Origin of the sequence: Burkholderia paludis (genome assembly GCF_000732615.1) — a bacterium.
GTDB classification, from domain to species: Bacteria; Pseudomonadota; Gammaproteobacteria; order Burkholderiales; family Burkholderiaceae; genus Burkholderia; species Burkholderia paludis.
This window is the reverse complement of the sequence record NZ_JPGL01000024.1, coordinates 1-56,536: the sequence shown is the minus strand read 5'-3', so window position 1 is coordinate 56,536 and position 56,536 is coordinate 1. Positions and strand designations below refer to the sequence as shown.

53 protein-coding genes and 2 tRNA genes (1 of these 55 cut by a window edge) are annotated in these 56,536 nt (G+C 67.6%); 25 read left to right on the top strand and 30 right to left on the bottom strand.

Features of this window, described 5'->3' with window-relative positions; genetic code table 11:
• The 5 genes from GQ56_RS0116420 to GQ56_RS0116400 all read left to right on the top strand — a co-directional run.
• On the top strand, window positions 1-983 hold the 3' portion of the coding sequence (locus tag GQ56_RS0116420) for a CobW family GTP-binding protein (RefSeq protein ID WP_174923200.1). The gene continues 193 nt to the left of window position 1, outside the view; 983 of the gene's 1,176 nt are visible here — the last part of the coding sequence; its start codon lies beyond the left edge, outside the window; its stop codon occupies window positions 981-983.
• A 484-nt stretch (window positions 984-1,467) separates the two neighbouring features.
• Window positions 1,468-1,884: an RNA polymerase-binding protein DksA gene (gene dksA / locus GQ56_RS0116415; RefSeq protein WP_006477498.1), complete on the top strand. Its 417-nt coding sequence runs from the start codon at window positions 1,468-1,470 to the stop codon at window positions 1,882-1,884.
• A 242-nt stretch (window positions 1,885-2,126) separates the two neighbouring features.
• The gene (hslV, locus tag GQ56_RS0116410) at window positions 2,127-2,663 is read left to right on the top strand and encodes an ATP-dependent protease subunit HslV (RefSeq protein ID WP_031399685.1); all 537 of its coding nucleotides are present in this window, start codon (window positions 2,127-2,129) and stop codon (window positions 2,661-2,663) included.
• 10 nt (window positions 2,664-2,673) lie between these two features.
• A complete protein-coding gene (gene hslU, locus GQ56_RS0116405) occupies window positions 2,674-4,017 on the top strand; it encodes an ATP-dependent protease ATPase subunit HslU (protein WP_031399684.1) in 1,344 nt (447 codons plus the stop codon).
• Window positions 4,018-4,213: 196 nt separating this feature from the next.
• A complete protein-coding gene (locus tag GQ56_RS0116400) occupies window positions 4,214-4,579 on the top strand; it encodes a hypothetical protein (RefSeq protein ID WP_031399683.1) in 366 nt (121 codons plus the stop codon).
• A 12-nt stretch (window positions 4,580-4,591) separates the two neighbouring features.
• On the opposite strand, the gene GQ56_RS0116395 is transcribed toward GQ56_RS0116400, so the two are convergent.
• The 3 genes from GQ56_RS0116395 to GQ56_RS0116385 form a co-directional block, all read right to left on the bottom strand.
• Window positions 4,592-5,134, bottom strand: coding sequence for a response regulator transcription factor (locus tag GQ56_RS0116395; RefSeq protein WP_031399682.1), 543 nt, complete (start codon window positions 5,132-5,134; stop codon window positions 4,592-4,594).
• A gap of 13 nt (window positions 5,135-5,147) precedes the next feature.
• Window positions 5,148-6,539 (bottom strand): ATP-binding protein, encoded by a 1,392-nt coding sequence (locus GQ56_RS0116390; protein WP_031399681.1) that lies wholly within the window; start codon window positions 6,537-6,539, stop codon window positions 5,148-5,150.
• 93 nt (window positions 6,540-6,632) lie between these two features.
• A complete protein-coding gene (locus GQ56_RS0116385; protein ID WP_031399680.1) occupies window positions 6,633-6,857 on the bottom strand; it encodes a cysteine-rich CWC family protein in 225 nt (74 codons plus the stop codon).
• 283 nt (window positions 6,858-7,140) lie between these two features.
• Between GQ56_RS0116385 and argB the strand changes: the two genes are divergently transcribed.
• From argB to GQ56_RS0116350, 7 genes are all read left to right on the top strand, one after another.
• Window positions 7,141-8,040, top strand: coding sequence for an acetylglutamate kinase (gene argB, locus GQ56_RS0116380; RefSeq protein WP_006490510.1), 900 nt, complete (start codon window positions 7,141-7,143; stop codon window positions 8,038-8,040).
• Window positions 8,037-8,828 carry an HAD-IA family hydrolase gene (locus tag GQ56_RS0116375; RefSeq protein WP_031399679.1) on the top strand — a complete coding sequence of 264 codons (792 nt, stop codon included), beginning with the start codon at window positions 8,037-8,039 and terminating at the stop codon, window positions 8,826-8,828. The genes argB and GQ56_RS0116375 overlap by 4 nt, the downstream gene beginning before the upstream one ends.
• On the top strand, window positions 8,795-9,460 hold the full coding sequence (gene slmA, locus GQ56_RS0116370) for a nucleoid occlusion factor SlmA (RefSeq protein WP_031399678.1): 666 nt from the start codon (window positions 8,795-8,797) through the stop codon (window positions 9,458-9,460). Before GQ56_RS0116375 ends, slmA begins: the two co-directional genes overlap by 34 nt.
• A 320-nt stretch (window positions 9,461-9,780) precedes the next feature.
• Window positions 9,781-10,926, top strand: coding sequence for a homoserine O-succinyltransferase MetX (metX, locus tag GQ56_RS0116365; protein ID WP_031399677.1), 1,146 nt, complete (start codon window positions 9,781-9,783; stop codon window positions 10,924-10,926).
• Window positions 10,923-11,531, top strand: a complete 609-nt coding sequence (gene metW, locus GQ56_RS0116360) for a methionine biosynthesis protein MetW (protein WP_031399676.1) — start codon at window positions 10,923-10,925, stop codon at window positions 11,529-11,531. The genes metX and metW overlap by 4 nt, the downstream gene beginning before the upstream one ends.
• A gap of 107 nt (window positions 11,532-11,638) precedes the next feature.
• Window positions 11,639-13,060 (top strand): AmpG family muropeptide MFS transporter, encoded by a 1,422-nt coding sequence (locus GQ56_RS0116355; RefSeq protein ID WP_031399675.1) that lies wholly within the window; start codon window positions 11,639-11,641, stop codon window positions 13,058-13,060.
• Window positions 13,050-14,102 carry a M48 family metallopeptidase gene (locus GQ56_RS0116350; RefSeq protein ID WP_031399674.1) on the top strand — a complete coding sequence of 351 codons (1,053 nt, stop codon included), beginning with the start codon at window positions 13,050-13,052 and terminating at the stop codon, window positions 14,100-14,102. The genes GQ56_RS0116355 and GQ56_RS0116350 overlap by 11 nt, the downstream gene beginning before the upstream one ends.
• An 81-nt stretch (window positions 14,103-14,183) precedes the next feature.
• On the opposite strand, the gene GQ56_RS0116345 is transcribed toward GQ56_RS0116350, so the two are convergent.
• Window positions 14,184-15,158: an AraC family transcriptional regulator gene (locus tag GQ56_RS0116345; RefSeq protein WP_031399673.1), complete on the bottom strand. Its 975-nt coding sequence runs from the start codon at window positions 15,156-15,158 to the stop codon at window positions 14,184-14,186.
• A 227-nt stretch (window positions 15,159-15,385) separates the two neighbouring features.
• Between GQ56_RS0116345 and GQ56_RS0116340 the strand changes: the two genes are divergently transcribed.
• Entirely contained in the window at window positions 15,386-16,438 is a 1,053-nt protein-coding gene (locus GQ56_RS0116340; protein WP_031399672.1) for an NAD(P)-dependent alcohol dehydrogenase, read from the top strand.
• Between the two features lie 102 nt (window positions 16,439-16,540).
• On the opposite strand, the gene GQ56_RS0116335 is transcribed toward GQ56_RS0116340, so the two are convergent.
• The 5 genes from GQ56_RS0116335 to gatC form a co-directional block, all read right to left on the bottom strand.
• Window positions 16,541-17,314: an exodeoxyribonuclease III gene (locus tag GQ56_RS0116335; protein WP_031399671.1), complete on the bottom strand. Its 774-nt coding sequence runs from the start codon at window positions 17,312-17,314 to the stop codon at window positions 16,541-16,543.
• Window positions 17,315-17,354: 40 nt separating this feature from the next.
• A complete protein-coding gene (locus tag GQ56_RS0116330) occupies window positions 17,355-18,194 on the bottom strand; it encodes a PPK2 family polyphosphate kinase (RefSeq protein WP_031399670.1) in 840 nt (279 codons plus the stop codon).
• Between the two features lie 169 nt (window positions 18,195-18,363).
• Window positions 18,364-19,836, bottom strand: coding sequence for an Asp-tRNA(Asn)/Glu-tRNA(Gln) amidotransferase subunit GatB (gene gatB, locus GQ56_RS0116325; protein ID WP_031399669.1), 1,473 nt, complete (start codon window positions 19,834-19,836; stop codon window positions 18,364-18,366).
• Window positions 19,837-19,838: 2 nt separating this feature from the next.
• A complete protein-coding gene (gatA, locus tag GQ56_RS0116320; RefSeq protein ID WP_031399668.1) occupies window positions 19,839-21,329 on the bottom strand; it encodes an Asp-tRNA(Asn)/Glu-tRNA(Gln) amidotransferase subunit GatA in 1,491 nt (496 codons plus the stop codon).
• A 66-nt stretch (window positions 21,330-21,395) separates the two neighbouring features.
• Window positions 21,396-21,695, bottom strand: coding sequence for an Asp-tRNA(Asn)/Glu-tRNA(Gln) amidotransferase subunit GatC (gene gatC / locus GQ56_RS0116315; RefSeq protein ID WP_031399667.1), 300 nt, complete (start codon window positions 21,693-21,695; stop codon window positions 21,396-21,398).
• A gap of 367 nt (window positions 21,696-22,062) precedes the next feature.
• Between gatC and GQ56_RS0116310 the strand changes: the two genes are divergently transcribed.
• The 5 genes from GQ56_RS0116310 to rodA all read left to right on the top strand — a co-directional run bounded on the left by GQ56_RS0116310 (window position 22,063) and on the right by rodA (window position 28,339).
• Complete coding sequence (locus GQ56_RS0116310; protein WP_004189550.1) at window positions 22,063-23,106, top strand: rod shape-determining protein; 1,044 nt, start codon at window positions 22,063-22,065, stop codon at window positions 23,104-23,106.
• Window positions 23,107-23,229: 123 nt separating this feature from the next.
• Window positions 23,230-24,279 (top strand): rod shape-determining protein MreC, encoded by a 1,050-nt coding sequence (gene mreC / locus GQ56_RS0116305; RefSeq protein WP_031399666.1) that lies wholly within the window; start codon window positions 23,230-23,232, stop codon window positions 24,277-24,279.
• Window positions 24,276-24,788, top strand: a complete 513-nt coding sequence (gene mreD, locus GQ56_RS0116300) for a rod shape-determining protein MreD (protein WP_006482567.1) — start codon at window positions 24,276-24,278, stop codon at window positions 24,786-24,788. Before mreC ends, mreD begins: the two co-directional genes overlap by 4 nt.
• 105 nt (window positions 24,789-24,893) lie before the next feature.
• Window positions 24,894-27,179, top strand: a complete 2,286-nt coding sequence (mrdA, locus tag GQ56_RS0116295; protein WP_031399665.1) for a penicillin-binding protein 2 — start codon at window positions 24,894-24,896, stop codon at window positions 27,177-27,179.
• Window positions 27,180-27,190: 11 nt separating this feature from the next.
• The gene (gene rodA / locus GQ56_RS0116290) at window positions 27,191-28,339 is read left to right on the top strand and encodes a rod shape-determining protein RodA (protein ID WP_031399664.1); all 1,149 of its coding nucleotides are present in this window, start codon (window positions 27,191-27,193) and stop codon (window positions 28,337-28,339) included.
• Between the two features lie 88 nt (window positions 28,340-28,427).
• On the opposite strand, the gene GQ56_RS0116285 is transcribed toward rodA, so the two are convergent.
• The 14 genes from GQ56_RS0116285 to def form a co-directional block, all read right to left on the bottom strand.
• Entirely contained in the window at window positions 28,428-29,174 is a 747-nt protein-coding gene (locus tag GQ56_RS0116285; RefSeq protein ID WP_031399663.1) for a tetratricopeptide repeat protein, read from the bottom strand.
• Complete coding sequence (locus tag GQ56_RS0116280; protein WP_031399662.1) at window positions 29,171-29,956, bottom strand: HpcH/HpaI aldolase family protein; 786 nt, start codon at window positions 29,954-29,956, stop codon at window positions 29,171-29,173. The genes GQ56_RS0116285 and GQ56_RS0116280 overlap by 4 nt, the downstream gene beginning before the upstream one ends.
• Window positions 29,957-30,267: 311 nt before the next feature.
• A complete protein-coding gene (gene queD / locus GQ56_RS0116275; RefSeq protein WP_021163975.1) occupies window positions 30,268-30,720 on the bottom strand; it encodes a 6-carboxytetrahydropterin synthase QueD in 453 nt (150 codons plus the stop codon).
• 18 nt (window positions 30,721-30,738) lie between these two features.
• Entirely contained in the window at window positions 30,739-31,371 is a 633-nt protein-coding gene (queE, locus tag GQ56_RS0116270) for a 7-carboxy-7-deazaguanine synthase (protein WP_031399661.1), read from the bottom strand.
• Between the two features lie 75 nt (window positions 31,372-31,446).
• On the bottom strand, window positions 31,447-32,181 hold the full coding sequence (gene queC, locus GQ56_RS0116265; protein WP_031399660.1) for a 7-cyano-7-deazaguanine synthase QueC: 735 nt from the start codon (window positions 32,179-32,181) through the stop codon (window positions 31,447-31,449).
• Window positions 32,182-32,532: 351 nt separating this feature from the next.
• Window positions 32,533-32,608, bottom strand: a tRNA-Phe gene (locus GQ56_RS0116260).
• 61 nt (window positions 32,609-32,669) lie between these two features.
• On the bottom strand, window positions 32,670-33,371 hold the full coding sequence (esaR, locus tag GQ56_RS0116255; RefSeq protein WP_031399659.1) for a response regulator transcription factor EsaR: 702 nt from the start codon (window positions 33,369-33,371) through the stop codon (window positions 32,670-32,672).
• Complete coding sequence (gene esaS, locus GQ56_RS0116250; protein ID WP_031399658.1) at window positions 33,372-35,786, bottom strand: sensor histidine kinase EsaS; 2,415 nt, start codon at window positions 35,784-35,786, stop codon at window positions 33,372-33,374. It lies immediately after the preceding gene.
• Window positions 35,776-36,366 carry a DUF4390 domain-containing protein gene (locus GQ56_RS0116245; protein ID WP_031399758.1) on the bottom strand — a complete coding sequence of 197 codons (591 nt, stop codon included), beginning with the start codon at window positions 36,364-36,366 and terminating at the stop codon, window positions 35,776-35,778. Before GQ56_RS0116245 ends, esaS begins: the two co-directional genes overlap by 11 nt.
• The gene (gene rsmB, locus GQ56_RS0116240; RefSeq protein ID WP_031399657.1) at window positions 36,363-37,754 is read right to left on the bottom strand and encodes a 16S rRNA (cytosine(967)-C(5))-methyltransferase RsmB; all 1,392 of its coding nucleotides are present in this window, start codon (window positions 37,752-37,754) and stop codon (window positions 36,363-36,365) included. The genes GQ56_RS0116245 and rsmB overlap by 4 nt, the downstream gene beginning before the upstream one ends.
• 229 nt (window positions 37,755-37,983) lie before the next feature.
• Window positions 37,984-38,841 (bottom strand): zinc metalloprotease HtpX, encoded by an 858-nt coding sequence (gene htpX / locus GQ56_RS0116235; protein WP_031399656.1) that lies wholly within the window; start codon window positions 38,839-38,841, stop codon window positions 37,984-37,986.
• Between the two features lie 101 nt (window positions 38,842-38,942).
• Window positions 38,943-39,578 (bottom strand): LysE family translocator, encoded by a 636-nt coding sequence (locus GQ56_RS0116230; protein ID WP_031399655.1) that lies wholly within the window; start codon window positions 39,576-39,578, stop codon window positions 38,943-38,945.
• 109 nt (window positions 39,579-39,687) lie between these two features.
• Window positions 39,688-40,680, bottom strand: coding sequence for a methionyl-tRNA formyltransferase (fmt, locus tag GQ56_RS0116225; protein WP_031399654.1), 993 nt, complete (start codon window positions 40,678-40,680; stop codon window positions 39,688-39,690).
• A gap of 34 nt (window positions 40,681-40,714) precedes the next feature.
• Window positions 40,715-41,218 carry a peptide deformylase gene (gene def / locus GQ56_RS0116220; RefSeq protein ID WP_031399653.1) on the bottom strand — a complete coding sequence of 168 codons (504 nt, stop codon included), beginning with the start codon at window positions 41,216-41,218 and terminating at the stop codon, window positions 40,715-40,717.
• A gap of 185 nt (window positions 41,219-41,403) precedes the next feature.
• Here def and dprA point away from each other — a divergent pair, with 185 nt between their 5' ends.
• The 3 genes from dprA (at window position 41,404) to GQ56_RS0116205 (ending at window position 45,924) form a co-directional block, all read left to right on the top strand.
• Entirely contained in the window at window positions 41,404-42,717 is a 1,314-nt protein-coding gene (gene dprA, locus GQ56_RS0116215) for a DNA-processing protein DprA (RefSeq protein WP_031399652.1), read from the top strand.
• A 35-nt stretch (window positions 42,718-42,752) separates the two neighbouring features.
• Window positions 42,753-43,133, top strand: a complete 381-nt coding sequence (locus GQ56_RS0116210; RefSeq protein WP_031399651.1) for a thioredoxin family protein — start codon at window positions 42,753-42,755, stop codon at window positions 43,131-43,133.
• Between the two features lie 193 nt (window positions 43,134-43,326).
• Window positions 43,327-45,924, top strand: a complete 2,598-nt coding sequence (locus tag GQ56_RS0116205) for a DNA topoisomerase III (protein ID WP_031399650.1) — start codon at window positions 43,327-43,329, stop codon at window positions 45,922-45,924.
• Window positions 45,925-46,050: 126 nt separating this feature from the next.
• Here GQ56_RS0116205 and GQ56_RS0116200 read toward each other — a convergent pair whose 3' ends face one another.
• Entirely contained in the window at window positions 46,051-47,100 is a 1,050-nt protein-coding gene (locus tag GQ56_RS0116200) for a LysR family transcriptional regulator (protein WP_031399649.1), read from the bottom strand.
• A gap of 426 nt (window positions 47,101-47,526) precedes the next feature.
• Here GQ56_RS0116200 and GQ56_RS0116195 point away from each other — a divergent pair, with 426 nt between their 5' ends.
• Window positions 47,527-48,540: a D-2-hydroxyacid dehydrogenase family protein gene (locus tag GQ56_RS0116195; RefSeq protein ID WP_031399648.1), complete on the top strand. Its 1,014-nt coding sequence runs from the start codon at window positions 47,527-47,529 to the stop codon at window positions 48,538-48,540.
• Window positions 48,541-48,588: 48 nt separating this feature from the next.
• On the opposite strand, the gene GQ56_RS0116190 is transcribed toward GQ56_RS0116195, so the two are convergent.
• Window positions 48,589-49,455 (bottom strand): patatin-like phospholipase family protein, encoded by an 867-nt coding sequence (locus GQ56_RS0116190; protein ID WP_031399647.1) that lies wholly within the window; start codon window positions 49,453-49,455, stop codon window positions 48,589-48,591.
• A gap of 8 nt (window positions 49,456-49,463) precedes the next feature.
• Complete coding sequence (locus GQ56_RS0116185) at window positions 49,464-49,868, bottom strand: PaaI family thioesterase (protein ID WP_031399646.1); 405 nt, start codon at window positions 49,866-49,868, stop codon at window positions 49,464-49,466.
• Window positions 49,869-50,057: 189 nt separating this feature from the next.
• Between GQ56_RS0116185 and GQ56_RS0116180 the strand changes: the two genes are divergently transcribed.
• The 3 genes from GQ56_RS0116180 to GQ56_RS0116170 all read left to right on the top strand — a co-directional run bounded on the left by GQ56_RS0116180 (window position 50,058) and on the right by GQ56_RS0116170 (window position 52,456).
• Window positions 50,058-50,133, top strand: a tRNA-Lys gene (locus tag GQ56_RS0116180).
• A gap of 395 nt (window positions 50,134-50,528) precedes the next feature.
• Window positions 50,529-51,029, top strand: a complete 501-nt coding sequence (locus GQ56_RS0116175; protein WP_031399645.1) for a hypothetical protein — start codon at window positions 50,529-50,531, stop codon at window positions 51,027-51,029.
• A 371-nt stretch (window positions 51,030-51,400) separates the two neighbouring features.
• Window positions 51,401-52,456, top strand: a complete 1,056-nt coding sequence (locus GQ56_RS0116170) for a DUF3592 domain-containing protein (protein WP_031399644.1) — start codon at window positions 51,401-51,403, stop codon at window positions 52,454-52,456.
• Between the two features lie 295 nt (window positions 52,457-52,751).
• Here GQ56_RS0116170 and GQ56_RS0116165 read toward each other — a convergent pair whose 3' ends face one another.
• From GQ56_RS0116165 to phnY, 4 genes are all read right to left on the bottom strand, one after another.
• Window positions 52,752-53,510, bottom strand: coding sequence for an amino acid ABC transporter ATP-binding protein (locus GQ56_RS0116165; protein WP_031399643.1), 759 nt, complete (start codon window positions 53,508-53,510; stop codon window positions 52,752-52,754).
• Entirely contained in the window at window positions 53,507-54,187 is a 681-nt protein-coding gene (locus GQ56_RS0116160) for an amino acid ABC transporter permease (protein WP_031399642.1), read from the bottom strand. The genes GQ56_RS0116165 and GQ56_RS0116160 overlap by 4 nt, the downstream gene beginning before the upstream one ends.
• A gap of 14 nt (window positions 54,188-54,201) precedes the next feature.
• Entirely contained in the window at window positions 54,202-54,984 is a 783-nt protein-coding gene (locus GQ56_RS0116155) for an amino acid ABC transporter substrate-binding protein (protein ID WP_031399641.1), read from the bottom strand.
• A 178-nt stretch (window positions 54,985-55,162) separates the two neighbouring features.
• On the bottom strand, window positions 55,163-56,536 hold a 1,374-nt coding region (gene phnY, locus GQ56_RS0116150; protein ID WP_031399640.1), incomplete at its 5' end, for a phosphonoacetaldehyde dehydrogenase.

The following is a 56,536-nucleotide window of genomic DNA, read 5'->3' as shown; positions in this document are numbered from 1 at the left end:
CCGTGATCGAGAACGAGTTCGGCGAAGAGAACATCGACAACGAAATCCTCGTGCAGGATTCGAACGAGCAGATCATCCAGATGAGCAACGGCTGCATCTGCTGCACGATCCGCGGCGACCTCGCCCGCGCGCTCGGCGACCTGGCCGCGAAGAAGCGCGAAGGCAAGCTCGACTTCGACCGCATCGTGATCGAAACCACCGGCCTGGCGAACCCCGGCCCCGTCGCGCAAACCTTCTTCATCGACAGCGAGATCGCCGACGATTTCCTGCTCGACGCGATCATCACGCTGGTCGACGCGAAGCACGCGAATGCGCAGCTCGACGAGCACGAGGTCGTGCAGCGCCAGGTCGGGTTCGCCGACCGCCTGTTCATCACGAAATCGGATCTCGTCGACGACCAGACCGTCGCCGGCCTCAAGCACCGGCTGCTGCACATGAACCCGAAGGCCGCGGTCAGGGTCGTGAACTTCGGCGAAGCGGACATCAAGGAAATCTTCGACCTGCGCGGCTTCAACCTGAACGCGAAGCTCGAGATCGACCCCGACTTCCTCGCCGAGGACGACCACGCGCACCACCACCACGATCACGGCCATGATCACGATCACGCGAATTGCGACCACGATCACGGCCAATGCGCGCACGATCACGACCACGGCCACCACCATCACCACCATGCGCACCACGACGACAAGATCAAGTCGTTCGTGTACCGCAACGACCGCCCGTTCGACCCGAACAAGCTGGAAGACTTCCTCGGCGGCATCCTGCAGATCTACGGCGAGCGGATGCTGCGCTACAAGGGCGTGCTGTTCATGAAGGGCGTCGACCGCAAGGTCGTGTTCCAGGGCGTGCACCAGATGATGGGCAGCGACCTCGCCGCGAAGTGGCTGCCGATCGAGAAGAAGACCAGCAAGATGGTGTTCATCGGCGTCGACCTGCCGCAGGACCTGATCACCGACGGCCTGGACGCCTGCCTCGCCTGACGCATCCGGGCGCCCGCCCACGGCCGCCGTTCCGGGCGGCTGCGGCGGGCGCGCGGCGCCCTTTCCGGGCAGGGTTTCGCCGTCATCGCTTTTTCGCGATTTGCGCGTTATATTTTCTAGATATTGGCGCAGCCGACGGGGATCGACCCGATACGGCGCCCACTTGCGATTCAGTTACAATACGTGCCCGCTGGAGTACGGCAACAAATAGGCCCGGTTCTTGCTGAACCAGTTTTCCGGGCATCGCAACCGCGCCGGATCGCCAATCCGCCTCCCGGCCACGGCCGATGCGAAGTGCCGCGCAGCACACCGGTTCGCAGCGCGCGCAACTCCGCGCCAGGCCTATCCTGGTATTTGAGAACCGGTTTTCCAGAGGCTTTCGGCCCCGCGGCGGCAAATCGCAAATGATTGCAAGCGCGGTTGCGGGTAATCCCAAAGTGCAGGCAATATCTGTCGATTTGCCGCACATTGAAGAAGCAAGCAGATGACGAAGAAACTCTTGACCGAAGCCGAAATCCTGAAGATGAGCGACAAGGATTACATGAATGAGGATCAGCTCGCCTTCTTCAAAAATCGGCTCGAACAGTTGCAGGCGGACATCCTCAAGAATGCAGGCCAGACGACCGAGAACCTGCGCGAGACGGTGATCGTGCCCGATCCCGCCGATCGCGCGACGATCGAGGAAGAGCACGCGCTCGAGCTGCGTACGCGCGATCGCGAACGCAAGCTCCTCAAGAAGGTTCAGCAGTCGCTCGCCCGCATCGATTCCGGCGATTACGGCTGGTGCGAGGAAACCGGCGAGCCGATCGGCATTCCGCGGCTGCTCGCCCGTCCGACCGCCACGCTGTCGCTCGAGGCGCAGGAGCGTCGCGAGTTGCGCCAGAAGCTGTTCGGCGACTGATCGAGCGGCGTTCCGCTCCGACACGCTGCTTCCCGAAAGCGCGCGGCCTGCCGCGCGCTTTTTGTTTTTCCGGCACCGGTTCCCGGTGTGCCGGCCCGCCGATTTGCCGCCCGCCTCTTGATATCCCGGCGCCCGCCCTAAAATGAAACGGACGCGCGCCGGGCCGCTTCCCGGCGCACTGCGCTTTACGCGGCGGCGCCTCGCGCCGCCCGACTCTTCCCCGTTTTTCTCAAGGAACGCAGATGGAGCAATTTCACGGCACGACCATCGTTTCGGTCCGGCGCGGCGACAAGGTCGCGCTCGGCGGCGACGGCCAGGTAACCCTCGGCAACATCGTCATGAAGGGTGGCGCGCGGAAAGTGCGGCGGATCTACAACAACCAGGTGCTGGTCGGATTCGCGGGCGGCACCGCCGATGCGTTCTCGCTGCTCGACCGCTTCGAGGCGAAGCTCGAGAAGCACCAGGGCAACCTGACCCGTGCGGCCGTCGAGCTCGCGAAGGACTGGCGCACCGACCGGATGCTGCGTCGCCTCGAGGCGATGCTGATCACGGCCGATGCGACCACCACGCTCGTGATCACCGGCAACGGCGACGTGCTCGACCCCGAGGAAGGCATCTGCGCGATCGGCTCGGGCGGCGCGTATGCGCAGGCCGCGGCCCGCGCGCTCGCGGAGAACACCGATCTGTCGCCGCGCGAGATCGTGGAGAAGTCGCTCGAAATCGCCGGCGACATGTGCATCTATACGAACCACAACCGCATCATCGAAACGATCGAGTAAGGACAGCACCATGAGCACCATGACCCCTGCCGAGATCGTCTCGGAACTCGACAAGCACATCATCGGCCAGGCGAAGGCGAAGAAGGCCGTCGCGGTCGCGCTGCGCAACCGCTGGCGCCGCCAGCAGGTCGCCGATCCGCTGCGCCAGGAAATCACGCCTAAGAACATCCTGATGATCGGGCCGACGGGCGTCGGCAAGACCGAAATCGCGCGCCGCCTCGCGAAGCTCGCCGACGCGCCGTTCATCAAGATCGAAGCGACCAAGTTCACCGAAGTCGGCTACGTCGGCCGCGACGTCGACAGCATCGTGCGCGACCTGATCGAGATCTCGGTCAAGCAGACGCGCGAGACCGAGATGCGCAAGGTGCGCAGCAAGGCGACCGACCAGGCGGAAGACCGCATCCTCGACATCCTGCTGCCGCAGCCGCGCGCGGTGGGCTTCGGCGGCAACGCCGAGCACGCGAACGACGACAACAACGCGACGCGCCAGACGTTCCGCAAGCGCCTGCGCGAAGGCCAGCTCGACGACAAGGAAGTCGAACTCGACCTCGAGCAGCCGTCAGCCGGCATGGACATCATGGCGCCGCCGGGGATGGAAGAGATGACCGAGCAGATCCGCTCGATGTTCTCGAACCTCGGCAGCGGCAAGAAGCAACGCCGCAAGGTGAAGATCAAGGAAGCGCTGAAGCTGCTGACCGACGAGGAAGCGGCGAAGATGCTGAACGACGAGGAAGTGAAGACGAAGGCCGTGCAGAACGTCGAGCAGAACGGCATCGTGTTCCTCGACGAGATCGACAAGATCACGTCGCGCAACAACGAAGGCAGCGGCGGCGAAGTGTCGCGCCAGGGTGTGCAGCGCGACCTGCTGCCGCTCGTTGAAGGCACGACGGTCAACACGAAGTACGGGATGGTGAAGACCGATCACATCCTCTTCATCGCGAGCGGCGCGTTCCACCTCGCGAAGCCGAGCGACCTGATTCCGGAACTGCAGGGCCGCTTCCCGATCCGCGTCGAGCTCGATTCGCTGTCGGTGAACGATTTCGAGGCGATCCTCGTCGCGACCGATGCGAGCCTCGTCAAGCAGTACCAGGCGCTGCTCGCGACCGAGGACGTGCAACTCGAATTCGCCGACGACGGCATCCGCCGGCTGGCGGAGATCGCGTTCGCGGTCAACGAGAAAACCGAGAACATCGGCGCGCGCCGGCTGTACACGGTGATCGAGAAGCTGCTCGAGGAAGTGTCGTTCTCGGCCGGCAACCACGCCGGCGAGCGCGTGACGATCGACGCGCAGTATGTCGACCGCGCACTCGGCGAAGTGTCGCAGGACGAAGACCTGTCGCGCTACGTGCTGTAACGCGCGCGGCACGCGTTGCCGGCTGCGGAACGGGCGGTTCCTTGTTCGGGGCCGCCCGTTTTCGTTTGCGCGACGCGCGCATGCGAAGCCGCCCTCTGGCCGGCATCCGGATCGCGACCTATCATGACGTCTGCCGGGCGCATCGTTCGCCCGCCCGCCGGTTCGCCGGCCTGCCGTCACCGGGTCGCTCTCGACGATGATCGTCTACCCTTCCATCGCCGGCCGTGTCGTGCCGGAATTGCGGTCGCTGACGCGCGCCGACCTCCGCTGGATCTTCCTGCGGATCCGGCGGGACTCGCGCCGCCGCTACTACGTCGCGCTGTCGCTGGCGTTGCCGGGCTCGCTCGCCGGCGCCACGCTGCTGATACTGCCGGTGTTCGCCGGCATCTCGTTCGCGATGCGCGGGATGCTGTCCGCGTCGGCCCTGTCCGGCCTGGCGGGCGCGGTGTGCGGCGTGATCGCCGTGCACGTCGGCTACGCGATCGAAACCGCGCTGATGACGCTCCAGCTCAAGCCGGAAATCGCCGCGCGGCTCGCGCGCGACCGCCTCCCGGCCGCCTGAGCCGCCCGCCGCTTACTGCCTAACCGGCTTCTTCGCGAGCTTGCGCTGCAGCGTGCGGCGGTGCATGTTCAGCGCGCGCGCGGTTGCCGAGATGTTGTTGTTGTTCTCGGACAATACGCGCTGGATGTGCTCCCATTCGAGCCGGTCGACCGACAGCACCACCGGATTCTCGAGCGCTTCGTCGGCCTGCACCTCGGTCGCGTTGGTCTGCAGCGCGGCCAGGATCGACTCGACGTTCGCGGGTTTTGCGAGATAGTTGTCGGCGCCTTCCTTCACGGCCTGCACGGCGGTCGCGATGCTCGCGTAGCCGGTCAGCACCAGGATCCGCGCATCGGGCTGCAGGTCGCACAGCGGCGCGATCAGGCTCAGGCCCGAATCCTCGCCCAGGTGCAGGTCGACCGTGATGAACTGGAACTTGCCGCCGGCCGCGAGCCTGAGCGCCGTCTCCTTGTCGTGCGCCTGCTGGACCGCGTAACCGCGGCGCTCGAGGCCGCGCGCGAGCGTGCCCGCGAACACCTCGTTGTCGTCGATCACCAGGAAATTGTTCTCGCTCATGTGGTTTCTCCGTCTACGTGTTGGTTGAGGCGGCCGGCGCCGCGACGCGCACGACCGGCAGGCGCAGCACAGCGCGCGTGCCGCGCGCGGCGGCCGCACGGCTGTCCGGCGTGCCGGCAGCGTGCGGCCCCGTGCGGGGGCCCGATCCCGCCGGGGCGTGACCGTTCGCCGCACTGCGTCCGTTGCCGCCCGCGGCGCGCGGCGCGACATCGGACAGCTCGATTTCGCCGCCGAGCCGCGCGGCCGCGCTGAACGCGAGATACAGGCCGACCCCGTGCCCGCCCTGCGTGCTGTCGACCGGCATCGCGCCGAGCGATTCGCGCAGCGCGGTCGGAATGCCGGGCCCGTCGTCGCATACCTCGAATTCGATCTCGTCGGCCGCGCCGCCGTGCGCGACCTTCGCGGCCAGCGTCACGCGCTGCGGGCTCGCCCGCGCCGCATTGTCGAGCAGGATCGTCAGGATCTGGCCGGCCGCGACCGTGTCGTCGAGCGCGACGCCCGCCGGTCGCGCGCCGAGCAGCTCGAACTGCACGTGAGGATGCCGCAGGCGCCAGTGCTCGACGAACGTGTCGAGCCAGTCGTCGACCGGCTGGCGGCTGGCGGGTGCGCTCGCGCGGCTGCGCAGGCGTGCGAGCGCGGACGTGCAGAGCGTCATCTGCTCCTCGAGCACCTTCAGGTCGGCCTCGTAGCGAGCCAGCCCCGGATCGGCGCGCGCCGCATCGCGCAGCTCCTCGGCGAGCATCGCGATCGTCGACAGCGGCGTGCCCATCTCGTGCGCGACGGTGGCGGCCTGCACGCCGAGCGCGACCGCGCGCTCGTCGCGCAGCAGGTGTTGCTGGGCCGCGCCGAGCGCCGCGTCGCGCTGGCGCAGCGCGTTCGACATGCGTGCGACGAACCATGCGATCAGCCCGACGCTGACCATGAAGTTCGCCCACATCCCGGTGCGGTAGTAGTCGAACAGGTTCGCGGGATTGTCCAGGTTGAGCGGCACCGAATCGAAGCCGAGCGCCGCGTAGCAGGCGACCGCGAACGCCGCGAGCCAGATCATCAGGTGCCATGGCAGCACGGCGGCCGCGATCGCGAGCGAAGGCAGGTATAGCGACACGAACGGATTGGTCGTGCCGCCCGACAGGAACAGCAGCGCGGACAGCGCGCCGAGGTCGACCCACAGCTGGCCGAGCAGCTCGAAATTGGTCTCGGGCCGCGCGCGCAGCACGCGCACCCAGGTCAGCGCGTTGAAAACGATTTCGAGCGCGATGACCATCAGCATCGCCGGCAAAGGCAGATGCACGCCGAAATAGGTCTGTACGACGCCGATCGTCACGAGCTGGCCGATGATCGCGAGATTGCGGAGCCAGAACAGGTGACTGAGGTTGACGCGCCCGGTGGTGGTGATTCGTTGCATCCGGGCAGTTTACCCGTTTAGCGGGCAACGCCCCTAGCGGGGACGGATCGAAACGCCGCGAACCGGCCCGCGGCGCGACGCCGGCAGCCGCCGTCAGCCGGCCGCGCCGGCCATCCGTTGCGCGATCTCGTCGGCCAGGCATTCGGGGCAGCGGCAGCGCGCGCCGGCGGCCGGCGGCACGCCGCCGGGCAGCGCCGGCATCGACGCGCACCAGCAGTCGAACGGCTGCGTGCGGGCGCCGCAGTCGAAGCCGCGCCCGCAGTGCGGGCAGCGCGCACGGCGCGGAGCGGGACGGGCGTCGACGGCGGAATCGGTCATGGCGCAATCGCGGAAGCGGGCGGGAAGTCGCCCCACGCGACAAGCATAGCGCGGCACACGGAATTTGCACGCCCGCCGTCCGGCCGATGCGGGCCGCGAACCGCCCCGCCGACGGTCCGGCGCACCGCCGCCCGCATCGCGCCGCGCCATAGCCGGCGGGCCGCCGCGCGCCGCGCCCACCCGTCGCCGACGGTGTTCCGGCCCGTCCAAAAACCCGATGCTGCGCTGCGCCACTCCTGTACAATTCGCCGTGTTTCAACCGTTCCCAGCCAGAGCCGCCGCCATGTCCGAGCCCATCGACCTCTCGCAGATCGCCCCCACGCTGAAAGCAGAAATCCTCGCCGAGGCGCTGCCGTATATCCGCCGCTACCACGGCAAGACCGTGGTCATCAAATACGGCGGCAACGCGATGACGGAAGAGCGGCTCAAGCAAGGCTTCGCGCGCGACGTGATCCTGCTGAAACTAGTCGGCATCAACCCGGTGATCGTCCACGGCGGCGGTCCGCAGATCGATCATGCGCTGAAGAAGATCGGCAAGGCCGGCACCTTCATCCAGGGCATGCGCGTCACCGACGAAGAGACGATGGAAGTCGTCGAGTGGGTGCTGGGCGGCGAAGTGCAGCAGGACATCGTGATGCTGATCAACCACTTCGGCGGCCACGCGGTGGGCCTGACGGGCAAGGACGGCGGCCTGATCCACGCGCGCAAGCTGCTGATGCCGGACCGCGACAACCCGGGCCAGTACATCGACATCGGCCAGGTCGGCGAGGTCGAGGCGATCAACCCGGCGGTTGTGAAGGCGCTGCAGGACGACGCGTTCATCCCGGTGATCTCGCCGATCGGCTTCGGCGAAGACGGCCTCTCGTACAACATCAACGCAGACCTCGTCGCGGGCAAGCTCGCCACCGTGCTGAACGCCGAGAAGCTGCTGATGATGACCAACATCCCCGGCGTGATGGACAAGGACGGCAACCTGCTGACCGATCTGTCCGCGCGCGAGATCGACGCGCTGTTCGAGGACGGCACGATCTCCGGCGGCATGCTGCCGAAGATCTCGTCGGCGCTCGACGCCGCGAAGAGCGGCGTGAAGTCGGTGCATATCGTCGACGGCCGCATCGAGCATTCGGTGCTGCTGGAAATCCTGACCGAGCAGCCGTTCGGCACGATGATCCGCTCGCATTGAGCGCGCGCCGCCCGCCTGCGAACCCCGGCCTGCCGGCCCCGCTGCGGCGCCGGCGCATCTCGCGCAGCCGGCCGCGCGCCGGCGCGCCCGTCTGGCTGTTCGATCTCGACAACACGCTGCATCACGCATCGCACGCGATCTTTCCCGAGATCAACCGCGCGATGACGCAGTACATCATCGACACGCTGCAGGTCGGGCGCGCCGAAGCCGACCGCCTGCGCACCGGCTACACCGAGCGCTACGGCGCCGCGCTGCTCGGCCTCACGCGCCATCACCCGATCGATCCGCACGATTTCCTGCGCGTGGTGCATACGTTTTCCGACCTGCCCGCGATGCTGCGCGCCGAGCGCGGCCTCGCGCGCATCGTCGCCGCGCTGCCGGGCCGCAAGTTCGTGCTGACCAATGCGCCGGAGAACTACGCGCGCGCGGTGCTGCGCGAATTGCGCATCGAACGGCTGTTCGAGCGCGTGATCGCGATCGAGCACATGCGCGACCGCCGCACGTGGCGCGCGAAGCCCGATCACACGATGCTGCGCCGGACCCTGCGAGCCGCGCATGCGCGGCTCGCCGACGCGATCCTCGTCGAGGATACGCGCGGCCACCTGAAGCGCTACAAGCGTCTCGGCATCGGTACGGTGTGGATCACCGGCCACCTGCCCGGCCATCTGCCGGGCGCCGGTCGCCCCCACTATGTCGACCAGCGCATTCGTTCGCTAAAATCGCTCCGACTGGGCACACGATCGGGGCGACAGAAATGCAGCCGACTTACCCGCAGGACCAAGCCGTAACGGACAGCCAGGCCACACCCGCGCGCACGCGCCCGAAACCGGGCGAGCGCCGCGTGATGATCCTGCAGACGCTCGCGGCAATGCTCGAGGCGCCCAAGCCCGAGAAAATCACGACCGCCGCGCTCGCGGCCCGGCTCGACGTGTCGGAGGCGGCGCTCTACCGGCACTTCTCCAGCAAGGCGAAGATGTACGAAGGCCTGATCGAATTCATCGAGCAGGCGCTGTTCGGGCTCGTCAACCAGATCGTCGCGAAGGAGCCGAACGGCGTGCTGCAGGCGCGCACGATCGGGCTGACGATGCTCAATTTCGCCGCGAAGAACCCCGGCATGACGCGCGTGCTGACCGGCGAGGCGCTGGTGGGCGAGGACGAGCGGCTGACCGAGCGCGTGAACCAGCTGCTCGACCGCATCGAGGCGACCGTCAAGCAATGCCTGCGGGTCGCGCGCACCGAGGCGGACGCGCCGCAGGACGGCGCGGCGCCGCTCGTGCTGCCGGCCGACTACGATCCGGCCGCGCGCGCGAGCCTGCTCGTCAGCTACGTGATCGGCCGGTGGCACCGCTTCGCGAAGGGCGGGTTCCAGAAGCCCCCCGGCGAGCAGGCCGATGCGCATTTGCGGTTGATCCTGCAGTGACCTGCGCGTGACGCGCACGCTCGCGACGCGGCGGCCGCTGCGCCGCGCGCGCCGCCATGGCCGGACGCGTCCGCCCGCGGCAATCCGCCCCGGAAGGATTTCCGCTATACTTTGCCGACCGTCGCCCCCTGGGCGACAGGTCGGAAGCGCGCCGATTTGCTGACTCGATTGCGGGCGCGCGAACCGGCCGGGCACCGATTCGTCGTTGTCCCGGCGGTTCACTACAAATGCGGCTAAAGAGGTCGTCAGCCGCGCATCTCCGACTCCGCGCCTCGCCGACACCATTTAGCCGCCCAGTCATAAGGCATAAGGCGGAACGAATGGAATCGATCGGCATCGTCGCTCCACAGACCATGCACTTCGCCGAACCGCTGCGCTTGCAAAGCGGCAGCGTGATCGGCAACTATCAGCTCGTCGTCGAGACCTACGGCGAACTCAACGCCGCGCGCTCGAACGCGGTGCTCGTCTGCCACGCGCTCAACGCGTCGCATCACGTCGCCGGCGTCTACGCGGACGATCCGCGCAGCACCGGCTGGTGGGACAACATGGTCGGGCCCGGCAAGCCCCTCGACACCAACCGCTTCTTCGTGATCGGCGTGAACAACCTCGGCTCGTGCTTCGGCTCGACCGGCCCGATGAGCACCGATCCGTCGACCGGCAAGCCGTACGGCGCACGCTTTCCGGTCGTGACCGTCGAGGACTGGGTGCACGCGCAGGCGCGCGTCGCCGACGCGTTCGGCATCGAACGCTTCGCCGCGGTGATGGGCGGCAGCCTCGGCGGCATGCAGGCGCTCGCGTGGAGCCTGATGTATCCGGAGCGCGTCGCGCACTGCATCGACGTCGCATCGACGCCGAAACTGTCCGCGCAGAACATCGCGTTCAACGAGGTCGCGCGCTCGGCGATCCTGTCCGATCCCGACTTCCACGGCGGCGACTACTACGCGCACGGCGTGAAGCCGAAGCGGGGCTTGCGCGTCGCGCGGATGATCGGCCACATCACCTACCTGTCCGACGACGACATGGCCGAGAAATTCGGCCGCGCGCTGCGCCGCGCCGACGGCGCGCTCGACGCGTACAACTTCAGCTTCGACGTCGAATTCGAGGTCGAGTCGTACCTGCGCTACCAGGGCGACAAGTTCGCCGACTACTTCGACGCGAACACTTACCTGCTGATCACGCGCGCGCTCGACTACTTCGATCCGGCGAAGGCGTTCGACGGCAACCTGACGGCCGCGCTCGCGCACACCCAGGCGAAGTACCTGATCGCGAGCTTCACGACCGACTGGCGTTTCGCGCCCGCGCGTTCGCGCGAGATCGTGAAGGCGCTGCTCGACAACAAGCGCACGGTCAGCTACGCGGAAATCGACGCGCCGCACGGCCACGACGCGTTCCTGCTCGACGACGCGCGCTATCACAACCTGATTCGCGCCTATTACGAACGAATCGCCAACGAGGTGGGCGCATGAACCAGCAAGCGCTGAATTCCCTGTCCGCACGCGCGGACTTCCGCGCGATCGCCCGCTGGGTCGAGCCGCGCGGCACCGTGCTCGATCTCGGCTGCGGCGACGGCTCGCTGCTGTCGCTGCTGATGGAGGAGCTGGACGTCACCGGCTACGGCATCGAACTGAACGATGCAGGCGTGCTCGCGAGCACGAAGAACGGCATCAACGTGATCCAGCAGAACCTGGAGGACGGGCTGCGCCTGTTCGAAGACCACAGCTTCGATTTCGCGATCCTGTCGCAGACGCTGCAGACGATCCACCAGACGGCCGCGATCCTGCGCGAAACCGCGCGGGTCGGGCGCGAATGCATCGTGTCGTTCCCGAACTTCGGCTACTGGGCGCACCGGCTGTCGGTGCTGCGCGGCCGCATGCCGGTGTCGAAGTCGCTGCCGTACCAGTGGCACAACACGCCGAACGTGCGGGTGCTGACGATCAAGGATTTCGAGGCGCTCGCACCGGAAGTCGGCGTGACGATCCTCGACCGCATCGTGCTGCACGAAGGCCAGCCGATTCGGTGGGGAGCGAACTGGCGTGGTAGTCTTGCTGTCTACCGCGTCAAGCGCAGCTGAGCCGGAGAGCCGTCGACGGAAGCTCCGTTTCGCACGCGCAAGCGGCCGCCCCTCCTGCGCCGCTTGCGCCGCCGCCGCAATCCGTCAACGCCACACAGCTCCATTCCATGTCGAAAACGCCACACGAGGCGCCCGCACTCACCGCTCACGAGGATCACCCCGGCTGGCGAGCCTATCTGAACACGCACATGCTGATCTGCGTGTTCCTGGGTTTCACGTCGGGTCTGCCCCTCTTCACGCTCGTCTACCTCGTGCAGGCATGGCTGCGCTCGGAAGGCGTGAACCTGAAGGAAATCGGCCTGTTCGCGCTGATCCAGTTCCCGTATACGTGGAAGTTCCTGTGGGCGCCGCTGATGGATCGCTACATCCCGCGCCTGCCCGGCTGGCGGCCGGGCCGCCGGCGCGGCTGGATGCTGCTCACGCAACTGCTGGTCGCGGGCGCGATCGCCGCGCTCGGTTTCGTGTCGCCGCGCGACTCGATCTGGACGGTCGCCGCGCTCACGACGCTCGTCGCGTTCTTCGGCGCGAGCTCCGACATCGTGATCGACGCGTACCGCCGCGAACTGCTGCGCGACACCGAGCAGGGCCTCGGCAACGCGGTGCACGTGAACGCGTACAAGCTCGCCGCGCTGATCCCCGGCTCGCTGGCGCTGATCCTGTCCGACCACATGCCGTGGGACGCCGTGTTCGCGCTCACCGGCGCATTCATGCTGCCGGGCATCCTGATGACGCTGTTCGTGCGCGAGCCCGAAGTGGCCGGCGCGCCGCCGCGCAACCTGCGCGACGCGATCGTGCTGCCGTTCCGCGAATTCATCCAGCGCGACGGCTGGGCCGGCGCGCTGCTCGTGATCGCGTTCATCTTCCTGTTCAAGATCGGCGACACGATGGCCACCACGCTGTCGACCTCGTTCTTCCTCGACATCGGCTTCTCGCGCACCGAAATCGGCATCGTCGCGAAAACCACCGCGCTCGTCGCGAGCGTCGCCGGCGGCATCATCGGCGGCATCTGGCTCGTGAAGATCGGCATCGGCCGCGGGCTGTGGATCTTCGGCGCGCTGCAGATGGTGTCGACGCTCGGCTTCGCGTGGCTCGCGCAGCTCGGCCCCGGCTCGCCGGTGCTCGCGATGCTCTACGACTTCACCGTGTCGACCAGTCATGCGATCGCATCCGCGCTGTCGATCCTCGGCATCGCCGTCACGCCGCAATTCAGCCCGATGACGGTCGCGCTCGCACTCGTCTACGGCTTCGAAACCTTCACGACCGGCCTGACGATGGCCGCATTCGTCGCGTATATCGCGAGCACGACCGACCCGCGCTATACGGCCACGCAGTTCGCGCTGTTCACGAGCCTCGCGTCGGTGCCGCGCACGCTCGCCTCGGCGGCGAGCGGCTTCATCGTCGCGAAGATCGGCTGGTTCGACTACTTCATCGTCTGCACCGCGCTCGCGATTCCCGGCATGCTGCTGCTGTTCAAGATCGCGCCGTGGAACGGCGCCGCACGCAACGGCGAGGCCAGCCGTGCGCAGTAACCGCCCGCGCCGCGTCGCGCGCATTGCGGCTTCGTTGAGCATCGGTGCGGCGGCGCTTGCCGCGACGTTCGTGCACGCGGCCGACACGGGCGCGACCGCGGCGGGCTCCCCGCCGGCCGCCGCACCGCCCGCGCCGGCACCCGCGACGCCCGCCGCGCCCGTCCCGCCGTCCGCCGCCGAAGCCGCGCAGCCGACCGGCGCCGCCGCGTCGGCGAAGGCCGCCGACGCGCAGGCGCCTCAGCAGCTTCGCTACGGCAACGCCATCGCGTTCCGCACGCTGATCCCGTCGCCGCTGCTCGAACAGCTCACCGCGAACGAATACATGCAGATCGTGCAGGCGGCGGCCGACAGCGACCGCCTGCTGCCCGCGAACCAGCCGCGCGTGAAGCGCCTGCGTGCGATCGTCGCGAAGCTCGCGCCGTATTCGGTGAAGTGGAACGACCGCGTGAAGAACTGGGCGTGGGAGGTCAACGCGATCCGCTCGCGCGACATCCGGCTCACCTGCCTGCCCGGCGGCAAGGTGCTCGTGTACGGCGGCATGCTCGACCGCGTCCATCTGAACGACGACGAACTCGGCGTGCTGCTGGCGCACGGCATCGCGCACGCGCTGCGCGAGCACGCGCGCAGCAACTTCAGCGCGACCTCGCAAACCTCGCTGCGCGCCGCCGCGCTGCCGCCGCTGTTCGGCCTCGGCGATCCGCTGCCGCCGGCGCTGAACCTCGGCGAGCGCCTGCAATCGCTGCACTACGATCCGACCGACGAAACCGAGGCCGACGTGATCGGCGGCGACATCGCCGCCCGCGCGGGCTTCGACCCGCGCGCGGCGATCACGCTGTGGGACAAGCTCGCGATCGCGACGCGTGCGAACAAGGCGACGGGTTTCATCTACACGCACCCGTACAGCACGGCCCGGCGCCAGGATCTTCTGAATCGCCTGCCGGACCTGATGCCGCTGTACGCGAAGGCAATCGGCAAGCGCGTCGACACGCTGCCCGACTATGCGGGCATCAGCGCGCAACGGCGCAAGGTCGTGCGGCGCTAAGGCCTGCTCACGCCGATAACGGGCTCGCGAACGCGCCCTTGCGCCCTTGCGCCCGCAGGGCAGGATTGGCGTGAACAGACCCTAGGCGTCGACGTCCGCTCCGGCGGACTGGTCGATCGCCGCACGCTCGCCGGGCGTCCGGCTGCCGCTCTCCCGCATCCAGCGCACCTCGTCACCCGGGCTGCGGCCGAACAGCCGCTTGAATTCGCGGCTGAACTGCGACGCGCTCGCATAACCGACGCGCGCGGCCGCGGTGCCGGCGCCGACCCCGTCCTGCACCATCATCAACCGCGCCTGATGCAGGCGCGCCGCCTTCACGTACTGCATCGGCGACGTCGCCGTCACGTGCTTGAACTGCGCATGGAACACCGCGAGACTCATCCCGGCTTCGCGCGCGAGCGTCTCGACGTCGAGGTCGGCCGTCAGCTCCGCGTGGATGCGCCGCAGCGCCTTCGCGATGCGGCCGAAGTGATGCTGCTGCACGAGCGCCGCGCGGATCGCGTCGCCCTGCGCGCCCGTCAGCACGCGGTATGCGATCTCGCGCATGATCCCGGGCCCCAGCACGCGCGTGTCGTGCGGCGACGCCAGCGCTTCGAGCAGCCGCACGACCGCGTCGGCCAGCGGCGCGTCGAGCGCCGTCGAATAGACGCCGAGCGGCTCGCTGACGGCCGCGCCGAGCGTCTCGTCGAGCAGGATCGCAAGCTCGGCGATCACGGCGAGATCGACGCGGATCGAGATCGCGAGGAACGGCTCGTCCATGCTGGCGAACGTCTCGCATTCGAACGGCAGCGGCACCGACAGCACCAGGTACTGCTGCGCGTCGTAGACGAACGATCGATCGCCGAGATAACCGAGCTTGCGCCCCTGGCAGACGACGATGATGCTCGGCTCGTACAGCACGGGCATGCGCGGGCCCGGACGGCTCACGCGGATGAAGCGCACGCCGTCGAGCGCCGCGCGCGTGTCGCCCTCGTTCGGCGCGAGGCGCGTGTGCAACTCGATCATGCGGCGCTGCACGCGCTCGCCCGCGTCGGCGAAAAGAGGCTGGAAGCTCATCGGCGGGTCCTGTACGGCAAGAGAATCTGGCTCGCAATGTAGCACCTGGAACGCATTTTGACGGCTGTTCGCATGCAATTCGAGAGGAATAGGCAAATCTTCGAGACCTTCATGTATTTCGCCGCGGCGTCGCGCTCCTTACGATGACGTCCTGCCTCGCCGCATCGCCACATGATGCGACGGCAGTCTGTTTCACCGGACCCCGTTCCGGACAAGGAGCCCATCGCATGAGCACAACCTATGCCTACGCGGCAACCGATTCGCAGTCGCCGCTCGCCCCGTTCGAATTCCAGCGTCGCGCGCTGCGCGACCTCGACGTCCGGATCGACGTCCTCTTCTGCGGCGTCTGCCACTCGGATCTGCACCAGGCGCGCAACGAATGGCGCAACACGACCTACCCGGTCGTGCCGGGCCACGAAATCGTCGGCCGCGTCACCGCGGTCGGCCCGCAGGTGTCGCACTTCAAGGTCGGCGAGCTGGTCGGCGTCGGCTGCCTCGTCGATTCGTGCCGCACCTGCCCGAGCTGCGCCGACGGCCTCGAGCAATATTGCGAGAACGGCTTCGTCGGCACCTACAACGGCCAGGATCGCGTGACGGGCGATATCACGTACGGCGGCTACTCGACGCAGCTCGTGGTCGACGAGGCGTTCGTGCTGCGCGTGCCCGAGACGCTCGACCCGGCCGGCGCCGCGCCGCTGCTGTGCGCGGGGATCACGACCTACTCGCCGCTGCGGCAGTGGAACGTCGGCCCCGGCAAGAAGGTCGGCATCGTCGGGCTCGGCGGCCTCGGCCACATGGGCGTGAAGCTGGCGCGCGCGATGGGCGCGCACGTCGTGCTGTTCACGACGTCGCCGTCGAAGATCGAGGACGGCAAGCGCGTCGGCGCGCACGAAGTCGTGATCTCGAAGGACGAGGCGCAGATGCACGCGCACCTGAACAGCTTCGACTTCATCCTGAACACGGTCGCCGCGCAGCACGACCTGAACCCGTTCCTGCACCTGCTGAAACGCGACGGCACGATGACGCTGGTCGGCGCGCCGGAACACGACCACCCGTCGCCGCAGGTGTTCAACCTGATCTTCAAGCGCCGCCGCCTCGCGGGCTCGCTGATCGGCGGGATCGCGGAAACGCAGGAAATGCTCGACTTCTGCGCGGAGCACGGCATCACGTCGGACATCGAGACGATTCCGATGCAGCAGATCAACGCGGCCTACGAGCGGATGCTGAAGAGCGACGTGAAGTACCGGTTCGTGATCGACATGGCGTCCATCAAGCCGTAAGCGACGCGTCAAAGGAAACGGGCCGCATGTTCGACATGCGGCCCGTTCTGCATCCGGCGGCGGAATGGTTCGGCCGCTACGCGCGCGACACGGCGCCGGGGCTCACTTCTTGTAGTCGTAGTCGATCGTCAGCGGCGCGTGATCGCTGAACTTGATGTCCTTGAAGATCGACGTGCTTTTCGCGGTACCGGCCACGCCCGGCGTCGCGATCTGGTAATCGATCCGCCACCCGACGTTCTTCGCATACGCCTGGCCGCGGTTGCTCCACCACGTGTACTGCTCGGCGCGCGGGTCGAGCGTGCGGAACACGTCGACGTAGCCGACGTCGTCGAACAGCTTCGTGAGCCACTCGCGCTCTTCCGGCAGGCAGCCCGAGTTCTTCTGGTTGCTCTTCCAGTTCTTGATGTCGATTTCCTTGTGGACGATGTTCACGTCGCCGCACAGGATCACCTCGCGCTTCTTCTTCAGCGCGGCGAGGTGCGGCATGAACTCGTCCATGAAGCGGTACTTCGCCTGCTGGCGCTCTTCGCCGCTCGAGCCGGACGGCACGTACACCGACACGACCGACAGCTTGCCGTAGCGCGCCTCGACGTAGCGCCCCTCGGCATCGAATTCGCTGCTGCCGAAGCCGATGATCACGTCGTCGGGCTCGCGGCGGCTGTACACGCCCGCGCCGCTGTAGCCCTTCTTCTCGGCGTGGTGGAAATAGCCCTTGAAGCCGTGCGGCTCGATGAATTCGGCCGGCAGATCGTCGGCCGAAACCTTGATTTCCTGCACGCACACGCAATCGGCGTTCTGTTCGCCGAGCCAGTCGAAGAAGCCCTTCTTCGCGGCGGAGCGGATGCCGTTCAGGTTGGCGGTAATCACTCGCATCATGTCGGGTTCCGTTCAGTTCGATGTTTTACAGGGTGGCAGCTTAACGGATCTTCACGCCTTCGAGTTCGGGCTTCGGCGGCGGGAATTCCAGCTTCATGTCGGTCATCGTGCGCAGCAGCAGCTCGGCGATCATCACGTTGCGGTGCGTTTTCGAATCCGCCGGGATCACGTACCACGGCGCATGCTCGGCGGACGTCGCGGCCAGCGCGTCGCGGTATGCCGACTGGTACGCGTCCCAGTGCTTGCGCGCGTCGAGATCGGAGATGTCGAACTTCCAGTGCTTGGCCGGATCGTCGATGCGCGCCTGCAGCCGCGCACGCTGCTCGTCCTTCGAGATGTGCAGGAAGCACTTGACGACCGTCGTGCCGTTCTCGACCAGCATCGTCTCGAAATCGCGGATCTGCCGGTAGCGGCGCTCGCACTCCTTCGCGTCGATCTGGTCGAGCACGCGCGGCACGAGCACGTCTTCGTAGTGGCTGCGATTGAAGATCGCGAGCTCGCCCGCGGCCGGCACCTGTGCATGCACGCGCCACAGGAAATCGTGCGCGGACTCGATCGGCGTCGGCGCCTTGAACGACACGACGCGCAGGCCGAGCGGATCGACTTCGCGGAACACCGCGCGCACGGTGCCGTCCTTGCCGCTGGTGTCCATCCCCTGCAGCACCAGCAGCACGCGCTTCTTCTGCTGCGTATGCAGGCGCTCCTGCTGCACGTCGAGCTCGGTCGACACGGCCGACAGCCGTTCGCGGTCGGCGTCCTTCGAGCCCGACGAAAACGGCTTCGCGGCCGGATCGAACGCGTCGAGCGCGAATGCGGCGGCTTCCTTCTCGCGCGTGCTGAACGGCACGCGAAAATCGTCGAGCGACGGTTGTTTGGCCATTCGTTCCTCCGTTGGAAGCTTGGGTCTGTTTACATAGGGAACGCACATGTGCCGCCTATGTGAACAGACCCCGGGGTGCATACGATAACGCACCCTTCAATGCAACGGGCCGCCCCGAACTGCTTCGGGGCGGCCCGTCGTCAAGCGCGGTTCGCACGCGCGGTCATGCTCAGCCGAGCTTCTTCTTCAGCAGCTCGTTCACCTGCTGCGGGTTCGCCTTGCCCTTGGTCGCCTTCATCGCCTGGCCGATCAGCGCGTTGAACGCCTTCTCCTTGCCCGCGCGGAATTCCTCGACCGACTTCGCGTTCGCCGCGAGCACCTCGTCGATGATCGCTTCCAGCGCGCCGGTGTCGGAGATCTGCTTCAGGCCCTTCGCGTCGATGATGCGGTCGGCCGCGCCTTCGTCGTCCGCCTTCTCGTCCCAGATCGTCGCGAAGATTTCCTTCGCGATCTTGTTCGAGATCGTGCCGTCGGCGATGCGCCGCAGCACGAGCGCGAGCTGGGCCGCCGACACCGGGATCGCGTCGATCTCGATGCCGTCGCGGTTCAGCTGCGACGATACGTCGCCCATCAGCCAGTTCGCGGCGATCTTCGCGTTCGCCGCGCCAGCCTTCGCGACCACGGATTCGAAGTACGCGGCCATCGCCTTGCTCGACGTCAGCACGCCCGCGTCGTACGCGGACACGCCGTACTGCTCGACGAAACGCTGCTGCATCGCGGCCGGCAGCTCGGGCATCCCGGACTGCACGCGCTCGATCCAGTCCTGGCCGATCACGAGCGGCATCAGGTCGGGGTCGGGGAAGTAGCGGTAGTCGTGCGCGTCTTCCTTGCTGCGCATCGAACGCGTCTCGCGCTTGTCCGGATCATAGAGGCGCGTTTCCTGCACGACCTCGCCGCCGTCCTCGATCAGTTCGATCTGGCGGCGCACTTCGTAGTTGATCGCTTCCTCGAGGAACCGGAACGAGTTCAGGTTCTTGATCTCCGCGCGCGTGCCGAACTTCTCCTGGCCGACCGGGCGCACCGACACGTTCGCGTCGCAGCGGAACGAGCCTTCCTGCATGTTGCCGTCGCAGATGCCGAGCCACACGACGAGCCCGTGCAGCGCCTTCGCATAGGCCACGGCCTCGGCCGCGCTGCGCATTTCCGGCTCGGTGACGATCTCGAGCAGCGGCGTGCCCGCGCGGTTCAGGTCGATCCCCGTCATCCCGGCGAAGTCTTCATGCAGCGACTTGCCTGCGTCTTCCTCGAGGTGCGCGCGGGTCAGGTTGACCGTCTTCTCGTACGCTTCCTTGCCGGCCTTTTCGTTGGCGGGCACCTGGATCGTGATCTGGCCGCCCTGCACGACCGGAATCTCGTACTGGCTGATCTGATAGCCCTTCGGCAGATCCGGGTAGAAGTAATTCTTGCGCGCGAAGATGCTGCGCGGCGCGATGGTCGAGCCGATCGCGAGGCCGAAGCGGATCGCCCGCTCGACCGCGCCGCGGTTCAGCACCGGCAGCACGCCCGGCAGCGCCAGGTCGACCGGGCATGCCTGCGTGTTCGGCTCGGCGCCGAACTGCGTCGGCGCGCCCGAGAAAATCTTCGAGACGGTCGACAGTTGCGCGTGCGTCTCGAGACCGATAACGACTTCCCATTGAGTCATGCTTACACCCCCGCCGGAACTTGCTTGTGCCAGTCGGTCGCGCGCTGGAACGCGTCGGCGACCTGCAGCATCCGGGCTTCGTTGAAATAGTTGCCGATGATCTGCAGGCCGACCGGGCGCTTCGCGTTCGCGCCCGCGCCGAAACCGCACGGCACGCTCATGCCGGGCAGGCCGGCGAGGCTCACCGACAGCGTGTAGATGTCGGCCAGATACATCGCCACCGGATCGTCGCCCTTCGCGCCGAGATCCCATGCGACCGTCGGCGACGCCGGGCCCATGATCACGTCGCAGGACTTGAACGCCTCCTGGAAATCGTTCGCGATGATGCGGCGGATCTTCTGCGCCTGCAGGTAGTACGCGTCGTAGTAGCCGTGCGACAGCACGTAGGCGCCGACCAGAATCCGGCGCTTCACCTCGGGGCCGAAGCCTTCGGCGCGCGACTTCTTGTACATGTCGAGCAGGTCGCCGTACTGCGCGGCGCGGTGGCCGAAGCGCACGCCATCGAAACGCGACAGGTTCGACGAGGCTTCCGCCGGCGCGATCACGTAATACACCGGGATCGACAGCTCGGTCTTCGGCAGCGACACCGGCACGAGCGTCGCGCCGAGCGCCTCGTACTGCTTCAGCGCCGCGTCGATCGTCGCGCGCACGTCGTCGGCGAGGCCGTCGCCGAAATACTCGTTCGGCAGGCCGATGCGCAGGCCCGCGAGCGGCTTGCCCGCGTCGTTGCCCGCCACCCACGGCTGGCCGAGGTGGCGCGTGAAATCCTCGTCGTCGCGCTCGAGGCTCGTCGAGTCGCGCTCGTCGAAGCCGGCCATCGCGTTCAGCAGCAGCGCGCAGTCGGACGCGCTTTGCGCCATCGGGCCGCCCTGGTCGAGCGACGAAGCGAACGCGATCATCCCGTAGCGCGACACGCGGCCGTAGGTCGGCTTGATGCCCGTCACGCCCGCGAACGACGCGGGCTGGCGGATCGAGCCGCCGGTGTCGGTGCCGGTCGCGGCCGGCGCGAGGCGCGCGGCGACGGCGGCCGAGCTGCCGCCCGAGCTGCCGCCCGGCACGGCGTTCGTGTCCCACGGGTTCTTCACCGCGCCGAACGCCGAATTCTCGTTCGACGAGCCCATCGCGAACTCGTCCATGTTGGTCTTGCCGAGCGTGACCATGCCGGCCGCCTGCAGGCGGGCGACGACGGTCGCGTCGAACGGGCTCGCGTAGTTCGCGAGCATCTTCGAGCCGGCGGTCGAGTGCCAGCCGCGCGTGACGAAGACATCCTTGTGCGCGATCGGCAGGCCGGTCAGCGCGCCGCCCGCGCCGCGCGCGAGTTCGGCGTCGGCGGCTTTCGCCTGCGCGAGGGTCAGGTCGGCATCGACGTGGACGAACGCGTTCAGGTCGCGCGCGGCGTCGATCCGTTTCAGGTAGAGCTGCGCGAGCTCGACGGCCGAGCATTCCTTGGCGGCGAGCGCGGCGCGCAGTTCGGTCAGGCTTTTTGCGTGCATTGAGTGGTTTTCCTGGGAATTCTGGGTCGCGCGCGGCGCGAGGCCGGCGCGCTTGTCGTCGAATGCTTACTCGATCACCTTCGGCACGAGATAGAGGCCGTCCTGGACGGCCGGCGCCGGACGCTGGTTGTCGTCGCGATTGACAACTTCCGTCACGGCGTCGTCGCGCAGGCGCTGCGCGACTTCCTGGATCTGTTCGATCGGGTGGGCGAGCGGCGCGATGCCGGCGGTGTCGACCGCCTGCATCCGCTCGACGAGGCCGAAGAATTCGTTGAGCTGGCCGAGCATGTGCTCGGCGTCGGCGTCGGCCATTTCGAGTCGCGCCAGGTGCGCGATGCGTTTCACATCGGTCAGGGTCAGGGCCATGCGATCACCGGAAAAACAAGGCTGCGCAATGCATCGAAAGCTGCACTGCGGCGGGGGGTTGGAGGGTGCGATCCCACCCTCAAAAATCGGGACCGAAGCGGCAAAAATACCGCCCGTTTCGATTCAAATACCGTGAAATTATAAGGTATCATTACGCGTTCGACCCAAACCCGGCAGCCTTTTCCCGCACCGTTTCGCCCCGCTTCGGCAAGCCGTGCGTGCTTCGTGCGATCCCCGGTAGACATCACTCGCAGCTTCGTGCGCCGCGGCGGCCGCTTCCGCCACGCTTCCCGAGGCTGTTATTTTTTCCGCTGCCGCCCTCAGCGCTCGCTATCCAGGGCCGGCCCAGAGCGAAACAGGATTCTGAATGTTCGGTTTTTTGCGCAGCTACTTCTCCAACGATCTCGCGATCGACCTCGGCACCGCAAACACCCTGATCTACATGCGCGGCAAGGGCATCGTGCTCGATGAGCCGTCCGTCGTGTCGATCCGCCAGGAAGGCGGCCCCAACGGCAAGAAGACGATCCAGGCGGTCGGCAAGGAAGCCAAGCAGATGCTCGGCAAGGTGCCGGGCAACATCGAGGCGATCCGCCCGATGAAGGACGGCGTGATCGCCGACTTCACCGTCACCGAGCAGATGATCAAGCAGTTCATCAAGACGGCCCACGAGTCGCGCATGTTCTCGCCGTCGCCGCGCATCATCATCTGCGTGCCGTGCGGCTCGACCCAGGTCGAGCGCCGCGCGATCAAGGAAGCCGCACACGGCGCCGGCGCGTCGCAGGTCTACCTGATCGAGGAGCCGATGGCGGCCGCGATCGGCGCGGGCCTGCCGGTGTCGGAAGCCACCGGCTCGATGGTCGTCGACATCGGCGGCGGCACGACGGAAGTCGGCGTGATCTCGCTCGGCGGCATCGTGTACAAGGGCTCGGTGCGCGTCGGCGGCGACAAGTTCGACGAGGCGATCGTCAACTACATCCGCCGCAACTACGGCATGCTGATCGGCGAGCAGACCGCCGAGGCGATCAAGAAGGAAATCGGTTCCGCATTCCCGGGTTCCGAAGTCAAGGAAATGGAAGTGAAGGGCCGCAACCTGTCGGAAGGCATCCCGCGCAGCTTCACGATCTCCAGCAACGAAATCCTCGAGGCGCTCACCGATCCGCTGAACCAGATCGTGTCGTCGGTGAAGATCGCGCTCGAACAGACGCCGCCGGAACTCGGCGCCGACATCGCCGAACGCGGGATGATGCTGACGGGCGGCGGCGCGCTGCTGCGCGACCTCGACCGCCTGCTCGCGGAAGAAACCGGCCTGCCGGTGCTCGTCGCGGAAGATCCGCTCACTTGCGTCGTGCGTGGTTCGGGCATGGCGCTCGAGCGCATGGACAAGCTGGGCAGCATCTTCTCGTACGAGTGATCGTCTAGCAGTTTCTTGACATGACGCACCCGCGGCGTGGCCGGATCGCTCGTTCAGAACGAACCGCCGCGCCGTTTGCGCGTCTGAGCATCATTTAACCGATCACAGCGCCCGGCGCCGACCATGGAATACAGTCCGCCGCCCCTCTTCAAGCAAGGTCCGCCCGCGCTCGCGCGGCTCATCTTCTTCGTTGCCCTCGCGATCGCGCTCCTCGTATCGGACGCGCGCTTCAGCACGCTCGAAATCGTCCGGGGCGTGCTCGGCACCGTGCTCTATCCGCTGCAGCGCGCAGCGCTCGTGCCGCGCGACCTGTTCATGGGCGCGGCCGACATCGCCGTCACCGGCGCATCGCTACGCCACGACAACGACGCGCTGCGCAAGCGCAACCTGCAACTGTCCACGCAGGCCAACCAGGCCGCCGTGCTCGCGCAGGAAAACATGCACTTGCGCGCGGTGCTCGAGCTGCGCCAGCACATCGCGACGCAATCGACGCCGGTCGAGATCCAGTACGACACCAGCGATCCGTTCACGCAGAAAATCGTCGTCGGGCAAGGTTCGCAGCAAGGCATCCAGAACGGCTCGCCCGTCGTCAGCGAGGATGGCGTGGTCGGCCAGGTCACGCGCGTGTTCCCGCTGCAGTCCGAGGTCACGCTCATCACCGACCGCGATCTCGCGATTCCCGTGCAGGTGCTGCGCACCGGCCTGCGCAGCGTGATCTACGGCACGCCGAAGGGCGATTCGCTCGACCTGCGCTTCGTGCCGACGAGCGCGGATCTCGTCGCCGGCGACGAGCTCGTCACGAGCGGCCTCGACGGCGTCTACCCGCCCGGCCTGCCGGTCGCGAAGGTCGCGCGCGTCGACAAGCTCGCCGATACCGCGTTCGCGCGCGTGACCTGCGCGCCGGTCGCCGCCGTACGCGGTGCGCGCCAGATGCTGGTGCTGCATTACCAGAACGACATCCCGCCGCGTCCCGCCGAACCCGATCCGGCCGCCGACAAGAACGCGAAGGGCGGCAAGAAGGGCGCGAAAGCCGCCGCCAAGGGCGACAAGGCCGACGCGAACGCGAAGCCGGCCGCCGGCGCGAAACCCGCGCCCGCCGCGCCCGCCGCTCCGGCCAAACCCGCCGCCGCATCCGCGAAGCCCGCGGCCGGGCAACCAGGAGCCCAGCGATGAACCGCCCGCAATACATCCTGCAGCCGGTCAATCCGTACTTCATCGTCTTCAGCCTCGCCGCCGCGTTCCTGTTGAACCTGATGCCGTGGGGCCGCCTGCCCGGCGTGCCCGATTTCGTCGCGCTCGTGCTGCTGTTCTGGAACATCCACCAGCCGCGCAAGGTCGGGATGGGCGTCGCGTTCGCGCTCGGCATCCTGATGGACGTGCATGACGCGGGGCTGCTCGGCGAGCACGCGCTCGCCTATACGCTGCTGTCGTACGGCGCGATCACGATCCACCGCCGCGTGCTGTGGATGCCGATCGGCGTGCAGGTGCTGTATGTCACGCCGCTGCTGGTGGTCGCGCAGCTCGTGCCGTTCGTGATCCGCCTCCTGATGGGCGCGGCGTTCCCGGGCTGGCGCTACCTGGTCGACGGCTTCGTCGAGGCCGCGCTGTGGCCGATCGCCAGCCACCTGCTGCTGATGCCGCAGCGCCGCCCGGTCGATCCGGACGATACGCGCCCCATCTGAGCCCGGGGCCCGCCTTGAATACCCGCCGCCCCCACGCCCGCCGCGCGCCGCGCTCCGGGGCGGCGCCTCGCCCGCCCGCGCGCGGGTCAGATTGCCCCTAATCGCATGACCGAATTCAACGACACCCAACAGCAGCTCTCGAAGTTCCGCCTGCGCGTCGCGGCGGCGGGCGTGTTCGTGTTCGTCTGCTTCGGGCTGCTCGCGAGCCGCTTCTTCTACCTGCAGTTGATGCAGCACGGCAAATACGCGCTGCAGGCCGAGGAAAACCGCATCTCGGTCGCCCCGATCGTGCCGAACCGCGGGATCATCACCGACCGCAACGGCGTGATCCTCGCGAAGAACTACTCGGCCTACACGCTGGAAATCACGCCGTCGAAGCTCGACGACACGCTCGACAACACGATCGACAAGCTGTCCGAGATCATCCCGATCGACGCACGCGACCGCCGCCGCTTCAAGAAACTGCAGGAAGACTCGAAGAATTTCGAGAGCCTGCCGATCCGCACACGCCTCACCGACGAGGAAGTCGCGCGCTTCACCGCGCAGCGCTTCCGCTTCCCCGGCGTCGACGTGCGCGCGCGGCTGTTCCGTCAATACCCGCTCGGCATGACCGCCGCGCACGTGATCGGCTACATCGGCCGGATCTCGAAGCGCGACCAGGATCGCATCGACGCAATGAGCGACGACAACGACAGCGACCAGGAAAACTACGATCCGCGCCGCGACGCGAACAACTACAAGGGCACCGACTACATCGGCAAGATCGGCGTCGAGCAGAGCTACGAGACCGAGCTGCACGGGCTGACGGGCTTCGAGGAAGTCGAGGTGACGGCCGGCGGCCGGCCCGTGCGCACGCTGTCGCGCACGCAGGCGACGCCCGGCAACAACCTCGTGCTGTCGCTCGACATCGGGCTGCAGCAGGTCGCCGAGCAGGCGTTCGCCGGCAAGCGCGGCGCGCTCGTCGCGATCGAGCCGAAGACGGGCGACGTGCTCGCGTTCGTGTCGTCGCCGAGCTTCGACCCGAATTCGTTCGTCGACGGCATCGACCAGCAGACCTGGGACGAGCTGAACAACTCGCCCGACAAGCCGCTGCTGAACCGCCCGCTGCACGGCACCTATCCGCCCGGCTCGACGTACAAGCCGTTCATGGCGCTCGCGGGCCTGACGCTCGGCAAGCGCACGCCGGGCTGGGGCTTCCAGGACCCCGGCTACTTCACGTTCGGCGGCCACACGTTCCGCAACGACGTGCGCTCGGGCCAGGGCTGGGTCGACATGAACAAGGCGATCATGGTGTCGAACGACACCTACTTCTACATGCTCGCGCGCGACCTCGGCGTGAACGCGATCGCGAATTTCATGAAACCGCTCGGCTTCGGCCAGATCACCGGGATCGACATCCAGGGCGAGGCGCGCGGGATCCTGCCGTCGACCGACTGGAAGAAGAAGGCGTTCAAGAAGGCGGCGCAACAGAAGTGGTTCGACGGCGAGACGATCAGCCTCGGGATCGGCCAGGGCTACAACTCGTTCACGATCCTGCAGCTCGCGCACGCGACCGCGACGCTCGCGAACAACGGCATCGTGATGAAGCCCCACCTCGTGAAGGAAATCGAGGATCCGATCACGCGCGGCCGCCGCCTGACCGTGCCGAAGGAAAGCGACGTGCTGCCGTACAAGCAGGCCGACCTCGACGTCGTGAAGCGCGGGATGGAAAACGTGGTCGAGAACCCGTCCGGCACCGCCTACAAGGTGTTCCGCGGCGCGCAGTACCTCGCGGCCGGCAAGACCGGCACCGCGCAGGTGTTCTCGCTGCAGGGCGGCAACTACAAGGGCCACCTGCTCGCCGAGCACCTGCGCGACCACGCGCTGTTCATCGCGTACGCACCGGTCGACCATCCGCAGATCGCGATCGCGCTGATCGTCGAGAACGGCGGCTGGGGCGCACAGGCCGCGGGCCCGATCGCGCGCCGCGTGCTCGATTTCTACCTCGTCGACCGCCAGAACCCGCAGAACGAGGCCGCAGCCGTGGCGGCCGCGGCGTCGGCGACCGAACCGATCAACGCGCCGGTGATCGGCGACGCGAACAAGCCTGCCGCCGTCGCGGCCGGCTTCACGGCATTGCCGCAACCCGTCGTGCCGACGGCGGCCAGCGCGATCGACGCGGCGTCGGCCGCGGCGGCCTCCGATGCGTCGGCTGCGGCCGGCGCAAACGCCGCCGCACCGACCGTCGCCAGCGCCGCCGCGCCGGCGCCCGCGAGCCTGCCGCCGATCCGGCGCCCGCACCGGCCCCACCGGCCGGCCAGCGATGCGCAGCCGCTCGTCGCGACGCCGCGGGACGACACCCACCGTGCGACGGCCCCCGCGAAGTCGGCGGACGTCGGCACCGCTCATTAACGGAGAAAGGCATGCAATTCGACAAGCGCGCCTGGCTCGACAAGATCAAGCAGATGTTCGCGGGCTTCGACCGCCCGCTCGCCCTCATCGTGTTCCTGCTGATGTGCGTCGGCATCGTCACGCTGTACAGCGCGAGCATCGACATGCCGGGCCGCGTCGAGGACCAGCTACGCAACATCCTGCTGACGTTCGTGCTGATGTGGGTGATCGCGAACATCCCGCCCACCACGCTGATGCGCTTCGCGGTCCCGCTCTACTCGTTCGGGGTCGCGCTGCTGGTCGCGGTCGCGCTGTTCGGGATGACCAAGAAGGGGGCGAAGCGCTGGCTGAACGTCGGCGTCGTGATCCAGCCGTCCGAGATCCTCAAGATCGCAACGCCGCTGATGCTTGCCTGGTACTACCAGCGCCGCGAAGGCGGGCTGCGCTGGTACGACTTCATCGCCGCGTTCGGGATCCTGCTGGTGCCGGTCGGGCTGATCGCGAAGCAGCCCGACCTCGGCACGGGCCTGCTCGTGTTCGCGGCCGGCTTCTTCGTGATCTACCTCGCCGGCCTGTCGTTCAAGCTGATCGTGCCGGTGCTCGTCGCGGGCGTGATCGCGGTCGGCTCGATCGCCGTGTTCGAGCAGCGCATCTGCCAGCCCGAGGTGCAGTGGCCGCTGATGCACGACTACCAGAAGCACCGCGTGTGCACGCTGCTCGACCCGACCTCCGACCCGCTCGGCAAGGGCTTCCACACGATCCAGGCCGTGATCGCGATCGGCTCGGGCGGCGTGCTCGGCAAGGGCTACCTGAAAGGCACGCAGGCTCACCTCGAATTCATTCCGGAGAAGCACACCGACTTCATTTTCGCGGTGTTCTCGGAAGAATGGGGGCTCGTCGGCGGGCTCGTGCTGCTGACGCTGTACATGGCGCTGATCGCGCGCGGGCTCTACATCGCCGCGCAGGGCGCGACGCTGTTCGGCCGCCTGCTCGCGGGCTCGCTCACGCTCGCGTTCTTCGTCTATGCGTTCGTCAACATCGGGATGGTGAGCGGCGTGCTGCCGGTCGTCGGCGTGCCGCTGCCGTTCATGAGCTACGGCGGCACCGCGCTCACGACGCTCGGCATCGCGATCGGAATGATCATGAGCGTCGGGCGGCAGCGCCGGCTGATGAAGAGCTGACCGCGCGGCACGCACTGCAGCGAGAAAACGGCGCCCCGGCGCCGTTTTTCCATGGCGCCTGCCGAAAGCCCGCGCGCCGCGGCGGCGCTCACTGCGGCGGCGCGTGCGCCCCGCCCGGCTCCGCACCTGCGCCCGGCGCCTGCGCCCTCAGCCGCGCACTCAGCTCCTTGAATTTCAGCCCGGCCGCCTCGTCGCCCTGCGCGGCCGCCGCCGCGTAATACGCGCGCGCGATGTTCAGGTTCTGCTCGACGCCGTCGCCGCCGCGCTCGTAGAACGACGCGGTCACGTACTGCGCGGTCGGCTCGCCCGCGTCGGCGGCCTGCTTGTACCACACGAACGCCTGCCGGTTGTCGCGCGGGGTGCCGCGCCCGTCGAGGAACTGGTTCGCGAGCGACAGCTCGGCCTGCACATGCCCCTGCTTCGCCGCCCGCAGGAACCAGCGATGCGCCTCGGCCGGATTGCGCGCGACGAATTCGCCGTCGTCGAACATCCGGCCGTACACGTACTGCGCGTGCGACATGTTCGCGTCCGCCGCGCGCCTCAGCCAGCGCAGCCCCTCGTCGACGTTCGCCGTCACGCCTTCGCCCGTCAGCAGCATCATCGCGTAGTTGAATTGCGCGAGACGGTCGCCGCGTTCCGCCGCGTCGTGGAACTGCACCAGCGCCGCGCGATAGTCGCCCGCGTTGTAGTCGGCGACCGCCGCTTGCGTCTCGCGTGACGGATCGGGCTTCGCTTGCGGCGCGCCCTGCGCGGTCGCCGCGATACAGACGATCCACAGGCCCAGCATCGCGCCGATCTTCCCGCGCACGCGGAATGTACCCTCGCCACCGTTCATGACCGCACCTCCTGCAGCGCCTGCCGCGTGGCGCGCAACAGCCAGCTGACGTCCGCCGACAGCGTGATCATCCGGTAGCCGGCGTCGCGGTACTGGCGCGCCCCCGCCGTATCGACCGCGAAGATGCCGACCGCGACGCCGGCCTGCCTGCCGGCCGCGAGCACGCGCGCCATCGCGGCCTCGACGTCCGGATGGCGGATGTCGCCGAGATGCCCGAGGCTCGCCGCGAGATCGGCCGGACCGACGAACAGGCAGTCGATGCCGGGCAGCGCCGCGATCCGCTCGACTTCGTCGACCCCGCGCGCCGATTCGATCTGCACGATCACCGCGACCTGCGCGTTCGCGGTCTGCACGTAATCGCGGCGCATGCCGAACGCCGCCGCGCGCACCATGCCCGCGACGCCGCGCAGCCCATCCGGCGATTCGGGCGACGGATAACGGGTGAGCCGCACCGCGTGCACGGCATCGTCGGGCGTCTCGATGCAGGGAAACATCAGCGTGCGCGCGCCGGCGTCGAGCGCGCGCTTCACGAGCCACGGCTCGCGCGCCGGCACGCGCACGACGGGCTCGCTCGGCAGGTGGGCGGCCGCGATCGCGCGCAGTTGCGATGCAACATCGCGGCTGTCGTTCGGCGCGTGCTCCATGTCGATGCAGAGCCAGTCGTAGCCGGCATGCGCGAGCGCTTCCGCGGCCGCGTCGCTGCCGAGCGACAGCCACAGGCCGTATAGCGGCTCGTCGCCGTCGCGCAGGCGTTGCTTGAGGGAATTGGTGAGCGTGCTCATCGATACGGCCTCCAGGACGGAACGGCAGTCGAACGGGACAAGCAACGGGCGAGGCGGCGCGCAATACGCCGGGCAGCGACGCACGGCGGGCGGCGACGGACCGGGCCCGGGAACGTCAGTCGGCCGTGGGCGGCCAATCTGACAGTGCGGGCCGCGCGCCGGCGCGCCACTGCGTTTCCGGGCGCCACGCAACGATCATAGCGCGGCGTTACGCGGAATGTGGGAACGGACGGGGAACGGGGCGGAACGAAGCCGCCGGAGGCGGCGGCAGGCAGCCCGCGCCGGCCGGCGGGGCTGCCGGGAAGGCAGGATCAGCGGCCGGGCTGGCGCTCGACGTCGGCCCAGCAGTTCGGCGTTTCGTACAGGCGCACGCGCTCGAGGCGCAGGTTCACGCCGTAGTGCGCGTCGTACACGTTCGCGAGGATGTCGAATGCGATCGCCGCGAGGTTCTCGACGGTCGGAATCCGGTCGATCACGACGGTCTTGTGGTCGGCCATCTGCTCGAGGAACGAGCGCACGACCTCGTCGCGCGCGTAGACCAGGAACGCGTGGTCCCACTTGCCGACCAGGTGCTCCATCGCGAGCGCCTTCACGTCGGCGAAATCCATCACCATGCCGCGGTCGGGCGCCCCCTCGGTATCGACGAGATCGCCGCGCAGCGTGACTTCGAGCACGTAGCGATGGCCGTGCAGGTTCCGGCACTGGCTGCGGTGATCGGGAATGCGGTGGCCCGCGTCGAATTCGAGTTTTCGGGTAATCAGCACGATGTCAAAAGCCGTGGCTCAGGGAATGTTCAGGTATTTGTGGGTCTGCATCGACAGGCGCCACTGCGGATGACGCTTGCACCAGTCGATCGCGAGCTTCGTATTGAGATCGCGCGACGGGCCGTCCATCGGCTGCACGAGGAAATACTCGAAGTCGAGCTTCGCATACTCGGCCAGCCGCTGGTTGTCCTGCGGGATCACGACCTTCAGCTCGTTGCCCTTCGTGACGACGAGCGGCGCGTCGGCCTTCGGGCTCACGCAGATCCAGTCGATCGACTCGAGCACCGGCATCGAACCGTTGGTCTCGATCGCGATCTCGAAGCCCGCCGCATGCAGCGCATCGACGAGCGGCTGGTCGAGCTGCAGCATCGGCTCGCCGCCCGTGCAGACGACGAAGCGGTGCGCCTCGCCTTCCGGCCACAGGCCGGCGATCGTCGCGACGAGCGCGTCGGCGTCCTTGAACTTGCCGCCGTTCTCGCCGTCGGTGCCGACGAAGTCCGTGTCGCAGAAGCGGCATACGGCCTCCGCACGATCCTCTTCGCGGCCCGACCACAGGTTGCAGCCGGCGAACCGGCAAAACACGGCCGGCCGGCCCGCGTTCGCGCCCTCGCCCTGCAACGTGTAGAAAATTTCCTTGACCGCGTAAGTCATCGTCCTTCGTCCGGCTCGCGCCACTCGTTGTCGATCAGAATCCGTCATTCGCCGGGCGCTGCCGGCACGCCCGCGTCACAGCGGCGCTTCGGTCACCCGCTCGCCCTTCAGGTAGGCCTCGTAGCCGCGCTTGCGCAGCTTGCAGGCCGGGCACTCGCCGCAGCCGAAGCCCCAGTCGTGCAGCTCCGCGCGCTCGCCCACGTAGCACGTGTGCGTCTCGACGCGGATCAGTTCGACGAGCGCCTCGCCGCCGAGCTGCTCCGCGAGCTGCCACGTCTGCGCCTTGTCGAGCCACATCAGCGGCGTCTCGAGCACAACGCGCGTGTCCATCCCGAGGTTCAGCGCAACCTGCAGCGCCTTCATCGTGTCGTCGCGGCAGTCGGGGTAGCCCGAAAAATCCGTCTCGCACATCCCGCCGACCAGCACGCGCAGCCCGCGGCGATAGGCGATCGCCGCGGCGATCGTCATGAACAGCAGGTTGCGGCCCGGCACGAACGTGTTCGGCAGGCCGTTGGCCGCCGTCTCGATCTCGATCGTGCGCGTCATCGCGGTGTCGCTGATCGCGCCGAGCACCGACAGGTCGACCATGTGATCGTCGCCGAGCCGGTCGGACCACGCGGGAAACCGGCGCTTCAGCGCTTCGCGCACGCCTTCGCGACACTCGAGCTCGACGCGATGGCGCTGGCCGTAATCGAAGCCGAGCGTCTCGACCGTCTGGTAGCGTTCGAGGGCCCATGCCACGCACGTGGCCGAGTCCTGCCCGCCGGAAAACAACACGAGCGCGCCGTCTTTAGCGTCTGTCCGAATCACCGTGATACTCCGTGAATGTGTAGGCTCGCGTCGCGCTGCGCCCCGGGGCCGGCTGCCGCCGGGCGGCCCGACGCGTGCCGGCCTGCGCCGGCTCGACCAGTATAGGCAGCGCGATCGGCCGCGAACGCGGCGGAGCGCTTATACCGCCCATCGCGCGGCATCGTTGCCGCGTGCCGCGGCGGCGCCACGATGGCAGCCGGCCGCGCGCTTGAAGCGATGCGCTAAGTCATTGAGCGGACACGGATTTTATCATGCCCCCACGAATGCTGCCGGGCACGGCGCCTACGGCACGCAAACCCCACCACAAACGAAAAACCCCAAGAACCTTCCGATTCTTGGGGTTGGAACTGCTGGTGGCCTGGGACGGAATCGAACCATCGACACGCGGATTTTCAATCCGCTGCTCTACCAACTGAGCTACCGGGCCAACGAAGAAGAGAAAGTATATCCACCCTTCTTCACTTGATCAAGTGTTTTCGCAAAATATTTTATACGGCGCCTTCGGACGGCTTCTTGCCGAGCTCGACTCCGAGCTGCTTGAGCTTGCGATACAGGTGCGTGCGCTCGAGGCCCGTCTTCTCCGCGACGCGCGTCATGCTGCCGTTCTCGCGCGCCAGATGATACTCGAAGTAAGCACGCTCGAATGCATCGCGCGCTTCACGCAGCGGGATGTCGAACGGGATCGCGGCCGTCTGTCCCGCGACGCCGAGCGCCGACGCCATGTCGTCGCCGAGCATCGGCAGCGCGGCTGCCGACGCCACCGCCGCCGGCCCCGAAGCCTGCCCGGCGCCGGCCTTCGCCGCCGCACCGGCGGACACCGGCGCCGCACCGCGTGCGAGACCGTGCTCGACGGACTTCAGCAGCTTCTGCAGCGCGATGGGCTTCTCGAGGAAATCGAGCGCGCCGATCTTGGTCGCCTCGACCGCCGTATCGATCGTCGCGTGCCCGGACATCATGATCACCGGCATCGTCAAAAGCCCCTGCGCCGCCCACTCCTTGAGCAACGTCACGCCGTCGGTATCGGGCATCCAGATATCGAGCAGCACGAGATCGGGCGCCTGATTCAACCGGTATTCCCGCGCGGCTTGCGCGTTCTCCGCGGCCTCGACGACGTGTCCTTCGTCGCTGAGGATCTCCGAGAGCAATTCCCGGATGCCCATTTCATCATCTACCACCAGGATGGTTGCCATTTACGCTGCCTTTGTCTGCTCACTTGCTTTTGTCTTGGCGGGGGCCGCCCCGTCCTGCACGCCCGATTCGGCGCCTGGCGCATCGCTCGCCATCTGCAGGAACAGGATCGACACCTGCGCACCCTCGACGGTCTCGCCGTGCATGCGATTGCGCAGATCGATCCGCGCACCGTGCTCGTCGACGATCTTCTTGACCGTGGCCAACCCCAGCCCCGTGCCCTTCGCCTTCGTGGTCACATAAGGCTCGAACGCGCGAGTCAGGATGCGCGCCGGAAAACCGGGCCCGTTGTCGGACACGGTGAGACGTACCGCGACGCGCGTTTTCCCCTCGGCGTCGGGATCGCCATATTCTACTGTCTTGGTTTCGATCAACACACGCGGATGCGCCGTCTCCGCGACCGAATCCTGCGCATTCTGCAGCAGGTTGTGAATCACCTGGCGCAATTGCGTCGCGTCGCCGCGAATCACCGGCAGCGACGGCGCGAGCTCTGCGACGATCGCGCTCTTGCCTTCGCCCACACCGTACAGCCCGAGCACCTCGCTCGCCAGTTCGTTCAGCTGCAGGTTCGCGAGCACCGCCGGCGGCGTGCGCGCATATTCGCGGAAATCGTCGACCATCCGCTTCATCGCGGCCACCTGGTTGACGATCATCGTCGCGCCGCGCTTGAGCACGTCGGCATCGGACGGCGCGAGCTTGTCGGACAGCTTCATCTGCAGCCGCTCGGCCGACAGCTGGATCGGCGTCAGCGGATTCTTGATCTCGTGCGCGAGCCGCCGTGCGACCTCGCCCCACGCAACCGAACGCTGCGCGGAAATCACGTCGGAAATATCGTCGAACACGACGACGTAACCGGACGTCTGCGGATCGTCGGCCTGCCCCTCGACCGTCGACACGAGGCGCGTGCCGCGCACGAGCAGCGTCAGCGGCTCGGTTTCGCCCGGCACCTCGATCGCGAACTGCTGCTGCCAGTGGCCGCGATCGCCGCTGCCGCCGTCGGATGCCGCCTCGCGATCGGCGAAGGCCTTGCGCACCATCGCACCGAAGCCCGCGGCCACGCCGATCCGGTCGAGCGTCGTGCCGATCAGCGCGTTGAACGGCTGCCGGAAGATCCGCTCGGCGCCCCGGTTGGCCGTGGTCAGCCGGAACTGGCGGTCGAGCACGAACACGCCGGCCGTCAGGTTCGCGAGGATGCTCTCGAGATAGGTCTTCGAATGCTCGAGCGCGACGCGGTTCTTCTCGACCGCGAGCCTCGCCTCGGACAACTGGCGCGTCATCGCGTTGAACGACTGCGTAAGGAAGCCGAGCTCGTCGCGCGTCTTGATCTCGCGCTTCGGCGTGTAGTCGCCTTCCGTGACTTCCTTCGTGCCCTGCGCGAGCAGGAACAGCGGCCGCGCGAGCTGCTGGCCGAGCGCGAGCGCGAGCATCATCGCGATGAAGGTCGCGAGGAACAGCGCGAGCGTCAGCGTGCCGATGTACATCTTGCGCAGCCCCGTGCGGCCGAGCGACTTTTCCTGGTACTCGCGATACGCGCGCTGCACGGCGTCCGCGTTGTGCGCGAGCGTGGGCGGCACCGGCTGCGTGAGCTGCAGGAACCGCTCGGCAGGCTGCAGCAGCGACGTCGTCGCATCGGGAATCGGCCGGACGACGCGCAACCGCAGCGCGCCCTTCGCGCCGTGCGCACGCGGGTCGCCGTCGACTTCGCCCTCGATCGCCGCGTACGCGCCGTGTTCGCGCGCCTGGCTCAGCATCAGCGACGTCGGCAGGTCGTCCGGGATCAGCGCCGCGAAATTGCCCGACGCCTGCGCAACGATGTGCAGGTCGGGCGCCGCGCCCGAGCCGGCGCGGCTCGGCTCGACGATCGTCGCATCCTGCACGCCGAACTGGTCGCGCAGCCGCAGCAGCGTGAGCGTCGTGCCGTTCGTGTTCGCGTCGGCGCTCGCGAGCTGGTCGGACATCAGCCGCGCCTTCGTCTGCAGATCGGACAGCGACGCATCGAGCATCCCGCGGCCGAGGTTCAGGCCGGCCGTCAGCGCCGTCTCGACGTTCACGTCGAACCACGACTCGATGCTGCGCGACACGAACTGGTACGACACGATGTAGATGATCCCGCCCGGCACCACGCCGACGAGCGCGAAGAACACCGCGAGCTTCGCGAGCAGCCGCGTGCCGAACTTGCCCTTCCGCAGGCGCACGACGATCATCCCGATCAGCCCGAGCACCACGAGCAGGAACACGAGCGCGACGACGATGTTCATCGCGTACAGCCACGAATAGTAGCGGTCGAAGAATTCGGTGTTCGCGCTCGCGGCCGCGAGCAGCACGAGCAGCAGCAACGCGGTGAGCGCGACGGTCGAGACGATCACGCGAACGAGGAGGCTCTTCCCGCTGGCCGCGCGGCGCACTTTATTTAGCACGTTCGGTCACCGTGAAGTTGAAGCGCTTCCAGTCCGATCCGAGCGTCCAGTCGCGGTTGTTCACGGCATCGACCTGGAACGGCTTGGGCATCAGCGCCGTATCGAGCTGCATCCGCACCGACGCCGTGTAGGTTTCGCCCGAGCGCACCTGGTTGCGGTCGATCACGTGCCACGACGTGATGTGCCTGACGACCGCGAGCGCGTCCTTCAGCGACGGGAAACCGAGCTGCAGGCCGCCGGTCGACACGCGGTACTCGCGCGTGAGCGGCTGGAACGACAGGCGGATCGTCTGCGACACCGACACCGGCTGCTCGTCGAACCAGTACCAGCGTGCGCGGCTCAGCTCGAAGTCGGTCGTGAAATACAGCGGAATGCCCTTGTTGACGGCATCCTCGAGGCTCGGATTCAGGTCGAAATCGAAGCGGGCGTCGAGGCTCCAGCCGCTGCCGTCGGCCTGGAGCGACGCACGCTGCACGGCGATCGACTCGGCATGCGCCGGCCGGACGACGGCCAGGCACAGCGCCAGCGCGACCATCAGGACGGCCGCGAGCCGAAGTGGAAAAAGGTGTTTGATCGTCACCGTTTCTGAAACCGCGCGTAGAAAAATCCGTCGTGATCGGTGTTCTGGTCGAGTGCGCCGGCGGCGGCCCCTCCCTGCATGCCGCCCGGCAGCAGTTGGCCGGGGGCGTCCAATCGTACCGCATCTTCACAGGCCGCTTCAAACCAGCGGGCCTGCCATTCGCCTTCTTCGGGGAAGATCGAACAGGTCACGTAAAGCAATTCGCCGCCCGGCTTCACGAGCGGCCACAGCGCTGCCAGGATGCGGCGCTGCTCCGCGACGAGCGCCGGGATGTCGGCCTCGCGGCGCAGCCAGCGAATGTCGGGGTGCCGCCGCACGATGCCGGACGCCGAGCACGGCACATCGGCGAGGATGCGGTCGAACGGGCGCCCGTCGTACCACGTGTCGGGCGCGCCCGCATCGCCGACGCGCACCTCCGCTTCGAGCGACAGGCGCACGAGGTTCTCGCCGATGCGCGCCGCGCGCGCCTTGTCGCTTTCGAGCGCCACGACTTCCGCACGCGCCAGTTCGAGCACGTGGCCGGTCTTGCCGCCGGGCGCCGCGCAGGCGTCGAGCACGCGCATGCCGTCGCGTGCGCCGAGCCATTCGGCCGCGAGCTGGGCGCCGGCGTCCTGCACCGACACCACGCCGTCGGCAAACCCCGGAATGCGCTCGACCGGCAGCGCCGACGCGAGCCGCACCGCATGCCGGCCGATCGCGGTCGCTTCGATTCCGCTCGCACGCAACGTATCGAGATAAGTGTCGACGCTCGCGCGGCGTGCATTCACGCGCAGCGTCAGCGGCCCCTGGCGCTCGCCGGCCGCGAGGATCGCCTGCCATGCGTCGGGCCACGCGCGCTTCACCGCGTCGACCCACCATGCGCGGTAATTCCAGCGCGCGACGACGTCGTCCCGCATCGCCGCGACGAGCGCGTCGCGCTCGCGCAGGAAACGGCGCAGCACCGCGTTGACCAACCCCTTCGCGAACACATATTCGCGGCGCGCGCCGATCACGGTGACGGCCTGGTCGACCACCGTAAACGCCGGATATGCGGCCTCGTCCGCCGGGTCGAGCAGCAGCGCGAACGCGCCGGCGAGCACCGCGTGCACGTGTGCGGGCGGCGCCTTGCTGACGAGCCGGCCGATCAGCCAGTCCGCGCTGCCGAGACGACGCATCGTCCGGTACGCGACGTCCTGCGTCGCCCCGCGCGCGAGCGCCTGCGCGCCGGACGGCATCTGCGCGAATACCGCCGAGAGGGCCGCCGGCAACGCGGTGCCCCGCCGCACCGCGTCGACCGCCTGCGCGGCCGCGTCGAGCGCGAAGCCGAGCGAATCGGGCGCAAGATGCAGCGCGGACAGGCGCGCCGGGCGGCCGGAAGGAGACGGGGCGGAGGAACGGGTTCGTGTCATCGGAGCAAAATCGGCAAACAGGCGCGGCAAACAGGCGGCATGCCAACTTGGCAGGCAGCGGGATCGCGGCGCCCGCGTGGCCCTGCGATCCCAAACCGAGCATTGTAGCGTGCGGCCATGCAGCTCCTTTGGCCCCGTTACCGCGCGCACAAATGAAACACCCCGCAGCGCGAAGCGTGCGGGGTGGCGTGGCGGCCCCGCGCGGCAATCGCCGCGCGGGCGCCCGTGCTTAATCGAAGCGGCCGGTACGCGCCATCTCCATCAGGCGCGCGATGCGCTCCTCGGTGGCCGGGTGCGTCGAGAACAGATTCTGCAGGCCGCCGCCGTGCAGCGGGTTCATGATCATCATCTGCGCGGTGGCCGGGTGCGCCTCGGCCGCCTGGAACGGAATGCCCGCCGCATAGCGATGGATCTTGTCGAGCGCGGTGGCGAGCGACTGCGGATCGCCGGAGATCTGCGCGCCGCCGCGGTCCGCCTCGAACTCGCGCGCCCGCGAAATCGCCATCTGGATCAACGCACCGGCGATCGGCGCGAGCAGCGCAACCGCGATACCCGCGATCGGATTCGTCGGCCGGCCGTTTTCGTCGCGCCCGCCGAAGAACATCGCGAAGTTCGCGAGCGCCGAGATCGCACCCGCCATCGTCGCGGTGATCGTCGAGATCAGGATGTCGCGGTGCTTCACGTGCGCGAGCTCATGCGCCATCACGCCGCGCATCTCGCGCTCCGACAGCACGCGCAGGATGCCCGTCGTCGCGGCCACCGCCGCGTGCTCGGGGTTGCGGCCCGTTGCGAACGCGTTCGGCGCATCTTCGTTGATCAGGTAGACGCGCGGCATCGGCAGGTTCGCGCGCGTGGCCAGCTCGCGCACCATCCGGTAGAACTGCGGCGCGGTGTTCTCGTCGACTTCCTGCGCGTTGTACATGCGCAGCACCATCTTGTCGGAGAACCAGTACGAGAAGAAATTCATGCCGAGCGCGAACAGCAGCGCGATCGTCATGCCGCGCGAGCCGCCGATCATCCCGCCGATCACGATGAACAGGGCCGTGATCGCGGCCATCAGCATCGCCGTTTTGACCCAATTGAACATACCCACTCCTTATCCGTCAGGGGACCCGCCGGCCATCGAGAGGCGCGGCGGAAAAATTGTAAGCGATTTGTTAGATAAGGTCTTGCCGGAAAAATTCAATCTCAGCGTTGCGAAGTTGCAAGACGCAGGCCGAGGCCCACAAAAGCGCTGCCGACCGTCCGGTCGAGCCACTTCCTGACGCCAGGCCGGCCGGAAAAGCGCTGCGTGACGCTGCCCGCGACCCAGGCGACCAGGCTGGTCCACGCCGTGCTCATCGCGACGAACACCGCACCGAGGGTCAGGAACGCCCATGCCTTGTGCGGGCTGTCGGCCGATACGAACTGCGGGAAGAACGACACGAAGAACAGCACGACCTTCGGATTCAGCACGTTGGTCCAGAAGCCCTGCATGAACAACTGGCGCAGCGGCTTCGCGGCCTGGGCGGCCGCCGTGCCCGACGGCGCGGCCGCCTGCTTCGCGACGATCATCCGCACCCCGAGGTAGATCAGGTAGGCCGCGCCGACCAGCTTGATCACCGTGAACGCGGCAGCCGACGCCGCGAGCAGCGCCGTGAGGCCGAACGCACAGGCGAGCGCGTGAACGCAGCAGCCGGCCGAAATGCCGAGCGCCGACATCAGCCCCGCGCCGCGGCCCTGCGCGACGCTGCGGCCGACGATATAGGCGGTGTCGGGGCCGGGCGTGACATTCAGCAGGAAAACCGCCAGCACGAAGAAACCGAAATGGGTGATGCCGAACATGAAAACCTCGAAACCGGAGAGCGCACGGAAATTCTACGCGCGCCGGCCGCGGCGCGCGACTCGGCCGTCCGGCCGATGGCACGGGGCCGGCAGGCCCCGCGAACGACGGTCAGGCCGCGTCGGGCGATTCGGGCAGCGCGAAGCGCTGGCCCGCGGCGAGCGGCGAACCGGCCAGGAATTCGCGCGCGGGCAACCGCTTGCCGCCCGGCTTCTGCAGTTGCGTGACGCGCAGCGCACCGCTGCCGCACGCGACGATCACGCCTTCCGGCCCGGCTTCGACGATCGTGCCCGGCCCCGCGTCGCCGCGCGCCGCCACGGCCTCGGCGGCCCACAGCTTGATCGCCGCGCCGTCGAGCGTCGCAACGCCGCCCGGGAACGGATCGAACGCACGCACCTGGCGCGCGAGCGCATCGGCCGGCTTGCGCCAGTCGAGCGCCGCTTCGTGCTTGCCGATCTTTTCCGCGTAGGTCACGCCGTCGGCCGGCTGCGGCGTCGCCGACAGCACGCCGTCGCGCTCGAGTTGCACGAGCGCGTCGACGATCAGCCGCGCACCTTCGGCCGCGAGCCGGTCGTGCAGGGTCGCGGTCGTCTCGTCGGCGGCGATCGCGACGCGCGCCTCCTCGATCATCGCGCCGGTGTCGAGACCGACGTCCATCTGCATCAGCGTGACGCCCGTCTCGGCGTCGCCGGCCTCGATCGCGCGATGGATCGGCGCGGCGCCGCGCCAGCGCGGCAGCAGCGAAGCATGAATGTTGATGCAGCCGGCACGCGGAATGTCGAGCACCTCCTGCGGCAGCAGCAGGCCGTACGCGGCCACCACCATCACGTCGTGCGGCGTCGCACGCAGCAGCTCGATCGCATCGGCCGCCTCCACCGGGTACTTGCCCGCGCGGCGCAGCGAGGTCGGCTGCGCGACGGGCATCCCGTGTTCGACGGCATAGCGCTTCACGGCGCTCGCCTGCAGTTTCATCCCGCGGCCGGCCGGGCGATCGGGCTGGGTGAGCACGAGCGGCACCGGAAAACCGGCCTCGTGGATCGCGGCAAGGGCAGCCGCGGCAAATTCCGGCGTGCCGGCAAAAATCACGCGCAACGTATGGGTCATGACAGCGTTCGGGGTCGGGCAGGGTGAACGCGCGTCACATCGCGCGTTCGAGTTTCTTCATCTTCGTCTTGATGCGCGTCTGCTTGAGCGGCGACAGGTATTCGACGAACACGCGCCCCATCAGGTGATCCATCTCGTGCTGGACGCAGACGGCGAGCAGGCCTTCGCAGTCGAGCTCGAAGGTCTCGCCCTGCTCGTTGAGCGCACGCACGCGCACATGGTCGGGACGCTCGACTTCGTCGTAGATGCCGGGCACCGACAGGCAGCCCTCTTCGTAGATCTGCTTCTCGTCGCTCGACCACACGATCTCGGGGTTGATGAACGCGCGCAGTTCGTTTTTCTCCTCGGAGATGTCGATCACGATCACGCGTTCGTGCACGTCGACCTGCGTGGCCGCCAGGCCGATGCCGGGCGCCGCGTACATGGTCTCGGCCATGTCGGCGACGAGCTTGCGGATCCGGTCGTCGACCTTGGCGACGGGCTTGGCGACCTTGTGCAGCCGCTTGTCGGGGTAATGAAGAATGTTGAGCAAAGCCATGGCGTTCGGTATTCGGTGGAGCGGCGTGCCGCATCGGCCATCCGGCCGGCTGGCGCCGCCGCCGGGATGCAATGAAGATGAGGCGGATGCGCGGCGAATCAATGCCGCGGATCGCGCCTCCTGCAATTGGCCGGGCGCCTGCGCGCACGGCCCTGTCGAGTATTTCGGATGATGAAAATTTTATCATGGCGCCACGCGGTCCGCTGGCGGCCGCATTCGAGGGGAGCCTCATGTCGCCGCAAGCGCTGACCGCCTCCGCGCTGCGCGCCTGGCTGCAGCTCGCGCATGCGCCCGGTCTCGCGCCCGCCATGCTGCAGGCGCTGCTCGATGCGTTCGGCTCGCCGGAGGCGCTGCTGCGCGCGTCCGACCCGGCCATCGCCGCCGTCGCCGGCCCGGCTGCCGCGCAGGCCGTGCGCGCGAACCTGCGCGACGATCTCGACGCCCGCACCGACGCCGCGCTCGCGTGGCTCGACGGGCCGGGCAACGCGCTCGTCACGCTCAACGATCCGGCCTACCCGCCGCGGCTGCGCGACCTGCACGATCCGCCGCCGCTGCTATATGTAAAGGGCCGGCTCGACCTGCTGCATGCGCGCGGCCTCGCGGTGGTCGGCAGCCGCCACGCGACGCCCCAGGGGCTCGCCGACGCGACGCGCTTCGCGCGCACGTTATCCGACGCGGGGCTCGCGATCGTCTCGGGCCTCGCGCTCGGGATCGACGGCGCCGCGCATCGCGGCGGGCTCGACGGCCGGTCCGGCACGGTGGCGGTGATCGCGACGGGGGCCGATCTCGTCTATCCGGCGCGACACCGCCCCCTCGCCCACGAGATCGCCGCACACGGCGCGATCGTGTCGGAATGGCCGCTCGGCACGCCCGCGCGCGCCGCGCATTTCCCGCAACGCAACCGGCTGATCGCCGCGCTCGCGATCGGTGCGCTCGTCGTCGAGGCCGCCCCGCGTTCCGGCTCGCTGATCACCGCGCGCCTCGCGAACGAGCTGGGGCGCGACGTGTTCGCGATGCCGGGCTCGATCCACGCGCCGCTCGCGCAGGGTTGCCATGCGCTGATCCGCGACGGCGCGAAGCTCACGGCGGCACCGCTCGACATCCTCGAGGAATACGGGCTGGGCGAGCCGCCCGCGCGCCCGTCAGGCCAGGCGTCGCATCCGGCACATCAGGAGGCGGAGTCAGGCGCCAGCCACGCAACCGAAGCCGCGGGCGTCGCGCAAGCCGCCCCCGCCGCCGCGGCTACCGCCTCCTCCCGAAGCGGAGCGCCGCCGCCGGGCAGCCCGTCCGAGCAGTCCGTGCTTGCCGCACTGGGATACGGCCCCGTCACATATGAATGGCTTGCCGAGCACGCGGGCCTGCCCGACGACGTGCTGCACCGCGCGCTGCTCGCGCTGGAGCTGGCCGGCCGCGTCGCGAGCCTCCCCGGCGGACGCTTCGCGCGGCTTGACGCAGCGCCCACCCCGCCCGCACACGGCGTGCTACATTCCCCCGCATAGAGCGGCCACGCCGCCGACGATACCCAAGGAAATCCATGCCCGCGCTGAATCTCGACACCGATGCGGATCGGATCGCCGAGCGCCTCGCCGACCCCGGCGCGTTGCTCGTCGCCTGCCTGTGCGCCGAGTGGTGCGGCACGTGCCGCGACTACCGGGCAGCCTTCGACCGGCTCGCCGACGCGCACCCGGACGCCTGCTTCGCCTGGATCGACATCGAAACGCATGCCGACCGGCTCGACGATCTCGACGTCGAGAACTTCCCGACGATCCTGATCGAAGACACCCACACCGCACGCTTCTTCGGCACGGTGCTGCCGCACGCGGCGATCGTCGAGCGGATGCTGTCCGACCTGAGCGCGGTGCCCGGTGCGCCGCACGCACCGAAATTGCGCAACATCCTGGCCGTCGAAGCCTGAATTCACGGGCCGGCCCGGCGGTTTGTCGCGCGTTTGCGCGCTCCACCGAGGCAGGCGCTTGCCGCCGGTGCGCCCCCCCTCTATGATGACCCGCTTTTTACACGCTGAGCCGCCATCGCTGCGGCGTGTGCTATAAAGCGGTCGTAAAAGGGACCCACAACCGGCGAACCCGGTCTACCAACACACACCTGTCATGTCCAAAGCACTGATCATTGCGGAAAAGCCTTCTGTCGCGAACGACATCGCACGCGCTCTGGGCGGCTTTACCAAGCATGACGAGTATTACGAGAGCGACGATTTCGTCCTTTCGTCCGCTGTCGGCCACCTGCTGGAAATCGCCGCCCCGGAAGAGTACGAGGTCAAGCGCGGGAAATGGAGCTTCGCGCATCTGCCCGTCATCCCCCCGCATTTCGACCTGAACCCGATCGCAAAAAGCGAGTCGCGCCTCAAGGTGCTCACCAAGCTGATGAAGCGCAAGGACGTCGACCGCCTGATCAACGCATGCGACGCGGGGCGCGAGGGCGAGCTGATTTTCCGCCTGATCGCGCAGCACGCGAAGGCGAAGCAGCCGGTCCAGCGCCTGTGGCTGCAGTCGATGACCCCGCAGGCGATCCGCGACGGCTTCGCGAACCTGCGCAGCGACACGGACATGCAGCCGCTCGCCGACGCCGCACGCTGCCGCTCGGAAGCCGACTGGCTGGTCGGGATCAACGGCACCCGTGCGATGACCGCGTTCAACAGCAAGGGCGGCGGCTTCTTCCTGACGACGGTTGGCCGCGTTCAGACGCCAACCTTGTCGATCGTCGTCGAACGTGAAGAGAAAATCCGCCGTTTCATCCCGCGCGACTACTGGGAAGTGAAAGCCGAATTCGCCTGCGCGGGCGGCTTCTACGAAGGCAAATGGTTCGACCCGAAATTCAAGCGGGACGAATTTGATCCGGAAAAGCGCGACTCGCGGCTGTGGGCCCTGCCGGCCGCCGAAACGATCGTCGCCGCCTGCCGCGACCAGGTCGGCACGGTCAGCGAGGAATCGAAGCCGTCGACCCAGCTGTCGCCGCTGCTGTTCGACCTGACGAGCCTGCAGCGCGAGGCGAACAGCCGATTCGGCTTCTCGGCGAAGAACACGCTCGGCCTCGCACAGGCGCTGTATGAAAAGCACAAGGTGCTGACCTACCCGCGTACCGATGCGCGCGCGCTGCCGGAAGACTATCTGTCGACGGTCCAGTCCACGCTCGAGATGCTCAAGGAGAGCCACAACTACCTGCCGCATGCGAAGCAGGTGCTCGACAAGGGCTGGGTGAAGCCGAACAAGCGGATCTTCGACAACTCGAAGATCAGCGACCACTTCGCGATCATCCCGACGCTGCAGGCGCCGAAGTCGCTGTCCGAGCCGGAGCAGAAGCTGTACGACATGGTCGTGAAGCGCTTCCTCGCCGTGTTCTTCCCGGCCGCCGAATTCCGCGTCACGACGCGGATCACCGAAGTCGCCGGCCATCACTTCAAGACCGAAGGCAAGGTGCTCGTCGAGCCGGGCTGGCTGCAGGTGTACGGCCGCGACGCCGAAGGCGCGGATGCGAACCTCGTGCCGGTGCAGAAGGGCGAGAAGGTGAAGACGGACGAAATCGCCGCCGTCGCGCTCGTGACGAAGCCGCCCGCACGTTACTCGGAAGCGACGCTGCTGTCCGCGATGGAAGGCGCGGGCAAGCTCGTCGAGGACGACGAGCTGCGCGAGGCGATGGCCGCGAAGGGGCTCGGCACGCCGGCCACGCGCGCGGCGATCATCGAAGGCCTGCTCGGCGAGAAATACCTGCTGCGCGAAGGGCGCGAGCTGATCCCGACCGCGAAGGCATTCCAGCTGATGACGCTGCTGCGCGGGCTCGGCGTGAAGGAGCTGACCGCTCCCGAACTCACCGGCGAATGGGAATACAAGCTGTCGCAGATGGAGCGCGGCAATCTCGGGCGCGAAGCGTTCATGCAGGAGATCGCCCGCATGACGCAGCAGATCGTCAAGCGCGCGAAGGAATACGATTCCGACACGATCCCCGGCGACTACGCGACGCTCGAGACCCCGTGCCCGAACTGCGGCGGCCAGGTGAAGGAAAACTACCGCCGCTTCGCGTGCACGAAGTGCGAGTTCTCGATCTCGAAGATCCCGGGCAGCCGGCAATTCGAGATTCCGGAAGTCGAGGAGCTGCTGCAGAAGAAGGAAATCGGCCCGCTGTCCGGCTTCCGCAGCAAGATGGGCCGCCCGTTCTCGGCGATCCTGAAGCTGTCGTTCGACGACGAGACGAAGAACTACAAGCTCGAATTCGATTTCGGCCAGGACACGGGCGGCGAGGAAGGCGAAGCGCCCGACTTCTCCGCGCAGGAGCCGGTCGGCGCGTGCCCGAAGTGCAAGGGCCGCGTGTTCGAGCACGGGATGAGCTATGTGTGCGAGCACTCGGTCGCTAATCCGAAGACCTGCGACTTCCGCTCGGGCAAGGTGATCCTGCAGCAGGAAATCACGCGCGAGCAGATGGGCAAGCTGCTTGCCGACGGCCGCACGGATCTGCTGCCGAACTTCAAGTCGTCGCGCACGGGCCGCAACTTCAAGGCATTCCTCGTGAAGCAGCCGGACGGCAAGATCGGCTTCGAGTTCGAGAAGAAGGAGCCGAAGGCCGCCGCCGCGAAGAAGACGGCCAAATCGGCGACGAAGGATGCCGAAACCGTGACGGAAGGCGCGGAAGAGAAACCGGCACCGGCTCGCAAGACCGCCGCCCGCAAGACCACGGCGCGCAAGACGGGCTCGTAACACCCCGGCCGACGGCGCCCCCGGGCACGTCGGGCTCCGTCAGTCAGTCATAAAAAAACGCGGATCGATCGCTCGATCCGCGTTTTTCTTTGTGCCGGCGGCAAGCGCCGCCCGGCCGTCGCGCCATTACAGCGGCGACGGCGCCGCGACGCGCGCGCGCGGCGAACGCGGCAGGCGCGGCGACAGGTTCGGGTCGGCCGCTTCGGGCTGCTCCGCACGCGTCTCGACGCCGATCGGCGCGAGCGCCGTGCTCTGCGCGGCCCACTGCTCGCCCATCGTCGCGTCGGTCGAGTGGCTGAAATGCTCGACGAGGTGGTCGATGAACGTGCGCACCTTCGCGGGCAAATGGCGCCGGCTCGGGTAGGCGATGTTGATCTCGACCTGCGGCAGCCGGAAATCCGGCAGCAGCCGCACCAGCGCGCCACGTGCGATGTCGCCGCCGATCAGGTAGCTCGGCAGGATCGCGACGCCCATCCCGAGCAGCGCGAACTGGCGCAGCATCGCCGTGTTGTTCGCGACGATCACGTTAGTCGGGCGCACCCGCACTTCGCCGTCCGGCCCCGTGAACACGCGCTCGTCGCCCCAGTATTCGGTCGGCAGGCTCAGGCTCGGGTGCTCGGCGAGGTGCTCCGGATGGGTCGGCACGCCGTGCTTCTCCAGATAGCTCGGCGTCGCGCACACGGTCATGCAGCCCGTGGTGAGCCGCCGCGTGACGATGCTCGCGCTGCGCATCTGGCGCGTGACGACGATGCCCACGTCGAAGCCTTCCTCGACGAGATCGACCTGGCGATCGACCAGCGTGAGATCCGGCACCACTTTCGGGAAATTCTCCGTGTACGACTGCAGCACGGGCGCGAGGTTGTGCAGGCCGAACACGACCGGCGCGACGATGCGCAACGTGCCGACCGGCTCGTGATTGCGCGCGACAACCATCTGCTCGACGTCCTCGAGCTCATCGAGGATCTGGCGAGCCCGCTCCAGGTACACCTGGCCCGACTCCGTCAGGGAAAGGCTGCGTGTGGTGCGGTTAAGCAGGCGCGTGCCGAGCCTGCCCTCCAGATCGGCGACGTGACGCGTCGCGACCGCGTTGGAGATATCCATTGCGCTCGCGGCCCGCGCGAAACTGCCGAGATCTGCAACCTTGACGAACACGCGCATCGACTGCAAATGATCCATAGACGACTCCTGCCGCTGTTACAACTTCAAAAAGATGAAGCAAATGCGTAATTCTCCTACGACAGCGGAAATGATGCAGAGTTGCTCAACAAGGCCCCGGTTGACGATAAAAATAGTCAAAAATCCTCGCCCTCTGCGGATAGTTGATCCAATTATTCTGATTGAAGCAACAATTGGGTGAACCTCGTCGAGTAAGCGGGCGAATCAGGAAAGACATATTTGATGCGACACAACAGCGCACCCCGCCGCCCGCGGCCGAGGGCTTCCGGATCAGGCCGCCGCCAATTGCGGCGGAGCGTAACAACCTGTTAAAAAGACACCATGGAGGCGGCCGACGATGCATCATGTCGGCCCCGGCCGGGCGGTACGGAGTGCGCGACGTGCGCCGCCGCCACTGCCGCTTTCAACGCGCGACACCCGCACACCATGAAAATTGCCATTCTCGACGACTACCAGGACGCCGTCCGCAAGCTGAACTGCTTCGAGATGCTTGCCGACCACGACGTGAAGGTCTTCAACAACACGGTGCGCGGATTGGGACAGCTCGCCAGCCGTCTGGCGGAAGTCGAGGCGCTCGTGCTGATCCGGGAGCGCACCCCGATCACGTCGCAACTGCTCACCAAGCTGCCGAACCTGCGCATGATCAGCCAGACCGGCCGCATTTCGAGTCACATCGATCTCGACGCCTGTACCGACCGGGGCGTCGCGGTGCTCGAGGGCACGGGTTCGCCGATCGCCCCCGCCGAACTGACCTGGGCGCTCGTGATGGCCGCGCAGCGGCGCATTCCGCAGTACGTCGCGAACCTGAAGCAGGGCGCGTGGCAGCAGTCGGGCCTGAAAACGTCGGCCATGCCGCCGAACTTCGGCCTCGGCCAGGTGTTGCGCGGCCAGACGCTCGGCATCTGGGGCTACGGCAAGATCGGCCGGCTCGTCGCCGGCTACGGCAAGGCGTTCGGGATGAACGTGCTGATCTGGGGCCGCGAGCATTCGCTCGAGGCCGCGCGCGCCGACGGCTACACCGCCGCCGAGAGCCGCGAAGCGCTGTTCGAGCAGAGCGACGTGCTGTCGCTGCACCTGCGCATGCACGACGACACGCGCGGGATCGTGAAGCAGGAAGACCTGATGCGGATGAAGCCGACGTCGCTGCTCGTCAACACGAGCCGCGCCGAACTGCTCGAGGAAAATGCGCTCGTCAACGCGCTGTCGCACAACCGCCCGGGGATGGTCGCGATCGACGTGTTCGAGAGCGAGCCGATCCTGCAGGGCTACAGCCTGCTGCGGATGGAGAACGTGATCTGCACGCCGCACATCGGCTACGTCGAGCGCGAAAGCTACGAGCTCTACTTCAGCGCGGCATTCCGGAACATCCTGGCGTTCGACCAGGGCGACATGTCTAGCGTCGCCAACCCGGAAGCGCTGACGCCGATCCGCAAGCGCTGATCGCCCGGGCCGCGCACCCTGCGCGGCTCCGTTTCGCCCGCCTCGCCGTCAGGCCGCCGCGCGGCCGCCCGTCATCGCGCCGACGCGCGTGAGGAAATGCTCGCCGTCGCGCCGCCCGAGATCGTACGCATGCCGCATCTGCGACGGGCTCGTGTAATCCCAACTCGAAATCGGCACCTTGCTCGACGGCTGGACGTACAGCCGCCGCTGGTCGCCATGCGCGACCGTAAACATCTGCGGGCGCGGGTACAGCCGCGTGACCAGCACCAGCACGTCCCCCGGCGACGGGTCGAGCGCGCCGACCGGCACGTTGTCGACCATCCCGCCATCGAGCACGGGCCGGCCGCCGCGGCGCAGCACCGGCGTGAACGGCGGCGTGCAGGACGACTGCAGGATCAGGTCGGCCAGTTCGTCGACTTGCGTGCAGGCCTGCGCGCGCACGAACTCGGGCCGGAAGCCGAGCGTGCGCCCGAGCGTCGGGTGCAGCGTCTTGCGCACGTACTTTTCGATGTTGTAGGCGACCAGGCCGGCGGCGACCGCGCTGCGCGCGCCGAGCCAGCGCGGCACGTGCGACACGCCGATGCGGATCTCCGGCGCCGCCGCGAGCTTCGCGAACGGCTCGCCGTAGATGTCGAGCAGGGCCTGGCGGTAAATCCGGTAATGCGGGAACACGGGTTCCCGACCGAACAGGTTGCCCCAGTACGCGTTCTTCCGGTTGTGGCGCAGCGCCTCCTCGTAATAGCGCATCACCCATGCGGCGTCCCGCGTATACAACATGCAGGCGGTCGCCGCGCCGGCCGAGATGCCGGCGATCACGCGCGGGCGCAAGCCGAGCGCCGGCTGCGCGACGTCCCAGAAGCCGGCCTGCCACCAGCAGCGATTGCCGCCACCCGCAAAGACGATCTGGTCGAACATCGCGCCGCTCAGCCGACGAGCGCGTAGGTCGACGTCGCGTGGACGGCCATCTTGCCGTCCTCGTCGAACAGCTCGACTTCGCCGAACACGAGGTTGCGGCCCATCCGCAACACGCGCGCGGTGACGAGCACGTCGCCCTTGCGCACCGGACGCATGAAGTTCGTGTTCAGCGACACGGTCGTCATCGGCCGGAACTCGCCGAGCGCGGCGGAGATCGCGACCACCATCGCGGTGTCGGCGGCCGCCGTGAACACCTGGCCGCAGATCACGCCGCCCGAATGGCGGAATTCGCCGGAAAACGGCAGGCGCAGCGTGACGCTGTCGTCGCCGATCGACACGGGGACCAGACCGAGCGAGCGGACCCACGGGGCCAGCAGGCGATCCAGCAATTCGCGGACTGCGTTTTCGTCCATCTTGGAAAGTCCAGAAAGCATTGCGCGACCGCCGCGCAATACGTGTGGCGTCATCATACCGGGAGCCCGCAAACTGCGACCGATCGTTACCGCGGCGACAGCTGCCGTTGTCGTGACGAAATATTTGAGGAAATTTGCAGAAAAGGCTTGCCAAGCCCGAAATGCTCATGCATAATCTTTCTTCTGTTGGGGGCGTTAGCTCAGTTGGTAGAGCAGCGGACTCTTAATCCGTAGGTCGAGTGTTCGAGTCACTCACGCCCCACCAGGAATTCCGAAGCCCGGTTAGCGAAAGCTGACCGGGCTTTTTCCTTTGTCCGGGGCGTTTTCGTTTCCGGTCAATGCGTCAGCAGGCTCGACACCGCGCGAGCATCTCGCAACGCTCCCGGCCGAATCGCCCTGTCGCACCCCACCCCGCCTCATCCAGCTCATCCCTTCGCGATTGCAGGCACCGCACCACCCTCGCCGCGCCAATCGCCACCGAGAATGTCCGCCACGCGATTCTCCAAGAACTATCCTTCGATGTTGACGCGCCGTCACACGATGCAGCCTTACGATGGCAGCGCCTCATCGACGCGGTGCGCGTGATCAGGGCGCAAGCCCGACTCGATGCGTGCGCCGACCGATTCAAAAAAATCACGACCGATACCGGGGGTCCAGAGCATGAAGCGTTTCATTCTCGCGCTGATGGCCGTTCTTTCCCTGCATGCCTGGGCGGAAAAAGATCCTGAAATCGACAGCCCCGGTCAGATTCAGTCGTTCCTGAACAGCCCGGGCGTCACGGATTTCCATTACCCGGACCCCAAGACCTGGAAAAGCTACAGAAAGTACATCCAGATCGGAACCCGGATGCCGGACGGGTCGTGTCAATACCACTACGAATCCACCGGTTCGTCGAATCAGACTCTCATCCAGAAGGAAATCGCCGTCGATCGGGCCGGGTGCCGATCGCTGATGCTGGAGGGCGTTCCTGACGACGCCACCCTGAATCGATGGAAGCAGATCCAGCAAGTCATCCACCAGGGCTCAAAGCAGCAGGAACTCAATAGCCCGAATGCAGGTAGAACAATTACGATTCAGCGAAACCCCACATCGGGCAATCAGTTGCTGATCAATCAACGTACCCGGCACGGTTCGCATCCGGACGGCGAAACCATTGCGTAGCGTCCGCGGGTTCGCCTCGCAATATCGCGAAGCCGGGCCGCTCGAGCCCTGTTCCAGCTACTCCGCCCAATCCGGCCTGGTCGCTGCTTCAGCGACGCGGCCATCGATAGCGACGAAGTCGAAGGGAACGCCATCGTCGACGGCGCGCAAGCGAATCGCACGCATCGTCTATCCGCCAATCTGCCCGTCCGCGAACGCGACGGCCGACGCATCGGCCATCGCCCGCACGCTCCCTGCGCAAGACCGCTCGCCGCGCCCTTGTCACGGGACCCTGTCGCACGCCCGTTGCGCATCGTTTCCGCTAGAATCGTCCGACAAATATCACACGACCGGCGCAGACACTGTCGCTTACCCGCCGGCACTGAGAGAACATGGGACGTCAGACATGGAAGCATGTAAACGAGACGCGACCATTCAGAGGGCTTGGTTGCGCCGATATCGGACCGCCCGTCGGGACACGCCACGCGCCCGAACATCCCGGCCTTCGCCGGGCGTCGCACGAACCGGATCCGGTCGCGCCGGGTAAGGACGCGCTCGTCGCGCTGGCGCTCGGCGCCGTCCTGCTCGTGCTGGCGGGCGTATTCGCCGCCCTGGCCGGCCAGGCAACCGGCCATCTGGCCCGTACGCCGGGCACGGTCGTGCGCATCGTGCAGGACAGCGACACGATGCGCGCGTACCGGCCGATCGTCGCGTACCTCGCGAACGACGGCCAGCGCCGCGAGATCGCGGGCAATACCGCGTCGACCGTCCCCGCCTACGATATCGGCGAGAACGTCGACATCCTGCTCGACCCCGCCCATCCCGAGCGCCCCGCACTGATCGACGATTTCGTGCAACGCTGGTTTCCGGCCGCGGCAGCGGCGCTGCTCGCCGTCGCGTCGTTCGCGATCGGCGGCCTGCTGATCGCCGGCAAGCGGCACCGGCTGCACGCCGATACCCCGCCGACCCAGGCCGCACCGAGGCCGGCGCGGCGCCGCTGGGATATCGCCATCGTGCTGATTCCGATCGCGATCGGCACGGGCTTCGTCGCCGGCGCCGGCGCGGCCGGCCTGCGACAGTGGCAGATCGTCCACGGCTATGAGCACTCGACCGGCCATGTCGTCGAGATCGCGAATCACGCGCGGTCGTCCCGCGCAAGCCTGTCCCCGCATGCAACGGTCGTGGCGTTCACGACCGACAGCGGACGCCGGATCACCTTCGCCCAAGGCGCGACGGCGTCGCATCAGGGCCTGCACGAAGGCGAAGCGGTGGATGTGCTGTACGACCCGGACACGCCCGAACGCGCCGTCGTCGACCGCTTTTGGGATCACTGGGGCCTCACGGCCATCCTGCTCGCGATCGGTGCGCCGCTCCTCGCGGTCGGGCTGCTCGTCGCCGTGACGCTGTGGCCGGACCATCACCATCGTCCGCACGAAACCGCGCCATGACCACCCGCGCACGCTGCCCGCGCGCGGCACGGCAATCGCAGCGGCTCACGCATCGTTGTTGCCGGACCGCCGCCGGCTTCGTGCGACGCCCATTCCGGCACGTGCCCCCCCCATCGACGCCCGACACCGACCCGGAGCGGCCGTACCGCCGCCCGCGCGGGAAATCGCCGCTTCGCAAACACTGGTCGAAGCCAGGTAGGGCCGCATCACGCCGGCACGTGGCCGCGCACACGTCGGGCCGCCACGCGAACCGGCCGTCGGCCGTTTCGAACGCGCCGCGCTCGAGCGGATCGCGTCAGAACACCGGCACGCCCTGGGCGAGCGTCGAGATGAACTTCGCGGTGCGCGGATCGCGCGGATCGCGGAACAGGTCGCGCGACGCACCGGCCTCGACGACCCGCCCCTGCGCGAGAAACACCGCATCCTGCGCGATCGACGCGGCCAGGCGCAGGTCGTGCGTCGCCATCAGCATCGTCGTGCCCTCGCGCGCGAGTTGACGGAGCACCTCGACCACCTCGACGGACAGTTCCGGATCGAGTGCCGACGTCGGCTCGTCGCACAGCAGCACCTGCGGCGACGGCGCGAGCGCACGCGCGATCGCGACGCGTTGCTGCTGACCGCCCGACAGCGTCGCGGGCCACGCATCGGCCTTGTCGGCGATGCCGACCTTGTCCAGCAGCGCGAGCGCCCGCTCGCGGGCCCGTTCGCGCGGCCAGCGCTGCACGGTGACGAGCCCTTCCATCACGTTCTGCACGACGCTCAGATGCGGGAACAGCTGGAAGTTCTGGAACACCATGCCGGTCTGGCGGCGCACGGCGAACACGGCGTCGCGTGCCGGCCGGTGCGCCGGCGAGAAGTCGATGCGGGCGTCGCCGACCGTGAGCGCCCCCGTCTCGGGCACTTCAAGCAGGTTCACGCAACGCAGCAGGGTGCTCTTGCCGCTGCCGGACGGCCCGATCAGCGCAGTCACGCTGCCCGGCTGCAACGCGAGGTCGATCCCGTGCAACACGCGGTGCGGACCGAACGACTTGTCGATACGTTCGAGCCGGATCATCGCAATTCCGCCTGAAACAGCGCGTGACGGCCGAAACGGGTTTCGAGGCGACGCTGCAGCGTGGACAGCACCGAGCTGAGCAGCAGATAGATCAGCGCGGCTTCCGTATAGAGAATCATCGGCTCGTAGGTCACGGCCGCGATCCGCTGCGCGGCCTGGAATATCTCCGGCACGGTCAGCACCGCCGCGAGCGACGTGTCCTTCACGAGCGAGATGAACGAGTTCGACAGCGAGGGCAGCGCGACGCGCGCGGCCTGCGGCAGGATCGCGCGGCGCAGCGCCTGCGCACGCGTCATCGCCATCGAATACGCGGCCTCCCACTGCCCCTTCGGGATCGATTCGATCACGCCGCGGATCACCTCGGCGTTGTAGGCGCCGACGTTCAGCGAGAAGCCGATCACGGCGGCGGTCAGCGGATCGAGCACGATGCCGACGCTCGGCAGCCCGTAGAAGATCACGAACAACTGCACGAGCAGCGGCGAGCCGCGAAACAGCCAGATGTAGAAACGCACGACGGCCTGCGCCCAGCGCGGCCCGAACAGCCGCGCGAGCGCCGCGCCGAATGCGAGCAGCAGGCCGATCGCGAACGACGCGAGCGTGAGCGGCACCGTAAACACGAGCCCCGCGACCAGCAGCGGCCGCAGCGATTCCGCCATCAGATGAAGCCAGGCCGGCATCGTTCAGCCTCGCGTCACGGCTGCGACACGTCGCGGCCGAAGTACTTCTGCGAGATCTTCGCGTAGGTGCCGTCGGCCTTGATGTCCGCGAGCGCCTTGTCGATCGCCGCCACCAGCGCGGGGCTGCCCTTGCGCAGCAGCACGCCCGATGCGTCGCTCGCGCCGCCCGTGTCGGTCGCCGCGATCTTCAGCTTCGCGTCCGGCTTGTGCTTGCGGAAATCGAGGTACGACAGCGAATCGTTGATCGTCGCATCGACGCGGCCGGAGCTCAGCAGGTCGATCGATTCGTTGAAGCCCTGCACGGGCACCACGTCCGCGCCGTGCGCGGCGGCAAGCTTGCCGAAGTTGCTGGTCAGCGTGTTCGCGGATTTCTTGCCCTTGAGATCGTCGAACGAGCGGATCGTCGTGTTGTCCGCACGCACGATCAGCACCGCGCGCGACGTGATGTACGGCGTCGAGAAATCGTACTTCGCCTTGCGCGCGTCGGTGATCGACACTTCGTTGACGACCGCGTCGTAGCGGTTCACGTCGAGGCCCGCGATCAGCCCGTCCCATTTGCCTTCGACGAACTCCGGCTTCACGCCGAGACGCTGCGCGATCGCCGTCGCGATATCGACGTCGAAGCCCGTCAGCTTGCCGGTTTCGTCGTGGTACGTGAACGGCGCATACGTGCCTTCGGTGCCGACCCGGAACACGCCGGACGACTTGATCTGCGACAGGTCGTCGGCAGCCAGCGCGCTGGTGGCCGCGACGGCCTGCAGCAATGCCACGACCAGGATGGAGCGAAGGAATTTCATGGTACGGACCCCGAATGATTGAAGGGAATGATCCCGCGGCATGCGAGTGCCGTTCGAGAGGTCCGCGAATTCTACCGATGCGCCGTAGTCCGGCAAAAACGCAAATCGGCTAACGATATGAGCCGATCGAATAACGCGCGCACCGGCCGCCGGCCGGCGCGCGCGGCTTACACGCCGCTTACCAGGGCAGCGAATACGTCTTCGTATTCGTGAAGCTCTTCATCGCTTCCTGCACGCCTTCCTTGTAGCCGAGCCCCGAATCCTTCACGCCGCCGAACGGCGTCAGTTCGAGCCGGTAGCCCGGCACCTCGCGCACGTTCACGCTACCGACTTCCAGCTCGGTGATGAAGCGCGTGATGTGGTCGAAGCGGTTCGTGCAGACCGACGACGACAACGCATAGTCGGTGCTGTTCGACATCCGGATCGCTTCGTCGATGTCGCGAAAGCGCATGATCGGCGATACCGGGCCGAAGGTCTCGTACTTCACGACCGGCATGTCGGGCGTCACGCGGTCGATCACCGTCGGCGCGTACAGCGCGCCGTCGCGCACGTTGCCGGCCAGCAGCCGCGCGCCGCGCGCGATCGCGTCGTTCACCTGCTGCTCGCAGAACTTCGCGGCCGCCTCGTCGATCACCGTGCCCATGTCCACCGACGGATCGGCCGGATTGCCGTACGACCACGCGCGCGTCTTCTCGACCACGAGCGCCGTGAAGCGATCGGCCACCGCCTCGTGCACGAGCATCCGCTTGATCGCGGTGCAGCGCTGCCCCGAGTTCTTGTACGAGCCCGACACCGCAAGCGTGCTCGCTTCGTCGAGGTCGGCATCTTCCATCACGATGATCGGATCGTTGCCGCCGAGTTCGAGCACCGCGCGCCGGTAGCCCATCCGCGACGCGATCGACTTGCCGATCGAGACGCCGCCCGTGAACGTGATGAGATCGATCGCCGGGTTCGTGATCAGCTCGTCGGCGATCTCCCTCGGATCGCCGGTGACGACCTGCAGCATCTGCGGCGGCAGGCCCGCTTCGTACAGGATGTCCGCGAACAGGTAGCACGACAGCGGCACCTTCTCCGACGGCTTCACGACGATCCGGTTGTTGGTCGCCACCGACGGCACGATCTTGTGCGCGACCTGGTTCATCGGATGGTTGAACGGCGTGATCGCGGAAATCACGCCGAGCAGCGGGTCGCGCTGCGTGTACACGCGGCGCTTCTTGCCATGCGGCGTCAGGTCGCACGAGAAGATCTGCCCGTCGTCCTTCAGCACTTCGCCGGCGCCGAACGTCAGCACATCGGCAACGCGGCCCGCTTCGTAGGTCGAATCCTTGATGCACAGGCCGGCCTCGGCCGTGATCACCGCCGCGATCTCGGCGGTGCGCGCGCGCACGATATCGGCCGCGCGGCGCAGGATCGCCGCGCGATCGTGGCGGGTGAGCGTCGGCCGGTAGGCGCGTGCAACCGCGAACGCGCGCCGCACGTCGTCCAGCGTCGCCTTCGGCACGGTGCCGACCAGCGTGCCGTCGTACGGGTTGCGCACGTCGATCACCGCGTC

Bases quoted from the DNA above. Each gene is read 5' to 3' on its own strand.
- dksA (WP_006477498.1), top strand. From the start codon at position 1,468: ATGACGAAGAAACTCTTGACCGAAGCCGAAATCCTGAAGATGAGCGAC.
- hslV (WP_031399685.1), top strand. From the start codon at position 2,127: ATGGAGCAATTTCACGGCACGACCATCGTTTCGGTCCGGCGCGGCGAC.
- hslU (WP_031399684.1), top strand. From the start codon at position 2,674: ATGAGCACCATGACCCCTGCCGAGATCGTCTCGGAACTCGACAAGCAC.
- GQ56_RS0116400 (WP_031399683.1), top strand. From the start codon at position 4,214: ATGATCGTCTACCCTTCCATCGCCGGCCGTGTCGTGCCGGAATTGCGG.
- GQ56_RS0116395 (WP_031399682.1), bottom strand. From the start codon at position 5,134: ATGAGCGAGAACAATTTCCTGGTGATCGACGACAACGAGGTGTTCGCG.
- GQ56_RS0116390 (WP_031399681.1), bottom strand. From the start codon at position 6,539: ATGCAACGAATCACCACCACCGGGCGCGTCAACCTCAGTCACCTGTTC.
- GQ56_RS0116385 (WP_031399680.1), bottom strand. From the start codon at position 6,857: ATGACCGATTCCGCCGTCGACGCCCGTCCCGCTCCGCGCCGTGCGCGC.
- argB (WP_006490510.1), top strand. From the start codon at position 7,141: ATGTCCGAGCCCATCGACCTCTCGCAGATCGCCCCCACGCTGAAAGCA.
- slmA (WP_031399678.1), top strand. From the start codon at position 8,795: ATGCAGCCGACTTACCCGCAGGACCAAGCCGTAACGGACAGCCAGGCC.
- metX (WP_031399677.1), top strand. From the start codon at position 9,781: ATGGAATCGATCGGCATCGTCGCTCCACAGACCATGCACTTCGCCGAA.
- metW (WP_031399676.1), top strand. From the start codon at position 10,923: ATGAACCAGCAAGCGCTGAATTCCCTGTCCGCACGCGCGGACTTCCGC.
- GQ56_RS0116355 (WP_031399675.1), top strand. From the start codon at position 11,639: ATGTCGAAAACGCCACACGAGGCGCCCGCACTCACCGCTCACGAGGAT.
- GQ56_RS0116345 (WP_031399673.1), bottom strand. From the start codon at position 15,158: ATGAGCTTCCAGCCTCTTTTCGCCGACGCGGGCGAGCGCGTGCAGCGC.
- GQ56_RS0116340 (WP_031399672.1), top strand. From the start codon at position 15,386: ATGAGCACAACCTATGCCTACGCGGCAACCGATTCGCAGTCGCCGCTC.
- GQ56_RS0116335 (WP_031399671.1), bottom strand. From the start codon at position 17,314: ATGATGCGAGTGATTACCGCCAACCTGAACGGCATCCGCTCCGCCGCG.
- GQ56_RS0116330 (WP_031399670.1), bottom strand. From the start codon at position 18,194: ATGGCCAAACAACCGTCGCTCGACGATTTTCGCGTGCCGTTCAGCACG.
- gatB (WP_031399669.1), bottom strand. From the start codon at position 19,836: ATGACTCAATGGGAAGTCGTTATCGGTCTCGAGACGCACGCGCAACTG.
- gatA (WP_031399668.1), bottom strand. From the start codon at position 21,329: ATGCACGCAAAAAGCCTGACCGAACTGCGCGCCGCGCTCGCCGCCAAG.
- gatC (WP_031399667.1), bottom strand. From the start codon at position 21,695: ATGGCCCTGACCCTGACCGATGTGAAACGCATCGCGCACCTGGCGCGA.
- GQ56_RS0116310 (WP_004189550.1), top strand. From the start codon at position 22,063: ATGTTCGGTTTTTTGCGCAGCTACTTCTCCAACGATCTCGCGATCGAC.
- mreC (WP_031399666.1), top strand. From the start codon at position 23,230: ATGGAATACAGTCCGCCGCCCCTCTTCAAGCAAGGTCCGCCCGCGCTC.
- mreD (WP_006482567.1), top strand. From the start codon at position 24,276: ATGAACCGCCCGCAATACATCCTGCAGCCGGTCAATCCGTACTTCATC.
- mrdA (WP_031399665.1), top strand. From the start codon at position 24,894: ATGACCGAATTCAACGACACCCAACAGCAGCTCTCGAAGTTCCGCCTG.
- rodA (WP_031399664.1), top strand. From the start codon at position 27,191: ATGCAATTCGACAAGCGCGCCTGGCTCGACAAGATCAAGCAGATGTTC.
- GQ56_RS0116285 (WP_031399663.1), bottom strand. From the start codon at position 29,174: ATGAACGGTGGCGAGGGTACATTCCGCGTGCGCGGGAAGATCGGCGCG.
- GQ56_RS0116280 (WP_031399662.1), bottom strand. From the start codon at position 29,956: ATGAGCACGCTCACCAATTCCCTCAAGCAACGCCTGCGCGACGGCGAC.
- queE (WP_031399661.1), bottom strand. From the start codon at position 31,371: ATGACTTACGCGGTCAAGGAAATTTTCTACACGTTGCAGGGCGAGGGC.
- esaR (WP_031399659.1), bottom strand. From the start codon at position 33,371: ATGGCAACCATCCTGGTGGTAGATGATGAAATGGGCATCCGGGAATTG.
- rsmB (WP_031399657.1), bottom strand. From the start codon at position 37,754: ATGACACGAACCCGTTCCTCCGCCCCGTCTCCTTCCGGCCGCCCGGCG.
- htpX (WP_031399656.1), bottom strand. From the start codon at position 38,841: ATGTTCAATTGGGTCAAAACGGCGATGCTGATGGCCGCGATCACGGCC.
- GQ56_RS0116230 (WP_031399655.1), bottom strand. From the start codon at position 39,578: ATGTTCGGCATCACCCATTTCGGTTTCTTCGTGCTGGCGGTTTTCCTG.
- fmt (WP_031399654.1), bottom strand. From the start codon at position 40,680: ATGACCCATACGTTGCGCGTGATTTTTGCCGGCACGCCGGAATTTGCC.
- def (WP_031399653.1), bottom strand. From the start codon at position 41,218: ATGGCTTTGCTCAACATTCTTCATTACCCCGACAAGCGGCTGCACAAG.
- dprA (WP_031399652.1), top strand. From the start codon at position 41,404: ATGGCGCCACGCGGTCCGCTGGCGGCCGCATTCGAGGGGAGCCTCATG.
- GQ56_RS0116210 (WP_031399651.1), top strand. From the start codon at position 42,753: ATGCCCGCGCTGAATCTCGACACCGATGCGGATCGGATCGCCGAGCGC.
- GQ56_RS0116205 (WP_031399650.1), top strand. From the start codon at position 43,327: ATGTCCAAAGCACTGATCATTGCGGAAAAGCCTTCTGTCGCGAACGAC.
- GQ56_RS0116200 (WP_031399649.1), bottom strand. From the start codon at position 47,100: ATGGATCATTTGCAGTCGATGCGCGTGTTCGTCAAGGTTGCAGATCTC.
- GQ56_RS0116195 (WP_031399648.1), top strand. From the start codon at position 47,527: ATGAAAATTGCCATTCTCGACGACTACCAGGACGCCGTCCGCAAGCTG.
- GQ56_RS0116190 (WP_031399647.1), bottom strand. From the start codon at position 49,455: ATGTTCGACCAGATCGTCTTTGCGGGTGGCGGCAATCGCTGCTGGTGG.
- GQ56_RS0116185 (WP_031399646.1), bottom strand. From the start codon at position 49,868: ATGGACGAAAACGCAGTCCGCGAATTGCTGGATCGCCTGCTGGCCCCG.
- GQ56_RS0116175 (WP_031399645.1), top strand. From the start codon at position 50,529: ATGAAGCGTTTCATTCTCGCGCTGATGGCCGTTCTTTCCCTGCATGCC.
- GQ56_RS0116170 (WP_031399644.1), top strand. From the start codon at position 51,401: ATGGGACGTCAGACATGGAAGCATGTAAACGAGACGCGACCATTCAGA.
- GQ56_RS0116165 (WP_031399643.1), bottom strand. From the start codon at position 53,510: ATGATCCGGCTCGAACGTATCGACAAGTCGTTCGGTCCGCACCGCGTG.
- GQ56_RS0116160 (WP_031399642.1), bottom strand. From the start codon at position 54,187: ATGCCGGCCTGGCTTCATCTGATGGCGGAATCGCTGCGGCCGCTGCTG.
- GQ56_RS0116155 (WP_031399641.1), bottom strand. From the start codon at position 54,984: ATGAAATTCCTTCGCTCCATCCTGGTCGTGGCATTGCTGCAGGCCGTC.